Source organism: Herminiimonas contaminans, from assembly GCF_015645465.1.
In the GTDB taxonomy this organism is placed as follows: Bacteria; Pseudomonadota; Gammaproteobacteria; order Burkholderiales; family Burkholderiaceae_D; genus Oxalicibacterium; species Oxalicibacterium contaminans.
Map to the genome: position 1 here is coordinate 115,343 of NZ_JADOEL010000002.1, position 57,671 is coordinate 173,013.

Consider the following 57,671-nt stretch of genomic DNA (forward strand, 5'->3'; position numbering starts at 1 on the left):
ACAAGACGAAAATGCTGTGGTCGCCATGCAGATAATCTTTCGCATACAGCGGGAATTGCGCTAGCAGGATCGCACCATAAAACCAGAACCAGGAGTTCGCCAGCATCGATAAAAAGACCGGGCGATTTTGTTTCGAATACCGAATATTGCGTACTGTTTCAGTCGCCAGATTCCAGTTAATTTTCAGCTCAGGCGCAGGTGCAGGTGATAGCGGAATCGCGCGACTGGCCAGCCATCCGGCACAGGCGATCGCAATCGTGCCGCCCGCCACCAGCTCTATGCCCCACGGCTTGTGCAATACCAGTACCGCACCCAATACTTCACCCAGCAGAATGCCGACAAAGGTTCCCATTTCAACCAGGCCGTTGCCACCGACCAGTTCGTCGGGTGCCAACTTCTGCGGCAGATAGGCGTACTTCACCGGTCCAAACAAGGCCGAGTGCAAACCCATCCCTGCAACGGCGGCGATGAGCAACCATAAATCGTGGCGCATCCAGCCTATCGCCGCCATCAGCATGATGGCGATCTCCAGCAATTTGATATAACGCACGAGCCCGGATTTCTCAAACTTGTCGGCCAGTTGGCCGGCGATTGCCGAAAACAAAACGAAAGGCAGGATAAACAAACCCGGGATCAGGTTATTCAGGAACCCCCTATCCATCGTGGTCCAGCTCAACGCTTCAAAAGTCAGCACCGTCAGCAAGGCAGTCTTGAATACATTATCGTTAAACGCACCGAAAAACTGGGCCCAGAAAAATGGCGCGAAACGGCGTTGTGTCATCAACTTGAATTGACTGGGCTTACTCATGGGTGTCCATATAACGGTTCGTGGATGCGAGCGCACGACCGACGCGCGCGTTCAGATATCTGGCGATTGTAAGGGATATAAATGACAAAAAGCCGCTCGCATACCCAAACGGATATGCGGGCGGCTTTTACTTGACTACTGCAGCTCAGCCGTCTTGTTCGTTCGCGACAGCTGGCCAGTCCTGTATATACGACTTCAGCATTTTGTTTTCAAAGCTTTGCGCCTCGAGCACGGCTTTTGCCACGTCGTAGAAAGAGATGACGCCAACCAAAATTTTTCCATCCAGCACTGGCACATAACGCGCATGCTTTTCCAGCATCAGCCGTCGCACCTCGTTGATCTCGGCATCGGAAGTGATCGTGATCGGATGTTTATCCATATAGCGCCGCACGGTATCACCACCTACCGCCCCGCCATTCGCATGGATAGTCGCCATGACCTCGCGAAAAGTCAGCATACCAATCAGATTGCCCGCCTCCATCACAACCAGAGAACCGATGTCTTTTTCCGCCATCGCATTAACTGCATCCAGCATCGGACTATCTGGTGTTACCGTGAAAAGAATGTTTCCTTTTACTTTAAGTATTTCGGATACTTTCATGGCACCGTCCTCAAGAGTTATGGTTGTACTTCGGACACTTCCAATGTAGCTCAAGCTCTGGAAAAAATCCACAATACTCTCTGGCGGCCAAATAAACGGATGGCGCTAATGAGACAAGCTTGCCCTTACATGCTCTGCGTCAATAAGGCTTGCATAGTCACCGGGCGAGGACTACCCTGACACTGTAGCAGCCACAGGAGGCCGTCATGAGTGTCATCACACAAAAGACCTATCTGACGTTTTCGGAGTTTTATGCCGCTTATCTGACAGGGCATTCCGACCGCAGATCACGCCAGCTCCATTTCCTCGGCTCAACGCTGGCCATTATCTTCCTCACCGCATTGGTGCTGACCGGGAATGCCTGGTGGCTATTAGCCGCCATCCTGTCGTTTTACGGCCTGGCATGGATAGGTCATCTCGGTTTTGAGAAAAACCACCCCAGTTCGTTCAGGCAACCACTGTATTCCTTCATAGGATCATGGCTGATGTACTGGCAAATGCTGACCGGGCAAATTTCCTTCTGAGTTTTCACGGAAGTAGTTGGCCAGCGACTGATACAGGCCCTGCTCGACCGCGCATTCCACTTTTTTCGCCAGCGTTTCGTTGCCGCTGGCGTCAAACACGAATACGCGGTAAACGTCGGCCAATGTCAGGTATTCCGGATTCGCCAGCAAGACCCAGCGATCCAGTCCATCGGTAATCCGTTTTCCCCACTGCATGCGCTTCGGCCCCTCTGACTTGAGACGTGCCACCCAGCCTGCATCCAGCATTTTTTCCAGCAAGGTTTCGGACTCGTCAAAGCCGAGACGGGTACGATCGCGCAGCAGCTTGGTATCCACCACGGCCGAATCAGCAGAGGCGCGCGCTTCGTACAGCACGGCCAGCAAAGCCATCGCATCAACGAAGGCACTGCCGGGCTGTGGCACATGCCACCAACGCTCATACTTCACGATAGGCAAGGCGGCCGTAACCACCGCCCCGGCCAGTGTAATCATCCAGCCCAGGTAAACCCAGACCAGGAAAATAGGGAAAGCCGCGACCGCGCCGTATACCACCGTATAGGTCGGCACTTTGATGACAAAGGCAGCAAACAGGCGCTTGACGATTTCAAATGCAATCGCCGCCAGCAAGCCGCCATACATGGCATCGCGCCACTCAACCAGACGGTTCGGTACCACGATGTAGAGCGAAGTAAACGCCACCATACTCAGCAAGATAGAGATGGAGGTATAAAACACCGCACCGACAAACGGCACGCCGCGCACCACACCATCGGTCGCGGTGAACAAATAGGATGTCAGCGTCATCGACGCACCTATCAACAAAGGTCCCAAAGTCACAATGGCCCAGTACACCAGGATGCGCTGCACGATGGGTCGCTTGGTTTTGACACGCCAGATCTGGTTGAAGACCCGGTCTATCATCAGCATCATCGCAACCGCGGTCACGATCAGTGCCACGGCGCCGAATGCCGACAGACGCGTCGCTTTGCTGGAAAACTGGGTCAGATAGCCGAGGATGGTATTGGCGATACCCTTAGGCATCAGGTTATGTACAAAGTAAGCTTCCAGCGAAGTACGAAAGGTATTAAACAGCGGGAAGGTGGTGAAAATCGCCAATGCAATCGTCAGGATAGGCACCAGCGCCAGTACGGTGGTAAACGTCAGGCTGCCTGCCACTTGCGGCAAGCGTTCCTCCGTCAGGCGGCGCGCCGCAAACTGAAAGAGATCGCGTACCTGGGGCCACGTAAGTTGGCGAAAAAAAAGGGGAATAGCTGGTTTCATGCAGTAGGTGTAAGTGTATGCTTAGCCGAACCGCGTAGGCGCAGAATTGCGCCAGCACAGATCCATCCAGCATTTAAGATGCTTATAAAGCGCCCTATAATACCAAGCATGAACATTGCCCAGCTCCCTATTCTCGTTTTGTACTACTCGCGCCATGGTTCGACCCGCAAACTGGCGGAGCTGATCGGCCAGGGTATAGACAGCGTACCCGGCTGCGAAGCACGCCTGCGCACGGTGCCTGCCGTCTCCACCGTCACTGAAGCCACCGAACCGGAAGTACCGGCGGAAGGCGCGCCGTATGTCGAATTGCAGGATCTGGAAGAATGCGTGGCCCTGGCCCTGGGCTCCCCTACCCGCTTCGGCAATATGGCGTCCGCGATGAAGTATTTCTGGGATGGCACCAGCGCGCAATGGCTGTCCGGCGCGCTGAATGGCAAACCAGCCTGTGTCTTTACCTCGACCGGCAGCTTGCATGGTGGACAGGAATCGACGCTGCTGTCGATGATGCTGCCCTTGCTGCATCACGGCATGCTGGTACTCGGCATCCCTTATACCCAACCGGAATTAATGACTACCAGCAGTGGCGGCACACCCTATGGTGCGTCGCACTGGTCCGGCGTCGCTGGCAACCAGCCGATTTCAGCCGATACACGTGCACTGGCAATAGCGCTCGGTCAGCGCCTGGCGCAAACAGCTGTCAAATTACGGAGCACCTGATGCAAACCCAAGGGCAAAAAATCCTGCATATGGGCGCACTCGGCAGTCTGCTTGCCCTGATCGTGCTGTGCATAGCCTGGGAAATGGTGTTGGCACCAATACGCCCGAATGGCTCCTGGCTGGTACTCAAGGTCATCCCGCTGCTGATTCCGTTGCACGGGGTCTGGAAACGCAATCTCTACACGATGCAATGGGCATCGATGCTGATCCTGCTGTTCTTCGCCGAAGGCATAGTCCGCGGCATGAGCGACACTGGTCTGTCCGCCATCCTGGGCTGGATCGAAGTCGGCCTGGTACTGGTTTTCTTTAGCTGCACCATCCTCTACCTGCGGCCTTACAAAAAAGCAGCGAAGGCCTTAACCAAACAGGCGCTGCAGAAAGCCGCCAAGTAATGGACACCTTCCTCAATGCCTGCCGCAGCGTAATAGGCGCGACGCACGTATTGACCTCCGCGGAAGATACCGCACCCTACCTGACTGACTGGCGTCGACGCTACACCGGCAAGGCGTGTGCGGTACTCAAACCTGCGGATACGCAGGAACTCGCCGCACTGGTACGCCTCTGCAATGAACACAAAGTCCCGATGGTGCCGCAAGGCGGTAATACCGGCCTGGTGCTGGGTGGCATCCCTGACGACAGCGGCAAGGCCGTGGTTTTGTCGCTGACGCGTCTCAACAGCATCCGCCACACAGACCCGGTCAACAACACCATCACCGTCGAAGCCGGTTGCATATTGAAAAACATCCAGACTGCAGCCAGTGATGCCGGGCGACTGTTCCCGCTATCCCTGGCAGCGGAAGGCAGTTGCACGATAGGCGGCAATCTTTCGACCAATGCCGGTGGTACCGCCGTACTGCGCTACGGCAACACACGTGAACTCTGCCTCGGCCTCGAAGTCGTGACACCGCAAGGTGATATCTGGAATGGTCTGCGCGGCTTGCGCAAAGATAATACCGGTTACGACTTGCGCGATTTGTACATCGGTGCCGAAGGCACCTTGGGCCTGATCACTGCAGCGGTGCTGAAACTCTTCCCCCAACCAAAAGCACAACTCACCGCACTCGCAGCCCTGCGTACACCGGATGATGCATTGCGACTGCTGTCGCTGACGCAAAGCTACTGCGTGTCTTCACTGACTGGTTTTGAGTTGATGTCCGGCTTCTGTATCAAGCTGGTCAATCAACACTTCCCTTCTATGCGCTTACCCTTTGCCGAAGAGCATGCGCAATACGTGTTGCTGGAATTATCCGACAACGAATCCGAAGAACATGCACAAGCCATGCTGGAACATGTAATCAGTGCGGCCTTGCAGCAAGACCTGATACAGGATGCGATTGTTGCGCGCTCAATTGCACAATCGCAAGCGATCTGGGATTTCCGTGAGCATATTCCGCTGGCACAGGCTGCAGAAGGCAAGAACATCAAACATGATGTGTCGATACCCATCTCGCACATCGGCGACTTTATCCGTACCACGGATGCATTGCTGCAGCAGTCATTTCCCGGCGCACGCATGGTGACCTTCGGCCATCTCGGCGACGGTAATCTGCATTACAACGTTGCGCATCCTGAACAGGAAACGGATAAGAGTTTTCTGCAAAAGCAAACGACTGTAAATCGCGTCGTGCACGATAGCGTGCATCAACATGGCGGCTCCATCTCCGCCGAACACGGCATAGGCGCATTGAAGCGTACCGAAATCCTGCGTTACAAGTCCGATGTGGAGATGCAATTAATGCGCTCCATCAAACAGGCACTCGATCCTTTAAATTTGATGAACCCTGGCAAGCTGCTCTAAAGTGACGAGGTCGATTTAGACCCACGAGCTTGCCATGTCGTCCCTGCTATTGTCCTTCGCCCTCCTGCTTGTTGCGCTGCCCGCATTTGCGATATACAAATGCGAGTCTGGCGGCAACATCAGCTATAGCGACCTGCCCTGCGCTGACACATCAAGCAACAGCAAGTCCGGACGCATCATCATCCCACCCGCACCAAGCGATACACACGCAGCACAGGAAAAACTGGTGCAGGACAAACGCAGGCTGCAAGCGCTGGAAACACAACGCAGCAAGGAAGAAGCCAGCGCAGCCAAAGAACGGCAAAAAATAGCCAAGGAACAGGAACGTAAAAAGAAGCGCTGCGCTACCCTGGAACAACGCACGCGCTGGGCGAAGGAAGACGCGGCCAGCGCCAATGTAAAACGCATGGCACGTGCACAGCGCAAGGCGCAACGCGCGGCGGAGAAACAGCAGCTGGAGTGCGGGCCTTAAATTACCAGCTCGGGAAAAATGACTGATCGTAATGAATTTGATCCATGTCAAACTGCGGTCACATAGCCTTGTTACGATACGGCCTTGCTCACCAAGAGTGGCATGCCTTAGGGCCATTTAAGCAATGGTCGCTACTACCGGCGCTGGCGGTCGGGAAATATACCAGCACCAATATCCGGGGTAGCAGTCCGCATGCTTCCCCTCCTGCAGGCTCCCTCCCATGCCCCGCAATCCATGTAAATACTGCATGGTATGCGGCATGCAGTGACACATGGTATAACATCGGTTAACACTTTTCCGGTCGACTTGTCAGTATGAAAGTCCATCAACACACCGCTGCTCAACCCACCCACCAGGAGGCTGCATGAAAAGCATTGAAGAGTTCAAAGTTAAAAACACATCCGGCAAAGTTCTTACTATGCAAAACGTAGGAAAAGGCAGGACCTACCTGGATTTCGGCAGTACCAAACTGCCACGCGACTTCGTTGGTTATCGCATCAAAGACACAGACAATATCGCGGAACCGCAAAAAGACGGCACCTTCAAAATCAAGGGTACGTCGGACACCTACAGCCGCATCTAACTATTCCGCCTGCGAACTTTAAAAAGTGCCGGGCGCACAGACCCGGCACCTCGCTTACACGACTTTCAGCGTGATATTAGGCAGTCGATCAATATGACCTTCCATGACGTCGCCGCGCACCACCGGGCCGACATTTTCCGGTGTACCCGAATAAATAATATCTCCCGGCATCAGCTCAAACGCTTTCGACAAATTACTGATTTGCTCGGCAACTGACCAAATCATTTGCTTCAGATCTGCGCTCTGCTTCACTTGTCCATTCACCTTCAGCCAGATCTTGCCTTCGGTGAAATTGCCTATGCTGGCGACCGGATGCAAAGGCCCTATAGGTGCAGACATATCGAAGCTCTTGCCGATTTCCCATGGCTTCTCTTCCTTCTTCATCGCGGCCTGCAAATCACGACGCGTCATATCCAGCCCGACTGCATAACCAAAGACGTGTTGTAGTGCATTTTCGACTGAAATGTTTTTCCCGCCCTTATTAATCGCGGCGACCAGCTCGATTTCATAGTGGTAATTCTTGGTCAGTGTCGGATACGGATGATCGACAACCTTGCCTGGTGCGACGTACTGAATCGCATCGCTAGGCTTCTGAAAAAAGAATGGCGGTTCACGTGTAGGATCTGAACCCATCTCACGCGCATGTGCGGCGTAATTACGCCCTATGCAGTAAATACGACGCACCGGAAATTGATCATTGCTACCAACAATGGGGATAGTTGGCTGTGCAACTGAGAATATTGCATTGCCATCCTTGCCGCCTGAACTGCGTGGAGCGGCACAACCTGTTACCGCACCTACCGTCATCAAACCAGCTGCCTGCAGCATTCCACGTCTACTCAATTTAGTCATATTGTCTCCTCAATCCACTGGGGTTATATCGAGATATGGCAAGTCATAGCTGAACGTCCAGGCAGGCCCGTCATCCAAGCTCTCCATATACCAAATATATACAAGTTGATATGAGAAAGATACGTGATCGGATTAATAAATCGTGTGACGTACACACTCGGTTAACGTGTGCAAGCAAACAGAAAAATGTGCCTCAGATAACAGCTGTCAAAGCAGGACTTGCGGACGTAAAAAACCCCGTGCTCTTGCAAGCACAGGGCTGGAATTTGATTAACTATGCGTATGGCTATAGCACAAGGCCTTCAGCGCGAGGAAACGCGGCGGTCACCTTTCCTGCGACATGGAAACTCCAGTACGGCATCACCGCTCGTGGCTCGTACTCGCCGGGTGTTAGACAGGATTTGCCCGACATATTGCATATCCCGCTCTATGCTGGAGACTCTCTCGATTTTTTCTTCGGAAAGCGCCAGTGCGACGAGAGAGTGCAAAGCCTTGGTATAAAGCGCTTCATCATGCTGTTTAAGCTGGCAAAAAGCGCGCGCCAAATCATTGATGGCTTGATCGATGCGATTCATAATGCGCTCCCGGGAGTCAAGGATGGTAAATATCCTATCACCAATTGCATTACGCTTCAGTTAACTACCGCACTTAATACCATGCATTCAGCATAATCTTACCCATGCAGTTTCAAGCATGGACGCTATGCAAATTTACAGAGGGAAATGTAGGTAGTGGCCTGCCCAGCAGGAATCGAACCTGCGACCCTCAGCTTAGAAGGCTGATGCTCTATCCAACTGAGCTATGGGCAGAATGTGGCGGGATTGAACCGCGATGCTGAAAGAAGGAGCCTGAACCTGCGCTCATCTAAAGGTGCTGCATTATGCCTTTTTTACGCCACTCTTTCAATGACGGCTCCCGGCAAGGCTCTGGCACCAGCAAGTTCCAGCAGCTACGCTTGACCGTCTTTGCGGATGCGGTCGACCAATACGTAACCACGCGAGAAACCTGCAGCCAACGCTTCATCTGCCGTTTCGTAATCCTCATCATCACCTGACTCTGCCGCCAGTTCACTTTCAGCCGAAGCATCCAGCCCGGGCTCGCATATGCGCACCGTGTAATCCCATAGCTGGGGCGGATCTTCTTTGCGCAACGCGGTGACATGCACTTCCAATCCTTGGTACAACTCGGTACTCCAGTTCTGCTGCTTTTCCATATGCACTCCCTGGGGTTGAATACAGCGTGTGATTAGTGACAGCTATTAGCGTTTGCCTTGCGTGTGGGCTTAGGGTCATCAATCTCGGGATTCGGAGAAGGTACCGGATCTTCCTGCGGCACAGGATGCTCACCCGGCAACGGATCTTCTATCGGCTCCGGTACTGGTGCGGTATGTGCCGACAGAGGAATATGCAATGAAGATGCGCTGCGACGATGACAGCTGGCGATCAGATTAAGCATGAGATGCATCCTTTACGGTTAGGCTGATGAAATGCGTTCATGCACGTTGGAACAACAAGAGAACCATAAGATCCCCTGATCGGAATATTGTGCAAAAAACGTAAGAACTAGCGTTGAAACGCAGAACCAGATGCGGGAAGAATTGCTGCAGACATTCCACTGAACAGTAGAAAGATAATAGACGAAAAAAAGGACTAGCGATTAGGCTAGTCCTTTAAATTCTGGTCGGAGTACAAGGATTCGAACCTTGGACCCCCTGGTCCCAAACCAGGTGCGCTACCGGGCTGCGCTACACTCCGAAAGAAAGAGATTATATTGAATGTTCTGGAATCGGTCAATATCTAAAATGCTTTTACTTCAATAATTTTATAAATTTATTCAGTCAGCTTGGCGGCGATCCGTCGTGCCATTTTATCAGCGACATCCGCTTCTTTGGCCTCCACCATTACACGGATTAAAGGCTCGGTGCCGGAGGCACGTATCAGCACCCTGCCCTTGTCGCCCAACTCGGCTTCGACTACTTCTTTTTCTGCCAATAATTCCTTGTTTTTCTTCCAGTCAAAACCGGGCGCGACTTTCACATTAATCAAGGTTTGCGGGAACATCTCAATGTCTTGCGTCAACTGCGCCAGGCTCAGTCCGCTACGCTTCAATGCCGACAGAATTTGCAACGCAGAAATAATGCCATCACCGGTAGTATGTTTATCCAGGCACAACATATGTCCCGAACCTTCGCCCCCAACCTGCCAGCCACGTTCACGCAAGGTTTCCAGTACATAGCGATCGCCGACGTTTGCACGTGCAAATCCTATACCCATTTCCTTGAACGCAACTTCGAGCGCCATATTTGTCATCAAGGTACCGACTGCACCTTCAATCGGACGCACCCGCATGCGATCCTTGACCATGATGTATAAGAGCTCGTCGCCGTTATAAATGCGACCTGCTGCATCCACCACCAGCAAACGATCAGCATCACCATCCAAGGCGATACCAAGATGCGCCTGATTCGCACGCACTGCTTCGACCAGTGCTTCCGGCGCAGTTGCACCATAGCCTTCATTGATATTAAAGCCGTTAGGCTGGTTACCTATCGCAATGACTTCAGCGCCCAGCTCGTGAAACACATCAGGTGCAATATGGTAAGCCGCCCCGTGCGCGCAATCGACGACCAGCTTGGTGCCGCGCAAATCCAGCTCATGCGGGAAAGTGCTTTTGCAGAATTCGATGTAACGTCCGCGTGCATCTTCCAGACGCTTCGCACGCCCCAGTTTTTCAGAGGCGACACAAGACATAGGCTCGTTCAGTGCCGCTTCAATTTCCAGCTCTATCGCATCCGGTAATTTGTTACCCGATGCAGAGAAGAATTTGATGCCGTTATCTTCGTATGGATTATGAGAAGCAGAAATCACTACACCAGCGGACAAACGCAAGGCGCGAGTCAGGTAAGCAATCGCCGGTGTCGGCATAGGGCCGGCCAGCATCACATCGACGCCAGCAGCGGAAAAACCTGCTTCCAGTGCGGCTTCCAGCATGTAGCCGGAGATACGCGTGTCTTTGCCGATCAGTACTACCGGGCGGCTGGTCTTGGTACGTGACTTGGTCAGCACGGTACCGGCCGCATAGCCAAGGCGCATGACGAAATCAGGGGTGATTGGGGAAGTACCTACTTTGCCGCGCACGCCATCGGTGCCGAAATATTGTCGTTTCATTGTTGTTCTTTTTAAGTTTTGTGTTTAATCAGGATACTGCATGCCAAACCCGCAACGCGTCTACTGTTTCTGCCACATCATGCACACGTACAATACGTGCGCCGTGCGCAACAGCTGCTAACGCTCCGGCTAAGCTGCCGGCCAGGCGTTGCTCGATTGGTCGGTCCGTCAGTGCACCTATCATTGTTTTACGCGATAAACCAATTAGCATCGGCGCTTGCAGGAATGCCTGCATTTGCCTGGTATTTTTCAACAATGCGATATTGTGCGCAAGCGTTTTCCCAAAACCCAGGCCCGGATCTATGCATATGCGCTCGCGGTCAATACCGGCTTGTTCCATCTGACCGATACGCTCACGTAAAAATTCCCCGACCTCAGCAACGACATCATCATATTCTGGTTGCAGCTGCATACTTTGCGGATCATTTTGCATATGCATGACGCACAAGGCGCAGTCTGCATCTGCGACTGCCTGCAAGGCACCCGGCGCACGGAAACCATTGATGTCATTGATCATATCGGCACCCGCCGCAATGGTTTCGCGCATCACTTCCGGCTTATACGTATCTATCGACAAGGGCTTGCCGCAATCGCGCAAGGCGTAGACCAGAGGCATGACACGATCCAGTTCATCCTTCAGGGAAACCGCGAGTGAGCCGGGACGGCTGGATTCACCGCCAATATCGATGATGTCCACACCTGCGGCGATCATTTCTTCTGCGTGCGACAAGGCCGTATCCAGCATATGGTACTTGCCGCCATCAGAGAATGAATCAGGCGTGATATTGAGGATACCCATGACCAGGGGACGCGCTGCGGCGTCGACGGAAAGGCGGTAACGACCGCATTGCAGGTGAGTTTGCATTGTTTTGTCTGGGTACAAATAGAAAGGGGTGAGGATTTCTCCCCACCCCTGTATTAAAACATGTTCGTCAGATCTGAAGTGATCTATCAGGCCGGTGCAGTTGCATTCGGCGCCACATCGGTAGGATTATCCGGTGGGCTGCGTTTGACAGGAACGCCAGCTTTCGGTGGACGTGGCTCACGTCCTTCCATGATGTCGTTGATTTGATCCGAATCGATGGTTTCCCAATCCAGCAGGGTTTTCGCCATCAATTCAACCTTATCGCGATTCTCCTCGATCAGTTTGCGCGACAACGCATACTGGGTGTCCAGGATCGTGCGGATTTCAGTATCGACCTTTTGCTGTGTCGCTTCCGACACTGTCTTCGCAGACGAGCGTCCGAAGTAGGCATCTTGCTCGGTGTCTTCGTAGACCATGGTACCCAGGCTTTCCGACATACCGTAGCGCGTCACCATCGCACGCGCCAGCTTGGTCGCACGCTCAAAGTCGTTCGAAGCACCGGTCGACATTTGATGCATAAACACTTCTTCCGCAATACGGCCACCGAACAGGATAGAGATCTCTTCCAGCATCTTGTCCTTATACATATTGACGCGATCATGCTCAGGTAACTGCCAGGTCAGACCCAGCGCGAAACCACGCGGCATGATGGTGACTTTATGTACTGGATCAGCCTTAGGCAAGAGTTTGGCAACCACTGCGTGACCGGACTCATGGTAAGCAGTATTGCGACGCTCTTCTTCACGCATGACAGCCGACTTACGCTCAGGGCCCATCACGATCTTGTCTTTGGCATCCTCGAAGTCCTGCATCTCAACCAGGCGCTTGTTACGGCGTGCGGCAAACAAGGCTGCTTCGTTGACCAGGTTGGCCAGATCAGCACCGGAGAAACCAGGCGTACCACGTGCCAGGATATCTGCCTGTACATCGGTACCAATAGGTACTTTACGCATGTGGACCAGCAAGATTTGCTCACGACCACGGATGTCAGGCAAGCCAACGATCACTTGGCGATCGAAACGACCTGGGCGCAGCAAAGCTTTATCGAGTACGTCAGCACGGTTGGTTGCTGCGATCACGATCACGCCTGCGTTAGGCTCAAAGCCGTCCATCTCAACCAGCATCTGGTTCAGCGTCTGTTCGCGCTCATCGTTACCACCACCCATACCGGCACCACGATGGCGACCAACTGCGTCGATCTCATCGATGAAGATGATGCAAGGTGCGTGTTTCTTCGCGTTGTCGAACATGTCGCGTACACGGGATGCACCGACACCGACGAACATTTCAACAAAGTCCGAACCGGAAATCGTGAAGAACGGTACTTTTGCTTCGCCTGCAATCGCACGCGCCAGCAAGGTTTTACCGGTACCTGGAGGACCAACCATCAAGACGCCGCGCGGGATACGACCGCCCAGTTTCTGGAAGCGGGTAGGATCACGCAGGAAGTCGACCAGCTCGCCGACTTCTTCTTTCGCTTCATCGCAACCTGCGACGTCAGCGAAAGTGACCGGGTTGTTGGTGTCATCCAGCATGCGTGCCTTCGACTTGCCGAACGAGAATGCCCCGCCCTTGCCGCCGCCCTGCATTTGACGCATGAAGAAGATCCAGACGCCGATCAGCAACAGCATCGGGAACCAGGATATGAATACTTGGGAAAGGAAAGATTGCTCTTCCGGTTGTTTAACGTCGAATTTCACGCCGTTATTGACCAGATCGCCAACCAGGCCGCGATCCAGATAGGTAATCGCGGATTTAATTTTTTTGCCGTCGGTCGTAGTCGCAACGATGCTGCGATCTTCGATCGTCGCTTCCTTGATGCGCTTACTTCTTACTTCGTCCAGGAAATCCGAGTAGGCGATCGCCGTGGCTGAGCCCGACGCACTGCGGCCGTCGAACTGTTTGAACACGGTGAAAAGCACCATCCCGATGACCACCCATATGGCGGCCTTGGAAAACATATTGTTCACTAAAACTCCTTGGACACAGAACGCGTCTTTTTTACTAAAAATGTAATTTCGATTCTACTCGTAATACTCAAGGCTTGCAGTATCGAATATCAGGCTAAAAACGGCATTAACAAGGGTCAATTCAGAGTTAATTACGCATTAAAGCGGATTTTTTAAGGTTTTCCCAAGTAAAAATATCTCAGACGATTTGTCGCGGCTGGCTTTGGGCTTCTTTTGTACGACCGTTTTGAATTCGTCCCTGAATTTTTCCACTATATAGCTATATCCGGAACCATTAAAGCACTTTACGAGCAAGGAGCCTGAAGGTTTCATGTGATGTTGCGCAAAATCAATTGCCAAATCGATCAGATCGATCATGCGCGCAGCATCAGCCACGGCGATACCTGACAAATTGGGTGCCATATCCGATATCACAAGATCAGCCTTGCGGCCCTGCAGTACCTGCTCCAGCTGGTCCAGCACTTCCTGTTCGCGGAAGTCACCTTGTATAAAATGCACGTCGGCTATCGGCTCCATCGGCAACATGTCCAAACCGATAATCGTGCCGTTAATACCACCGCCGACGCTGCCCGATAGCTTATTGCGCACGTATTGCGACCAGCTGCCCGGTGTTGCCCCCAGATCAACAATCACCTGCCCCGGCTTGATCAACTTCTCGGTTTCATCTATCTCTTTGAGCTTGTAGACCGCACGGGCGCGATAGCCTTCTTTCTGCGCCAGCTTCACATACGGGTCGTTAATATGGTCATGCAGCCAGTTTTTGTTTAATTTCTTCTTTGCCATTCGCGTAGAATACTAGTTTTAAATACTGTGGGACAAAGTTTGTCAGGTTCGCGCTGCGTGCCGAAGCAATCCTGCCCCCGAACACCATCACAATTTATGTTGAAACTTACACCGGCCGAGCGCAGTTCCTTACGCGCTGAAGCGCATGCTCTCAGCCCTGTCGTCATTATCGGGGAAGCCGGCTTGACGCCAGGCGTACTCAAGGAAATCGACGCCAGCCTCAATTCCCATGGTTTGATCAAAGTACGCGTATTCGGCGATGACCGCGAAGCACGTGTCACTATCTACGACACCATCTGCGAAAAACTCGATGCTGCGCCTGTACAGCACATCGGTAAATTGCTGGTTGTTTATCGCCCGAAAAAAGAAGCGGTAAAAGCACCGAGCGAAACCCGCGGCCGTGGCATGCGTGAAGTCACCATCGTCAAACCGAGTCCTAGCGGCACCAAACGTCCGACCGTGACTAAAGTAATGGTCAAGGGAAATGAGCGTGTCACCCAGGGTGGCTCGATCAAACGCGCCAAGCCGCGTCAAACCAGCCCAAAGAAATCGTCACTCGGACGATAATCTCCCCTACTCAGCGCAGCTTGAGTATCAGTGCAGCGCCTAACAGGCTCTGCACTATATAAAACCCGGTTGAAACAGCATGCAGGATGCCGAATTGCTTACGCACGTCGGCCAGTGCAGCAATATTGCTGTCCGCTACGCTATGCAATACCAGGCGTAGCTCAGCCATTTGCGGTTGCAATGCAAAGTAACCGATCAGCGTACATGCAACCATGCCTGCGATCAGGTAGTAATTGATCTTCGCAGGCTGGGCTTGCGCACCGCGACCGGCCTGGAACAACAAAGCCAGCAGTGCCGCTGCACAAAACAGCGACAACCACGCGACGATATTGAACAGGCTACCGGCGATGGTGCCTGCCAGCGCACGATCACTCAGGGTGGAAAACAGGGTTGGTGCGACCACAAAGCCCACCGCCCACAGGGTTCCCACCCAGAAGGTTGCTATCAGCAATCGTACGCGTGTGAGGAACATCAGATGTAGCGTACTTGCAGGATTTCGTATTCACGCAGACCGGCCGGTGCTTCCACCGCGACGATATCGCCTGCGTATTTACCTATCATCGCACGCGCGATAGGCGACGTAATCGATACTTTCTTTTCCTTCAGATCAGCTTCATCGATACCAACGATCTGGTACGTCACTTTTTCGCCGTTTTCCAGATCTTCCAGATCCACGGTCGAGGCAAACACCACGCGGCCTTCTGCTTCCAGTGTGGTCGGGTCGATGATTTGCGAAGTACCCAGTTTGCCTTCGAGATCAGCGATACGACCTTCGATAAAGCTTTGTTTCTCTTTCGCCGCATCGTAGTCGGCGTTTTCCGACAGGTCACCTTGTGCACGTGCTTCAGCAATAGCATTAATGACCCATGGGCGTTCTTTTGTTTTCAAACGGTGCAGCTCTTCTTTCAAGAGGTTTGCGCCATAGGGGGTAATTGGTGTGCTCATAGCTTCTATCTTCAAAAGTGGAAAACCACAGAGGTCGCAAAAGGCACCGGAATCCGGCACCGCCTGTGACCTCTGTGGTTAGATTTTTAACGCTGTGGGCTTAGTGTAAGGTTTTATGCAGGCCTTGTAAATCATAGACGTGCAACTCGTCCAGATGGGCCATGCCTTCCACTGCTGCTTCTGCGCCAGCTATCGTTGTGTAAGTTGTGACGCGTGCTGCCAGAGCGGATGTACGGATGGTACGGGAATCCACGATGGCACTACGCTTCTCTTCCACAGTGTTGATAACAAGTGCAATCTCATTGTTTTTGATCATATCGACAATATGTGGACGTCCTTCTGCCACTTTGTTGACTGACTGCACTTCGATACCGGCCGCGCTGATAGCTGCAGCCGTACCTTTGGTCGCCACCACCGAGAAACCGATTTCAACCAGATCCTTGGCAACCTGCACTGCACGCGGCTTGTCGCTCGCCTTGACGCTGAGGAACACTTTGCCCGAACGTGGCAGCTTGATGCTGGCGCCGAGTTGCGATTTGACAAAGGCTTCACCAAAGGTTTTGCCTACGCCCATCACCTCACCGGTCGATTTCATTTCAGGGCCGAGGATGGTGTCCACGCCTGGGAACTTGACGAACGGGAACACAGCTTCTTTGACGCTGAAGTATTCCGGTACCACTTCGTTGATGATGCCCTGGCTGTCCAGCGACTGACCAACCATGCAGCGTGCTGCAATCTTGGCCAGTTGCAAACCGGTTGCTTTCGAAACATACGGCACGGTACGCGACGCACGTGGATTCACTTCCAGCACGAAGACGACGTCTTGTTGCTTGCCGTCGATTTCCTGCTGCTGGATCGCGAACTGCACGTTCATCAGACCCACCACGTTCAAGCCTTTGGCCATCAGCGAAGTCTGGCGTTTCAATTCATCAATGGTTGCTTGCGACAGCGAATATGGTGGCAACGAGCAAGCCGAATCACCGGAGTGCACACCCGCTTGCTCGATATGTTCCATCACGCCGCCGATGAAAGTACGCTGACCATCGGACAGGCAATCGACGTCGACTTCAATCGCGTCGTTCAGGAAGCGATCCAGCAATACTGGCGAGTCATGCGAGACCTTGACCGCTTCACGCATATAGCGTTCGAGGTCACGTTGCTCGTGCACGATTTCCATCGCACGACCACCCAATACATACGACGGACGCACAACCAGCGGATAACCGATTTCCTGCGCCAGGCGCAATGCATCTTCTTCGGTACGCGCAGTACGGTTAGGCGGCTGACGCAGTTTCAGGTCGTGCAGCATTTTTTGGAAACGTTCGCGATCTTCTGCGGCGTCAATCATGTCTGGCGAGGTGCCGACGATAGGCACGCCGTTGGCCTCCAGGTCGAGCGCCAATTTCAAAGGTGTCTGACCACCGTACTGCACGATCACACCGTATGGTTTTTCCTTGTCGACGATTTCCAGCACGTCTTCCAGGGTCAGCGGTTCGAAGTACAGACGATCCGAGGTGTCGTAATCGGTAGAAACTGTTTCCGGATTACAGTTGACCATGATGGTTTCGTAGCCGTCTTCGCGCATTGCGAGCGCAGCGTGGACGCAGCAGTAATCGAATTCAATACCCTGGCCGATACGGTTAGGACCGCCGCCGAGGACCATGATTTTTTTCTTGTTGGTCGGCTGCGATTCGCACTCTTCTTCATAGGTCGAATACATGTATGCGGTGTTGGTAGCAAATTCACCGGCGCAGGTATCAACGCGTTTGTAGACAGGACGAATATTCAGCGCGCGACGCTGTTCGCGTACTTCCTTGTCGGTCGTTTTCAGCAATTTAGCCAGGCGGCGATCCGCGAAACCTTTTTGCTTCAGCTTGAACAATGTGTCTTTGTCGATCGCGCTCAGGGTCTGGGTTTCCAGCCACAGTTCGATATCAACGATTTCCTTGATTTGTGCGAGGAACCACGGATCGATGTGCGTCAATGCATGCACTTCGTCCAGCGAGAAACCTTGAGCAAACGCATCGCCGACGTACCAGATACGTTCCGGACCTGGCTCGCCCAGTTCTTCTTCGATGGTTTCGCGGTCGGTGGTTTTTTCATTCATGCCATCGACGCCCACTTCCAGGCCGCGCAAGGCTTTCTGGAAGGATTCCTGGAAGGTACGGCCGATCGCCATGACTTCGCCTACCGACTTCATTTGCGTGGTCAGATGGCTATCCGCTTGCGGGAATTTTTCGAATGCGAAACGTGGAATCTTGGTGACGACATAATCAATCGATGGCTCGAACGAAGCCGGGGTCGCGCCGCCGGTAATTTCGTTGCGCAACTCATCCAGTGTGAAGCCGACTGCCAGCTTGGCTGCGATCTTCGCAATCGGGAAACCGGTTGCTTTCGATGCCAGTGCCGACGAACGCGATACGCGCGGATTCATTTCGATGACGATCATGCGGCCATCAGCCGGATTGATCGAAAACTGCACGTTGGAACCGCCGGTATCAACACCGATTTCACGCAGCACCGCGATCGATGCATTACGCATGATCTGGTATTCCTTGTCGGTCAGCGTTTGCGCTGGCGCGACCGTGATCGAGTCACCGGTGTGCACGCCCATAGGATCCAGGTTTTCGATGGAGCAGACAATGATGCAGTTGTCGGCCTTGTCGCGCACGACTTCCATCTCAAATTCTTTCCAGCCGATCAGCGATTCTTCGATCAGCAATTCGCTGGTCGGCGATGCTTCCAGACCGCGTTTGCAGATAGCTTCGAATTCTTCGGCGTTGTAGGCAATACCGCCACCACTACCACCCATCGTGAACGATGGACGAATGATGACCGGGAAGCCGAGTTCTTTTTGCACTGCCCACGACTCTTCCAGCGTGTGCGAGACACCGGAACGTGCCGAACCGAGACCGATTTTGGTCATCGCATCTTTAAACTTGGAACGGTCTTCTGCCTTGTCGATCGCTTCTGGTGAAGCCCCGATCAGTTCGCACTTGTATTTGGTCAGTACGCCGTTGTGATGCAGGTCGAGTGCGCAGTTCAGCGCGGTCTGGCCGCCCATGGTCGGCAGGATCGCGTCTGGACGCTCTTTGTCGATAATGCGCTCAACGGCTTGCCAGGTGATCGGCTCGATGTAGGTTACATCCGCCATTTCCGGGTCGGTCATGATGGTCGCAGGGTTGCTGTTGACCAGAATGACGCGATAGCCCTCTTCGCGCAATGCTTTACAAGCTTGTGCACCGGAATAATCGAATTCGCAAGCCTGGCCGATCACGATAGGACCGGCGCCAATAATCAGGATGCTTTTAATGTCGCTGCGTTTAGGCATTTTTATTCTTCTCCATCATCGCCACGAAGCGATCAAACAAGGGGGCGATGTCATGCGGGCCAGGCGATGCTTCCGGGTGACCCTGGAAGCAGAACGCTGGCTTGTCGGTACGTTCAAAACCTTGCAGCGAACCGTCGAACAGCGAGACGTGCGTCACGCGGCAGTTCGCCGGCAAGGTTGCTGCATCTACTGCGAAACCGTGGTTTTGCGATGTGATCAGCACTTTTTTGCTGTCCAGATCCTGCACCGGATGGTTGGCGCCGTGATGGCCGAATTTCATCTTGAGTGTTTTAGCACCGGAAGCCAGCGCCATGATTTGGTGACCCAAGCAGATACCGAAAGTCGGGATGCCACGATCGATCAATTCTTTGGAAGCCGCAATCGCGTAATCGCATGGCTCCGGATCGCCAGGACCGTTCGACAGAAAGATGCCGTCCAGATTCAGCGCCAACGCTTCGGCAGCGGATGCCTGGGCAGGCAATACCGTCACTTTGCAACCGCGCTCTGCGAGCATGCGCAGGATGTTGAATTTGACGCCATAGTCGAAAGCGACGACATGGTACTGGGGAGCGGTCTGCTGACCGTAACCCTTGCCCAGTTTCCATTCAGTTTCAGTCCATGGGTAGGATTGCTTGGTCGAGACGACTTTCGCCAGATCGAGACCAGCCAGGCCGCCGAAGGACTTGGCCAATTCCAGTGCTTTCTCTGAAGTTGCATCCTCACCTGCCAGGATGGCACCGCTTTGCGCACCTTTTTCGCGCAGGATACGCGTCAGCTTGCGGGTATCAATACCGGCAATGCCGACGACGTTTTCCGACTTGAGGTAGTCGGACAGTGTCTGGGACGAACGGAAATTGGAAGTCAGGATCGGCAAATCCTTGATGATCAGGCCGGCCGCGTGAATTCGGGTCGACTCCACATCCTCGACATTGACGCCGGTATTACCGATATGAGGATAGGTCAGTGTGACAATTTGATTGCTATAGCTTGGATCGGTGAGGATTTCCTGATAACCGGTCATCGAGGTGTTGAATACAACTTCACCGATCGTATGACCCGGTGCACCTATCGAAAAACCTTTGAAAATCGACCCGTCCGCTAGCGCTAGGATGGCCGGAACTGTAGGGCCAGAAAAGAATGGCGGCAAGGGGTAACTCCTGATGTGTGTTACCGCCGCTGCGCTGCGCCAGAATGACCGTCGAAACCCGCGCGCAACTTTGCGCGCTGCTTGCTGGAGATACACTCGAACAAGGCGTCGTACAGGTCGTATTTAGACGATGGGAAATGGGTATGCGCTACGGCGGAATAAAATTAGCTAAACCGCCGAATTATAGCGCAAAGCACCCTCGACTGGCAACCGAATCCGGTAGTTTCCGGTGTGCCGAAGGTGTTTTATTTGAATGTCAGAGTGTTAAATCCAAACTACCCGGCTCAACCGCCGATGGCGATGATGCCAGCCTTGGCGATTTGTACGTCCTCCGTCGATTTCACGCCAGAAACGCCAACCGCGCCCAGGCACTGACCATTGATGACGATAGGTACGCCGCCTTCCAGCATGCCTTCCAGCGTAGGTGCTGTGATAAACGAGAAACGACCATTGTTGATGATGTCTTCGTAGACTTTCGATTCACGGCGACCGAGCGCGGCTGTTTTGGCCTTGGCTGGTGCAATGTGCGACGAAATTGGTGCAGCACCGTCCAGACGCTGCAACCACAGCAAATGACCACCATCATCGACGATAGCGATCGTAACGCACCATTTGTGCAGGTTTGCTTCGGTTTCTGCCGCCGCAGCGATTTTTTTAACGTCTTCCAGCGTCAGTACTTGTTTGGTTTGCATGGTGCCTCCTGTCATAGAAGAATGAATTGTACGACATCACAGTAGTGCTGAACTGCGACAACATTGATTTTGTTTACATTGTTTAACTATCATTTTGGCAGATCCGGCGTACTATGATTCAAGACTGAAACATTTACTGTCGGCAAACTAAGTCGTTTGGGCAATGTTAGGTCTGAGTCCATTTGAGTTTAGGGAGGAGCTATGTTCTTCAATCGTTTTTCAAAAAAAACTGCCACCCCGACTCCCGCTAAAGAAACTTCGAAGAAGAAAGCCAAAGTTTCAGCAGAAGCCAGCCTCGCCCATTCCACCCTGTATCAGTTCAAGCGCAATGTACTTGAGTTGGTCGCTCGCATGAACCACGGCGTCCATCACGTGGATTGCGAAGTCATCAAGCGACAAACCATGTTTGTACAATCGCAGCTACTACACGCCATAGCGAATGACCCGCAATTGCCCGAGCACCTGAAAATCATGCTGATGCAGTATCACGCAAAAAGCATACGGGCCACGCTGACCGAGCGACGTGGCGAGCATTTACGACGCGTTGCCTGATCTGCACCGATTTTATTTCCTTTCAGCATCTTGCCCGTCAGGGCATGCCAGCCTTTTGTCGCGATAAAAGCAAATTCAGCAAAGGCTGCAGCTCGACGGACAATTTATTGATGTGGAGCAATACCTGCTCTTCCTTGCCCTCCTTGATCCAGCGTAGCAAAGTCGCCAGATCGATAGCCAGATCCGCCGCTTTTTCTTGCTGCTCAAGCAGGGATTGCGTCAATAAACTCTCGCCTTGTTGCAACAAGCGCTCTTCTTCGTTGCCGATGACACCTGTCACGCCTTTTTGCAAACCCAGCAAAGCACGCTCACCGGCCAATTGACGCATGTCATTCAGCATGTCTTCAGCCGCAGCGGAAGCGCACTCGGCTATCGATACCACGCCACAGCTGGCAATCAAATCCATTTGCCCGTCACCGATCAGGTTGGCATTGGCAATCGCGCGGCAGACACGCTCGGCGAAATTGCGTGCCGAATCAAAATGTATGCTGCCAGTCGCAATTGTGAATTCGTTCTCGCCGGTACGCGCCACACAATCGGTCTGCCGCACCGTACGATGCAGAAGCTGACCTATCGCATTAATCACACTGAAGGGTGGCGAAGCTGGATAACCATCCAGCTCAGGATGCTTCAGCCCTATGCATGCATTCAGGATGACGAAATTCCGGTTCTGGCGCGCCGCGTTGCTGCGCATTTCTTCGGCCCGCTGCGCCCATTCCTGCGGTGAAGGTAATTCAACATGATCGCCGACATCGCTGCTGTGAACCAGCGCTTCCAGTCCACGTTCGAATTCGTTCTGGGTACTGACCAGTTTGGAGAGGATATCCAGGCGCGACAGCAATTGCGCGGTGCCTATGCCCTTGGTAATGAGATCCGTCGCGCCTGCCGCTTTGGCGCGATCACGCTCGGCTTGCTCATCGCTGCCAGAGACCACCACCACCGGCATATTGCGGATACGGCCGATTTTGGATGCGCGTATGCGTTTGAGCAAACCGTAGCCATCCAGCTTGGGCATGGTCAGATCAGAGATGACTACCCGGATGCTGGGATCGATCAGCAATGCCTCCCATGCCTGCTCACCATCCAGCGCCTCGCGGAATTCAAACATGCCTTCTATGTGCTTGATCAGGGTGGCACGGACTATGCGTGAGTCATCGGCAATCAGAATTCGAGGTTTTAGGGAAAGGGCGGCGGGTGTATCTGTCAGCATGTAAATCTAACCTTTTTGATGTTAGTAACAGCATAACGCCAGCGAATAAATTTTGACAGCACTTCCAGATTGACATACATTTCGTCAGTTCCATTGAAGGAAATCGCATCCGATGACATTTTTGCAACCCACCTTACGCACAGCTCAACTGGCACGCTCAGCCGTATTAGCGTTCAGCCTGTTGGCGGGTTCTGCGTGGAGCGCCGAAGCGCCGCCACCAGAGCAAAATGCGCAAGTCAGCAAGTTGCAAAGCATCTCCAACCACGCATCAGAACTGGCCATGCAGGCCATGGGCATGCTGGGCATCCATTACAAATACGGCGGTAATACCCCAGAAAGCGGTCTCGACTGCAGCGGTCTGGTACGTCATATTTTCAAGGAAACCTGGGGCATGATCCTGCCCCGCACCTCAGTGGAAATCAGCCATGTCGGCAAACATGTCGACAAAGACGATTTACAGCCGGGTGACCTGGTTTTTTACAATACGCTGCGCAAGGGTTTTTCCCACGTCGGCATTTACCTGGGTGACCGCAAATTCATCCACTCCCCATCTGCCGGTGGCCAGGTCCGTATAGAAAGCATGGACATCGCGTACTGGAAGAAACGCTTTAATGGCGGCAGACGCATCAGTGAACCGGAACAGGACTTCCCACCGATCAAATAAAAAAAACGCACCCTCAGGTGCGTTTTTTTATGGACTGGATTATTGCTCGCGTCTGCTGGCAAGCTTTTTCTTCAGTTCCGGCATCAGCGCCATTGCTGCCTGCTCACCCGCCAGTACCGCGCGGTTACGGCCATTGAAGTCATTCCCCTTCATATCGCCCAGGTTGGGACGGACCACGATGTCGGCATCTTTCAGCTCAAAGCGATTCAGGCTTTGCCCCATGATGGCGAAGGTCTGCAGCAAGACATCCAGCGAACTCGACGCCAGTTGTACTTCCGGTTGCACCGAGATATTCACCGCGATAATGAAGTCAGCGCCCATTTCCTTCGCAAAATGTACCGGTACTGGTGCAACCAGGCCGCCATCCACATACATGCGCTCACCTATCTTCACAGGCTGGAACAAGCCCGGCACCGCTGAAGAGGCGCGTACCGCCAGCCCCGTATTACCTCGCTGAAATAAAACGGGCTGACCGCTATTCAAATCCGTCGCCACTGCAGCAAACGGGATTTTCATCTTCTCTATCGGTACATTCTTGACTGCCTTGTTCACATAGTTTTGCAGCGCATCGCCTTTCAAGACACCGCTGGATTTGGCAAAGAACGGGACTGACCAGTCAGAAATCGCTGCTTCATCCATCGCCAGCGCCATCTGCTGCAAAGCGAAACCATTGTTACCGGCGGCATAGAGCGCGCCGACTACACTGCCCGCGCTGGTGCCAACCACCATGTCCGGCACGATGCCTTGCGACTCCAGCGCTTTGATAACGCCGATATGGGCAAACCCGCGCGCTGCGCCGCCGCCAAGTACCAGTGCAATCTTGACTGGTGCAGCGGATTTAGGCGTGACCACTACCGGTGTCACTGGTTCGGATTTGCCAGGAAGGAAGCTACATGCTGCCTGCAGTACCAGCAGGCCAGCCAGGAGGATTTTGCTGGAATAACTTTTCAACATTGCGGACCAATTTTTTTCAAAGAACGAAGATTACCCTTTTTCCGTCGGCATGGTTGTTACGTAACGTAAGCAAGGAAAAAGCTCACTACAATTGAGAATCGTTTTCATTCTTAACGAAATCCTACTATACTTCCTGCAGCGAAAATCCCAACTACCGACAAACAAGGATGCATATGAGACTAGCAAGTACCCTACTCGCCGCAATTTCCCTGATGGGCACTGTTTCGATCGCGCAAGCGCAGGAAAAAGTATTGAACCTGTACTCGGCACGCCATTATCAGACGGATGAATTGCTGTACTCCAATTTCACCAAACAGACCGGCATCAAAATCAATCGTATCGAAGCTGATGACAATGCGCTGTTTGAGCGCCTGAAAAACGAAGGCAAGAACAGCCAGGCTGACGTCATCGTCATGGTTGATGCAGCACGTATCTGGCGCGCAGAGATAGAAGGATTCTTCCAACCGGTCAAATCGGCGGTCCTGAGCAAACGCATCCCGGCCAATTTGCACGGCAAGGATGATGGCCAGGGTCCTGAGTGGTTTGGTTTCTCGACCCGTGCTCGCGTAATCGTCTACAACAAAGCTGCTGTCAATCCGGCCGACGTCGCGACCTATGAATCACTGGCTGATCCGAAAAACAAAGGCAAGGTCTGCACCCGCTCTGGCTCCCATCCATACAACTTGTCGCTGATCGGCTCGATGATAGAACGCAATGGTGAAAAAGCGACCGAGCAATGGGCCAAAGGCATGGTTGCGAACTTTGCCCGCCCACCACGCGGCGGCGACACCGATCAGATCAAAGGCGTCGCTTCGGGTGAGTGTGGCGTCGCAATTGCCAATTCCTACTACTACGCACGCATGCTGCGCTCGACCAAACCGGAAGACGTCGCCGCCATGAAAAACGTCGGCTTCATCTGGCCTAACGCTAAAACCAGCGGCACCCACTTCAACATTGCAGGCGGTGGCGTAGCGAAGAATGCGCCGCACCGCGAAGCAGCGGTTAAATTCCTCGAGTACCTGGCCAGCGACGAAGCACAAACCTACTTCGCGGATGGCAATAACGAATGGCCAGCGGTTAAAAGTGTCCGTGTGAAGAACGAAGCACTGGAGTCACTGGGCGCTTACAAGATGGAAAACATCTCCATCGCCGCGATCGGTAAAAACCAAATCGCAGCCCAAAAGATACTTGATCGCGTAGGCTACAAATAAACTGAAGGTCATAAAAAAACTGCCGGAACATCGCAAATGTACGCGATCTTCCGGCAGTTTTTTATTGTCCCAGATGGTTGTTTTACATCCCGTCCTGACAAAGCTTCAAAGCTTCATCCCAGCCAGGCAAGCCGCAGAATGTCTGCATAAAGTGTTCACACGATAAGGATGAATTAGCCGGACGTTTGGCTGGCAACGGATAATCCTGCGTACCTATCGCTGTCAGCCGCGGCTTCTTCGTAACCGATGGATGTTCCAGAATAGCTTGCGTCAAACCATGCCAACTAGTCCGCCCTTGCGCGGTCAAGTGGTACAAACCGCCACGACTTTGCCAGACTTCATGGTCCAGTTCGGCATCTGGCTGCGTACCTGAATACCTCTGCATCTGTATCAATGCATGCGCTGTCGCCTCAGCTATCGTCCGGCACCAGGTCGGCGCGCCAAACTGATCAGCGACTATGCGCAACTCATCCCGCTCCTGCGCCAGTCGACGCACGGTCAGCAAGAAATTCTTTCCTCTTGCACCATATACCCAGCTCGTACGCAAAATCAGATGTGGAATCCCTGCAGCCTGTATCGCCTGCTCACCTGCCAGCTTGCTACGGCCGTAAACACTTTGCGGATTCGGCAAATCGTCTTCGGTATAGCTGTCGGCTTGCGAGCCATCGAACACGTAATCTGTCGAATAGTGAATCATCGCAGCGCCCAGCTTACGTGCTTCCTGTGTCATCACTTCGGGCGCTTGCGCATTGATACGCATCGCCAGTTCAGATTCGCTCTCTGCCAGATCGACCGCGGTATAGGCCGCCGGATTCACAATCAACTGCGGCTTTACTTCACGGATGACAGTACGTACCTGATTCAGGTCGGACAAATCCATATGCGAACGATCAAGCGCTATCACCTGCCCCAAGCCCTGCAAGGTACGCTGCAGCTCGTAACCGACCTGCCCGCTGCGCCCTGTCAGCAGGATCTTCAAGCAAACACCTCGGCCTCTGCCAGGGAAACGCCTTTTTGGTCTTTGACTGACAGCGTGGGCATGCCGTTGATAGGCCAGTCGATGGCAATGGCAGGATCATTCCAGGCGATGCAGCGCTCGTGTTCAGGCGCCCAATAGTCAGTTGTCTTGTAAAGGAATTCTGCAGTATCGCTGGTGACGACGAAGCCGTGCGCGAATCCTTCGGGGATCCACATTTGGCGTTTGTTTTCTGCGGATAGGACTGCGCCTACCCATTGGCCGAATGTGGGAGAGCTTTTGCGGATGTCTACGGCTACGTCGAAGACTGTTCCTGATACTACGCGCACCAGTTTGCCTTGCGATTGCTGTATCTGGTAATGCAAACCGCGCAGTACACCGTGCGCCGATTTGGAGTGATTGTCTTGTACAAACCTGACTGTTTTACCTGTGACCTCAGCAAATTTTTTTTCGTTGAAACTCTCAAAGAAAAAACCTCTTTCGTCACCGAAAACTGTCGGCTCTATCAATAAAACATCTGGGATTGATGTGGCGATAGCTTTCATACTTACAGCACTTTATCGTCGAGAATACGCAGCAAGTACTTGCCATAAGCTGTATTTTTCAGCGGCTCAGCCAATCGCTCCATTTGGCTCGCATTTATGTACCCCTTGCGGAAAGCCGTTTCTTCCGGACAGGCGATTTTCAATCCCTGACGATGTTCGATGGTAGCAATAAATTGCCCGGCTTCCAGCAAAGACTCGTGCGTGCCGGTATCCAGCCAGGCCATACCGCGCCCCATTAATTCAACATTCAGTTCACCCCGCGCCAGATAAGCGCGATTTACGTCTGTAATTTCCAGCTCTCCACGTCCGGACGGCAGAATCGATGCAGCGATATCACACACTTGATTGTCGTAGAAATACAGGCCCGTAACTGCATAATTTGATTTGGGTACTAATGGCTTCTCTTCTATGCTGACAGCTTGATGTTGCGCATCAAACTCAACCACGCCATAACGCTCCGGATCCTGCACATGATAAGCAAATACGGTTGAGCCCTGGAGACGTTCTGATGCCTGCATCAATTGCCGGTCAAAAGCATGACCGTAGTAGATGTTGTCTCCCAATATCAAGGCCGAAGGATCGTTCCCGATAAAATCACGACCAATGATGAAAGCCTGCGCCAGACCGTCAGGCGAAGGCTGCACTGCATACGACAAGTTAACACCCCATTGGCTGCCATCGTTGAGCAACTGTTGAAAACGTGGAATATCTTGCGGGGTAGAAATCAGCAGAATGTCACGTATGCCAGCCAACATCAGGGTCGTCAGCGGATAGTAAATCATCGGCTTATCGTAGACCGGCAACAACTGTTTGGATATAGCCACGGTCGCCGGATACAAGCGCGCACCAGAACCTCCTGCGAGGATAATCCCTTTGCGGTTGCCCGGATTCATGGGTGAGTATCCAGATACCACTGCACCGTTTTACGAATTCCGGTATCAAACGCCTCAAGCGGTCTCCAGCCAAGCTCACGTTCGATTTTGCTTGCGTCTATTGCATAACGGCGATCATGACCAGGACGGTCTGCTACGTACACAATCTGTTGCCTATAGCTTTTGCCAAAAGCTAATGGCTTCAATTCATCCAATATATCGCATAAGGTAAATACCACATCGAGATTGGTTTTTTGATTTTGCGCACCGATGTTATATGTTTCACCAGGCACGCCATCTGCAAGAACCAGACGCAGTGCAGCACAATGATCGCCAACATAAAGCCAATCACGTATCTGCTGCCCGTCACCGTAAATCGGCAAATCCTTTCCTGCCAGGGCATTCGCTATCATCAACGGAATCAACTTTTCCGGAAAATGATTAGGACCGTAATTGTTGGAACAATTCGTTGTCAGTGTCGGCAGGCCGTAGGTATGGAAATAAGCACGTACCAAATGATCCGATGCCGCTTTGGAGGCTGAGTATGGACTGTTGGGCGCGTAGGCGGTTGCTTCAGAAAATGGGGCATCGCCCGCCTCGAGCGAACCATAGGCCTCATCAGTCGAAACGTGCAGGAAACGGAACTGTTCCTTCTCCTGATTTTCCAAGCCAGACCAATAGGCGCGCGCGGCCTCCAACAGCTTGAATGTTCCGTTGATATTCGTACGGATGAATTCCGCTGGCCCCTGGATAGAGCGGTCCACATGGCTTTCGGCGGCGAAATGCGCAATGGCTGTCGGCTTGTATGCATTCAGCAAAGCACTCATTTTTTCACCGTCACAGATATCGGCGAGTACAAATGTATGGCGGATATCACCTTTGAGTGACACCAAATTGTGCAGATTGCCAGCATAAGTCAGCTTGTCAACATTCAATACTGCAGCATTGCCGCGTGCCAGCCAGTCCAACACGAAATTAGAGCCTATAAAGCCAGCCCCACCAGTGACGAGGATCATGATCGCCGCTCACTAGATAAATGATGAGCGACTATTTGAGTGTGTACTTGTGTATGCAAATACATCGTTGTCGTACAGAGAAACAAGAATGTTGACATTAAATTAATGTTGGAATTGCCCAGCCCTACTCTGGGTACACGGGATTGCACTATAATTATGGCTAAAATTGACTATGAGCAACATATTGCCAAAACAATAAGCTCTCGTCGTCATAGGCCATTTTTAATCGAAGTTCGATAAAAATTTGCACATATATACATTCACTCTATCAGCCGAAATTGTAATATTCGCAAACAAAAGCGACGCTCCGATTTTCACACGACGTATAGTATGTGCATAAAGCCGTATTACCGCCTATAAAAAATTTATAATACGGCGACATTCAAAGAAATAAAACATAGAGCGAGAGGTTGGGATGAATATGGACTGGTATCTTATCCATACAAAACCAAGACAAGAAAATCGTGCTTTGCAAAACCTTGAACAGCAAGGTTATGAGTGCGATTTGCCGACATTGCGAGCCGAAAGATTGCGGCAAGGCATGTTGGAAGTGGCAGATGAGGCATTATTTCCCCGTTACCTATTTATCCGGCTCGGACAAGGCGATTCTGCCAAGAGCTGGGCCCCGATACGCTCCACCGTCGGCGTCAGCCGCTTGGTAAGCTTTGGCAAGGAGCCCGCCAAGGTCGCGGAAAGCCTGATTAATTTGCTCCAGGCACAAGAGAACTCAGTCCGAATTGAACCCAAGCGCTTGTATACGGCTGGCGAACGCGTGCGGCTGACAGAAGGTGCTTTTGCCGGACTCGAAGGCGTTTACCAGATGGCCGATGGCGAACATCGCGCCATGGTGCTCATTGAGTTATTGAGCAAGTCAGTGACTTTACGCGCCACCACTAACAGCTTGCGAAAAGTCAATTAAGCCCTTGTCGCTGCTTTACAAAAGGGTTTTCAAAGCTTACCCATTGTGTCAAAATTGATACACACTCAGAGGCGTCATTTGAGTGTGTCACTAGCCACGCCACCAGCGCTTGCCGATCGTAAAACGGCACGGCGGTAGCGTGCTTGATTTAGTACAAAAACAATTAAAGAATCAATCAAAATTCTCCCCCTATCGAAGCCTGCTTTTCACCCCACCCTCATTGCGAGGCCGACGCCTTGTGCAAGCGTCTTTTGCAATGTTGACAGTGGTATCATCCTTGGTTTTCTCAATTTGATTCACGTTGCAGCGCTGCAATTCGTACCGAACACGGGCTTACCCGTTAGTCCGAATGTTTTGATGCGCTCCGTGCTTGAAATGACAGCCAAGTGCTTGAACGTCCACTTTCCTGAATACCTGAGAGCAAATTATTTCCGCACGATGTGCGTGCGGCGCTCTGATTTAATCAGTAAAACTGGCGCAGTGAACAAAGTAGCGCCATTCGGTAGTTTGGGTCTAACCAATCATTGACTTTACAGCTGGGAATAACTGTGACCTTAAAGGATAAAAAAATAGCCATCATTGGCTTAGGATACGTTGGCTTGCCATTAGCAGTTGAATTCGGCAAAACCAGACCCGTTCTGGGCTTCGATATCAATGAGGGCAGGATACTCGAATTACGTTCCGGCAAAGACAGTACACTGGAAGTGACTCCCGAAGAACTCGTCACAGCCAAACAACTTACTTATAGCAATAAATTGGAAGCTCTTAGCGACTGTGACATCTTCATCGTCACGGTCCCGACTCCAATTGACAAGGCCAATCGCCCTGACCTGACGCCGCTGATCAAAGCCAGCGAGACCGTGGGTAAAGCGATGAAGGCTGGCGCACTCGTAATTTACGAATCGACGGTTTACCCCGGCTGCACAGAAGAGGTATGCGTACCAGTACTGGAAAAGACTTCCGGACTTAAATTTAATAGTGATTTCTTCTGCGGATATAGCCCGGAACGTATCAATCCGGGTGACAAGGTCAATACCTTGACCAAAATTCGCAAGATCACCAGCGGCTCGACACCGGAAATAGCCAAGGAAGTCGACGCCCTCTATTCAAGCATCATCACGGCCGGAACATTCCCGGCAACCAGTCTTAAGGTCGCTGAAGCAGCCAAGGTAATCGAGAATACGCAACGTGACCTGAACATCGCCTTGGTCAACGAACTCTCCGTTATCTTCGAACGCCTGGACATAGACACTATCGAAGTCCTGGAAGCTGCGGGTAGCAAATGGAACTTCCTCCCGTTCCGCCCCGGCATGGTTGGAGGTCACTGTATCGGCGTTGATCCGTATTACCTCACGCACAAGGCAGAGGAAGTCGGTTATCACCCGCAAGTCATTCTTGCCGGACGTCGCATCAACGACAACATGGCCCGCTACGCAGCACGCAGCACTATCCGACTCATGCTGAAAAACGGCATCGACGTCGCACGCAGCACCGTCGGCGTTCAGGGGATTACCTTCAAGGAAAACTGCCCTGACATTCGTAACAGCAAAATTGCTGATCTTGTCCAGGAACTCCAAAACTGGGGCGTCAATGTTGTCGTGAGCGATCCTTGGGCCGATGCCGAAGAAGTATTCCACGAATACGGCATTCGCCTGGGCACCATAGATGCCGAACATCCGGTCGATTCTTTAATTGTCGCAGTGGGTCACAATGAATTCCGACGCGAAAACGTCGCTGAATTACGCAGCCTCTGTCGTGGCGACAAGCCAGTACTCGGCGATCTCAAAGCATTATTCGACCGACATGCCAGTGCAGCAGCCGGCTTCACAGTTTTCAGGTTCTAAGGAGAACACGATGAGAAATTATCCTACCATCACTGATCGCAAGATCCGCATGGCACTCGTCGGCTGCGGCCGCATCGCGGCCAATCATTTCAATGCGATGAAACAACATGCATCGAACATTGAAATCGTCGATGTATGCGACGTCAACAGCGATGCGCTCAAGAACGCAGTAGAACTGACCGGTGCCAAAGGCCATCTCAGCCTCACCGAAATGTTGAAAACGACTACGGCTGACATCGTCATTCTGACCACTCCAAGTGGCTTGCACCCGGATCAAGCAGTCGAGGTTGCCAAATCGGGACGTCATGTCATGACTGAAAAACCAATGGCGACACGCTGGGAAGATGGCTTGCGCATGGTCAAGGCTTGCGACGATGCAGGCGTACGCCTCTTCGTTGTGAAGCAAAATCGTCGCAATTCGACACTGCAACTCCTTAAACGCGCAGTTGAACAGAAGCGTTTTGGCCGCATACATATGGTCAACATCAACGTCTTCTGGACCCGTCCACAGGAATACTACGATGCCGCAAAATGGCGCGGTACCTGGGAGTTCGATGGCGGCGCTTTCATGAATCAGGCCAGCCACTATGTTGACTTGCTGGATTGGCTGATCGGCCCGGTAGAAAAAATTCAGGCGATGATGAGCACGACCCGTGACATCGAAACTGAAGACACCGGCGTCCTGAACGTCAAATGGCGTAGCGGTGCACTGGGATCCATGAGCGTGACCATGCTCACCTATCCGCAAAATCTGGAAGGCAGCATCACCATCCTCGGCGAAAAAGGTACCGTACGCGTCGGCGGTGTTGCGGTAAACGATATACAACTGTGGCAATTCGCAGATGTACAAGACTATGATGCCCAGATTAAAGATGCCAACTACCAGACTACTTCAGTGTATGGCTTTGGCCATCCGCTCTACTACAACAATGTAGTAGAAGTCATGCGTGGTGTAGCTGAGCCGGAAACAGACGGACGCGAAGGCCTCAAATCGCTGGAACTGCTGATAGGTGCCTATCTCGCTGCGCGTGACGGTAAGACTGTGTCGCTCCCACTGGAGTATTGAGCATGGCTGTAACCATTCATCCAAGCGCCATTGTCGATGAAGGCGCACAAATCGGTGACGGTAGCCGCGTATGGCATTTTGTCCATGTGTGTGGCGGTGCCCGAATTGGCAAAGGCGTGTCCCTGGGACAAAACGTTTTTGTCGGCAACAAGACAGTGATCGGTGACTCCTGCAAAATTCAGAACAATGTCAGCGTGTATGACAATGTGACCCTCGAAGAAGGCGTTTTTTGCGGCCCCAGCATGGTGTTTACCAACGTATACAACCCACGTTCCTTAATCGAACGCAAAAGCGAATATCGCGACACCTTGGTCAAGAGAGGTGCAACCTTGGGCGCAAACAGCACGATCGTTTGTGGCGTCACGATTGGTGAGTTTGGCTTTGTTGGCGCAGGCGCTGTCGTCAACAAGGATGTGCCTGCTTACGCTTTAATGGTGGGCGTACCTGCTCGACAAATTGGCTGGATGAGTGAATACGGCGAACAAATCGAATTACCACTTTCCGGCGACGGGCAATATATCTGCCCTCACGATGGCTCCACCTATACGTTGGAAGGCCAGACTCTTACGAAAGCAAAAGGATGACGATTCCCTTTATCGATCTGAAAACACAATACAAGGCTCTCCAACCTAAAATTCAGCGGCGGATCAACCAGGTACTGGAACACGGCCAGTACATCATGGGGCCTGAAGTCAAGGAACTGGAAGAAAAGCTAGCGGCATACACAGGTGCAAAATATTGCATCACCGTGGCCTCTGGTACGGAAGCCTTGCTCATCTCCTTAATGGCCCTCGGTATCAAGACCGGAGATGAAATCATCACTACGCCATTCACGTTCGTAGCAACCGCCGAGGTCATTGTGTTACTCGGTGCCATACCGGTATTCGTGGACGTTGAACCCGATACCGGCAACATCGACGCCAAGCTGATCGAAGCCGCGATTACTCCGCGAACCAAAGCCATCATGCCTGTCAGCCTGTATGGCCAACCAGCAGACATGGATGAAATCAACGCCATCGCAGCGCGCCACGGCAACATTCCCGTCATTGAGGACGCCGCACAAAGTTTCGGCGCCGAATACAAAGGCAAGAAAAGCTGCAACCTCTCCACAATAGGATGCACCAGCTTTTTCCCGAGCAAACCCTTGGGTTGCTACGGTGATGGCGGAGCCATCTTTACCAATGACGACGCCATTGCTTTAGCCTGCAAGGAAATTCGCGTTCACGGACAAAGTCAGCGCTACGTACACACACGTATTGGTGTTGGTGGGCGCATGGATACGCTCCAATGCGCAATCGTGCTGGCCAAACTGGATCGCTTTGACCACGAAGTAGAACAACGCCTGCTGATAGGCCAACGCTATAACAAAATTCTGGGTGAAGCAGGTGTCACGACCATCGTTCAACGCTCGGATCGCACCAGCATTTTTGGTCAATACACCGTGCGTGTTCAAGATCGCACTAATCTGCAAAAATATCTGAACGAATGCGGGGTCCCTACGGCCGTCCATTATCCTGTTCCACTCGACGAACAACCTGCATATCGAGACTTATGCAAGGCGGGACACACCCCAGCATCCAAAAAAATTGCTGGTGAAGTAATGAGTCTACCGATGAGCCCAGACCTCACCATTGATGACCAGGACAAAATTTGTGCGGCTCTTTTGGCCGGGATTAAGCAATGATCAAAATTGCGACTATCGTCGGTGCACGCCCACAATTCATTAAAGCAGCAGCGGTATCGCGTGTCGCCAGAGAAAGCTACTCCGGTCAGTTGAGTGAATTCATCATACATACTGGTCAGCATTACGATGAAAACATGTCGCAAGTCTTCTTTGAAGAACTTGACATTCCTTGCCCGGAATACAATCTCGAGATCGCTGGTGGCAGCCATGGTGCTATGACGGGGCGCATGCTTTCAGGGATAGAAAAAGTGCTTCTCGACGAAAAGCCGGATTGGTTGTTGATATACGGCGACACCAATTCGACACTTGCCGGCGCACTTGCCGCTGCCAAGCTGCATATCCCGGTAGCCCATGTAGAAGCTGGTTTGCGCTCATTCAATATGCGCATGCCAGAAGAAGTCAATCGCATTCTTTCAGACCGTGTATCAAACCTGCTGTTTTGTCCTACGGATATTGCTGTCCGTAATTTGGCCTCCGAAGGGATTACTCGCGGTGTGCACAACGTAGGTGATGCCATGTATGATGTGGCGCTTTACTATCGCGACAAAGCTCGTCAGAAAAGTACCGTACTGCATCGACTCGGGTTGACTAAAGGAGAATTTGCGCTAGCGACCTGCCATCGTGCGGAGAACACGGATGATCCGACGCGTCTTGAGGCTATCTTGACAGGTTTGGCAACAGTTGCGGAAAGTATGCCGGTAGTGATACCACTACATCCTCGCACGCGAAAGATCATCGAAGAGCGTGAGCTCTCCTCCTGCTTGAATCGTTTAGTTGTTGTCGATCCCCTTCCATTCCTGGACATGATTGCACTTGAGCAAGCTGCACGTCTCATCCTGACAGATTCAGGCGGGGTTCAAAAGGAAGCCTTTTTTTATCAGGTACCTTGCATCACTATGCGTGAAGAAACGGAATGGCTGGAGACGGTCGAATCAGGATGGAATTGCCTGGTCGGTGCTGATGCTGAGTTGATCGCATCGGCGGCAAGCAAGGCAATTCAAGGGGAGCATGGTAGAAAAACAGTGACTCCCTATGGAAACGGCAACGCTGCAGAGAATATATTGGCGCAATTGGTTCGACAACATGTCGGCTGATTAGAAATTAACGACTGTTATTAAGGAACAAAACATGAAAGTAGTGGTTACTGGCGGTCTTGGACAAATTGGTTCGCATGTGGCTGAAATGCTGTTAGAGCGCGGCGACTCAGTTCTTGTAATCGACAATCTGGCAACAGGTCGGCGTGAACACTTGGCCGACCATCCAAATCTCAAAATTGTCATCGACACGATTGCTGACAAAGGACTTGTCGACCGCCTTGTAGGCGATTTCAAGCCAGATGCTGTTGTGCATACCGCAGCTTCCTACAAGGATCCTGACGATTGGTACAACGACTCCCTGACCAATTGCGTTGGCGGATCAAACATTGTGGACGCTGCCAAGAAGTTCGGCGTCAAGCGCTTTGTTTATTTTCAAACTGCTCTGTGCTATGGACTTAAGCCTAGCCAGTCGCCGATTCGCCTGGACCATCCACGTAACCCAGGCAGCAGCAGCTACGCAATTTCCAAGACGACCAATGAGTACTATCTCGAACTGTCCGGCGTCGACTTCGTCACTTTCCGACTGGCAAACGTCGTGGGCCCTCGCAACGTCGCGGGGCCTCTGCCCATCTTCTATCAGCGCCTGAAAGACGGTAAGCAATGCTTCGTTACCGAAGCTCGCCGCGATTTTGTGTTCGTCAAGGATCTTGCTCGCGTAGTATTGAAGGCGATCGACGGCGTCGGTCACGGTGCATATCACTTCTCCTCCGGTAAAGATGTGGCGATCCAGGAACTCTACAATGCTGTCGTGAATGCGATGGGTTTCACCGGTGAAAAACCACAGGCCGAAGTTAAGGCGCTGGGTCCCGACGACGTGTTTTCCATTTTGCTGGATCCGAGCCGCACTTTCGCTGACTTCGGCGACATCGAGTTCACCTCGATGCAAGAAACCGTGTCAGCTGCCATCGACTACTATAAACAGCACGGCACACTTGGTGAGTACACCCACCTGCGCCTGCAAGACAAGAAGTAAAGCCATGCGTATTCTCATTACTGGCGGAGCCGGTTGCCTGGGTTCGAACTTGATCGAGCATTGGTTGCCACAGGGGCATGAAATATATGTCATAGACAATTTTGCCACCGGCAAACGGGAAGTTGTGCCTGAAGTTCCCGGCCTGACCGTTAAGGAAGGAAGCATCACCGATCCGGCACTTGTCGAGGCTTGCTTTCAACAATTCAAACCGGAGCTGGTCGTGCATTCCGCAGCGGCATATAAGGATCCGGATGATTGGGTTGAAGACGCTTGCACCAACGTCATTGGTAGTGCGTATATTGCCAAGGCTGCCAAGGCTCATGGTGTGAAACGTCTGATCAATTTCCAGACGGCGTTGAGCTACGGCCGACCAAACCAACTGCCGATCCCTGCAAGCCATCCAAGCGCGCCATTTACCAGCTACGGGATTTCCAAAACGGCAGGCGAACAGTACATGCTCTTATCCGGAATTCCGACGTTGTCGCTGCGGATCGCAAACGTTACCGGCCCTCGCCTCGCTATCGGCCCAATCCCGACGTTTTATAAACGACTGAAGGCGGGGCAAAGCTGCTTCTGCTCGGATACTGCGCGTGACTTCTTGGATATGTCCGACTTTCTGGCGTTTATGGACTTGGCCATCAGCGAAAATGCACCTACAGGCGTGTTCAACGTTTCCAGTGGCGAAGCTCACACGATCAAGGAAATTTTCGACATTGTGACGGACTACCTCGGCCTTGGCCGTCAGGAAGTACCAATCACTCCACCAGCAGCTGATGACGTCCCAGTCGTCGCGCTCGACTCGAACGAAACGCTCAAAGCCTTTGGCTGGAAGCCTAAGATCGGCTTCGTCGAAACAGTGAAACGCCAGATGGCTTGGTATGATCAATACGGCATCACAGATGTGTATTCGCATCTTAAGGCCCCTACGACATCCAAGTGATGCATGTGGAGATATGTAAATGACTAATAGCAGCTTTAAAGGAAGCAAGGTTCTTGTAGTTGGCGGTGCCGGTTTTATCGGCAGCAATCTGGTCCATCAAATTCTGGAGCAAGATCCAAGTGAAATTATCATTGTCGATAACCTGCTTTCATCGGATGTAGCCAATATCCCTGGCGATTCACGAGTCAAGTTCGTATTCGGCTCAATTACCAGCGATAGAATACTGGCAGACCTTCCCCAAGATCTTGACTACGTATTTCACCTGTCTTGCTTCCATGGCAATCAGTCTTCAATTGCCGATCCGTTTGCCGATCACGACAACAACACGTATACATCCCTTAAGCTATTCGACCGCCTGAAGGATATAAAAAACCTGAAGAAGGTTGTTTATGCCGCTGCCGCTTGTGCTGTCGCGGAAAAAACTTTCGACCAGCCAACCGCCACCACCGAAGAACAGCCTGTTACGCTTTACCACGACAGTCCCTACTCCATCTCCAAGATCATCGGGGAACTGTATGGAAATTATTATTTCCAGCGTTATCAACTGCCGTTCGTAAAAGCGCGCTTCTCCAACGCATATGGTCCTAGAGAAATCCTTGGCGCCGGTCAATGGCGAGGCACCGTTCACACAGTATGGCGCAATGTGACACCAACCTTTATTTGGCGTGCGCTTAATGGTGAGGCCTTGCCTTTGGACAATGGCGGTAATGCAAGCCGAGACTTTCTTTTTGTTGAAGACATGGCCCGTGGACTAATGGCGTGCGCGCTCAAGGGCGAATCTGGCGAAGTGTATAACCTTGCGACAGGCAAAGAAACAACCATCCTCGATCTTGCAATGCTGATCAATGAATTCACGGGTAACACCACACCGCTCGATCTGAAGCCAGCACGAGATTGGGACAGATCCGGTAAGCGCTTTGCATCTACCGAAAAATCGGAAAAGCAACTTGGCTTTACCGCGCAAGTTGATATCCGTGAAGGGGTTCGCCGTACCGTGGAATGGACCAAGGCGAATGCTGAATTGATCAAGCGCAGTATTGCCAAGCACGACAAGATGATGTCTCAGGCTAAATCATGACGAAATCGGCATGGATTTAACTGGGAAAAAATTGGTGGTCATAGGTGGAGCCGGCTTGATCGGATCTCACACCGTTGATCACCTATTAAAAGAGAATGTCAGAGAAATTGTCATCTATGACAATTTTGTTCGCGGCAGCAGAGAAAATTTGTCGGCGGCTCTCAAGGATCCGCGCGTACGCATTTTCGAAGCGGGTGGCGACATCATGCAAAGCGACGTCTTGCACGCCGCACTAAGCGGCGCAGATGGCGTTTTTCATCTGGCTGCCCTTTGGCTGCTTCAGTGCCACGAGTATCCGCAAACCGCCTTCGATGTGAACATTCGAGGCACGTTTAATGTAATGGAGGCGTGCGTAGCGCAAGGTGTAAAACGGCTAGTGTACTCGTCCTCTGCCTCGGTCTACGGCGATGCTGTAAGAGAACCAATGGATGAAGAGCATCCTTTCAACAACAAAAATTTTTACGGTGCGACAAAGATAGCTGGTGAAGCGATGCTACGTTCATTCCATCACCGTTACGGCCTGAACTATGTCGGCTTACGCTATATGAATGTATACGGTCCTCGGCAAGATTATCGAGGGGCATATATCGCTGTTATTATGAAAATGCTTGATGCAATAGATAACGGAGAAGGCCCCACAATTATGGGAGACGGCTCCGAAGCATTCGATTTTGTTGCCGTAGAAGACTGTGCCTTAGCCAATATACGTGCCATGCAAGCAGATACAACAGACAATTTTTACAACGTAGGAACAGGTACGCGTACGTCGCTTAAAGAGCTCGCCGAAATACTGATCGATATCACCGGTTGCGACAAACCAATCCAATACGCGCCTCGCAGCCAAGCAACCTTAGTACGCAATCGTATTGGGTGCCCCAAAAAAGCTCGTAAAGAAATTAACTTCACGTCGGAAGTCAGCCTAAGAGAAGGATTGCACAGGTTAATTGCCTGGCGCCTCGACCATAAAAAATCGCACTTCTCCAAATCGGAAACTGTTAGCTAACTGAGTATTACGTCAGGAATGCTGAAAAAATTTGACTATCAACACGCAATAAATTGCAACGCGTATTAATTATTGAAAATAAGGATAAAAGCTCTAACGTAACGCTTTCTGGATATTGCTTCCCGCAGATCGAAATGTTCGTAGAGTGTCACCAATTTTTACGCCCACATTGGGTGTTAGGTATTTAATGAATCAATCCTCAACAGAAAAACACCACTTAATCCTAACTCCAGGTGCCACGCAAAAAAAATACTGGCGTGACCTGTGGACATTCCGGGAGCTGTTCCTGATCCTGGCATGGCGTGATATTTCAGTTCGTTATAAACAAACTGTTATAGGAGCCCTATGGGCAGTACTTCGCCCGCTACTAACAATGATTGTATTCACAATTGTCTTTAGCCGCGTAGCGGGATTGCCAAGCAGCGGTGATGCACCTTATGCCTTAATGGTTTTGGCAGGCATGTTGCCTTGGATGCTGTTTTCAGCGTCGTTGGGAGATACATCAAATAGTTTGATATCAAATGCCAATCTGATCAGTAAAGTTTACTTCCCTCGCATGATTATTCCTGCGGCAACAATCATCGTGTCTGTTGTTGATTTTTTGGTGAGCTTTTTTGTTCTGCTTCTAATGATGTTGTACTACCAATATTGGTCTGGCTGGCAAATACTTTGGCTCCCGGCTTTTGTTTTATTAGCTGTACTAGCTAGCTTAGGCCCCGGATTATTAGCTGCTTCACTCAATGTAAAATATCGGGATTTTCGCTTTATTGTTCCTTTCATCGTTCAATTTGGCATTTATATTTCTCCAGTTGGATTTAGCAGCACTGTAGTGCCTGAAAAGTGGCGTCTACTTTATTCAATCAACCCCATGGTCGGAGTAATCGATGGATTTCGATGGTGCATTCTTGGGGGTGATAGCCCAATATACTGGCCCGGTTTTGTTGTTTCTCTAGCCGTCGTCATGCTTTTCTTATACCTCGGAGTACGGACGTTCAGAAAAACTGAAAGAAAATTTGCAGATATAATATGACAACTTCTGAATTCGCAATACGCGTCCAAGGCCTAGGAAAAAAATACACAATCGGTCATCAGGACAAAAGTGAGGGTTACCTCTCATTGAGGGATTCACTTACCCAAGGAACTCGACAATTAGCGCAACAAGCATTCAATATCATTTCTGGTCGGCAGCATGCTCCCCGCACACGAAACGAAGATATATGGGTGCTTGATGATGTGAGCTTTGACATCACACCTGGTGAAGTCGTTGGGATTATTGGAAAAAATGGTGCAGGCAAGAGTACCTTGCTTAAGGTACTCACGCGCATCACAGATTTATCACGTGGACGAATCGAGATCAACGGCCGCGTAGCAAGCTTATTAGAGGTTGGAACTGGCTTTCACCCTGAACTAACAGGCAGGGAAAATATTTACCTCAATGGCAGTATTCTCGGGATGAGTAGAGCCGAGATTAAAAAGAAATTTGACACTATCGTGGATTTCGCTGGCGTCGAAAAGTTTCTTGATACTCCCGTAAAGCGATATTCAAGTGGCATGTATGTCCGTTTGGCATTCGCTGTTGCCTCCCATCTTGATCCAGAAATTCTTTTAATCGATGAAGTATTGGCAGTGGGTGACATGGAATTTCAGAAAAAATGTCTGGGCAGGATGGATGAAGTAGCAAAAGATGGAAGAACTGTCCTATTTGTCAGTCATAGTCTTCCTATGGTTTCTTCGTTGTGCTCTAGCTGCATTCTTTTGGATTCAGGGCGTGTAGTTGCACAAGGCTCCACATCCGATATCGTACTAAGATATCAAACAGGTGCTGACGTCAACTCTTCCAAAATTGATTTTGGAAACAAAACAAACCCTCCGGGTGATGAATATGTGACTTTGGATTCGGCTTGGGTGGAAAATTCAGCTAATGCACAAACTTTAGAATTCTCCATCTTTGAACCGATTCGACTTTGCATACGATTTAGAGTTAATAAAACTCTTTCCAAATCGCCGCTACCAAACGTTCACGTTACAGACAGTGCTGGCAACTATGTTTTTGTCGCATCCCCGCATAATTGGAACGAACAAACCGCCATTGCACCTAACGAGTACACCGCGTGCTGTGTTATCCCCGCTCATCTATTGAACGACGGAATGTTTTCTGTCGGAATTGCGGTAAATCATTTTCAAAACGGACTGTCTACCGCCTTCTTCATACAGCATGCTCTTAGCTTCTATGTTTTAGATCGAATTGAACAAAATCCTTTACGCCAAGAATCAGGCTGGGCGGGTCGCATCCCAGGGGTAATTCGACCTTTGCTTGATTGGAATATTGTGGGGGGACGATGAAGGCCGTTATTCTTGCAGGTGGCTTGGGCACCCGTATTTCTGAAGAAACACATCTCAAACCTAAACCCATGATCGAAATCGGCGGTAAGCCGATCCTGTGGCACATCATGAAGATGTATTCGGCACATGGCGTAAACGACTTTGTGATTTGTTGCGGATACAAGGGTTACGTTATCAAGGAGTACTTCGCCAACTACTTCCTGCACATGTCCGACGTTACTTTCGACATGGCTCACAACCAAATGGAAGTGCATCAGCAAAAGGCTGAACCTTGGCGTGTAACGCTGATCGATACCGGCGAAGAGACACTTACCGGGGGACGTTTGCGCCGTGTGGCCGAGTATGTAAAAGACGAAGAAGCCTTTTGCTTCACCTATGGCGATGGCGTTTCCGATCTGGACATCAGCAAGGGAATTGCCTTTCACAAACAACATGGCAAACTCGCTACTGTTACTGCCGTACAACCTCCCGGTCGCTACGGAGCGCTCCAACTAAACGGTCACAGTGTCAGCGGTTTTTCGGAAAAACCACGAGGCGATGGCGGCCTTATCAATGGCGGCTTTTTTGTTCTGTCGCCCAAGTGTATTGATCTCATCGAAGGCGACCATTCCAGTTGGGAAGGAAAACCGTTGATGCGCTTGGCTGCCGATGACCAACTGAGAGCTTTTGAACACAAAGGTTTCTGGCAACCCATGGATACGTTGCGCGAGAAGAATATGCTGGAAGATTACTGGGCTTCAGGTAAAGCGCCGTGGAAAGTATGGCCTTAAACCGTTCATTCTGGCGTGGCAAACGCGTTTTCCTGACCGGGCATACTGGCTTCAAGGGCGGCTGGCTAGCGTTATGGCTCAGCGAAATGGGGGCAGAAGTACACGGCTATGCGCTTGCTCCTTCGACTCATCCAAGCTTTTATACTGCGACTGGCCTGGAGGAGCGCCTCTCTTCCAGTACGATCGCCGACATTCGCGACAGCAGTACGCTGCAGGCCAAGTTGCTCGCTGTAGCACCAGACATAGTCATGCATTTGGCCGCTCAGCCGCTAGTCCGCTACTCCTACGCGTCTCCCGTGGAGACCTACGCAGTCAACGTGATGGGCACTGTGAATCTTCTCGAAGCCATACGTTACTCAGCTGGAGTCAAGGCCGTGTTGAACGTCACGACCGACAAATGTTACGAGAACCGCGAGCGAAATCTACCTTACGTCGAGGATGAGGCGCTCGGTGGCTACGACCCTTATTCGAGCAGCAAGGCATGCTCGGAACTGGTGACCTCCGCCTATCGCCGCTCTTTCCTCGCCGCCCAAGGCATTGCTCTCGGTAGCGCCCGTGCCGGCAATGTGATCGGCGGAGGTGACTGGTCAGCGGACCGTCTTTTGCCCGATTTCCTGCGCGCTATCGATGCTGGTGAGACGCTGACCATTCGCTATCCCCAGGCAATCCGTCCGTGGCAGCACGTGCTGGAGCCGCTGTCGGGTTATCTTCAACTGGCTGAAAAACTGTATACCGAAAACAGCGCTTTTGCAGAGGCCTGGAACTTCGGCCCTGAAGAAACCGATTCACGCCCAGTCGAATGGCTGGTCGAAAATCTTTGTGCGCGCGTACCAGGCGCTAGTTGGCAGTGCGAACAAACACTTCAGCCACACGAGGCTGGTCTGCTCAAACTGGATAGCAACAAGGCCAAACAACGCCTGCACTGGCGCCCACGCTGGATACTCGAGCAAGCGCTGGCACACACGGTCGATTGGCACTTGGCTTGGCGCGAAGGCGCCGACATGCGTGCGTTCAGTCTGCAACAGATCGCTACCTACGAAACGGCAATGAGCATCGCATGAGCAACCGTTTCGATATCCAGACGACGCAGTTAGCAGACCTCAACGTGCTCGTACGCAAACCGCTGGGAGATAGCCGCGGCTATCTCGAACGCATGTTTTGTGTGAACGAGCTGCAGGATATTTTCGGTGCACGCCGTATCGTGCAGATCAACCATACGTTAACGCAGAACAAGGGCACTGTGCGCGGCATGCATTTCCAATACGCCCCACACGCCGAAATGAAATTTGTATCGTGCCTGCAAGGATCGGTATTCGACGTAGTGATCGATCTGCGTAAGGGCTCCCCCACTTTTCTTCAATGGCATACCGAACTGTTGAGCGCCGACAACCACAAGACCCTTGCGATCCCGGAAGGTTTCGCGCATGGATTCCAAACCCTGACAGACAACTGTGAAATGCTCTATCTGCACACTGCCGCCTACGCCGCCGACTCCGAAGCCGGCTTGAATCCGCTAGACACCAAACTGTCGATTCCATGGCCTATGCCCATCACTGAAATGTCGCAACGCGATGCAGCACATGCTCTCATCACCACCGGTTTCGAAGGAGTGATGCCATGAAGTGTCGCCACTGTGCAAACGAACTGAAGCTGCCGCTGGTCGATCTCGCTAGCGCCCCTCCATCGAACGCCTATCTCACGGAACAATCCCTACATGCACCGGAAAAATGGTTCCCATTGCGGGTGTTGGTATGCGAACAATGCTGGTTGGCACAAACTGAAGACTTCGCCCAAGCAGACGAATTATTTGATGCAGACTACGCCTATTTCAGCGGATTCTCCACAAGCTGGCTAGCGCACTCGGAACGGTATGTCACCGACATGAGTACTCGTTTCGGCCTCGATGCACAATCGCATGTCGTCGAAGTTGCAGCCAATGACGGTTACCTGCTTCAATACGTGAAGGCGCGCGGCATTCCGTGCACTGGCGTGGAACCCACCGCAAGTACCGCTGCCGTCGCACGTGCCAAGGGCATCGATATCGTTGAGGCTTTCTTCGGCGTTGAACTAGCCAAGATCCTGGTCGCGGAAGGCAAACAGGCCGACCTGACGGCAGCCAACAATGTCCTCGCCCACGTGCCAGACATCAATGATTTTGCCGCTGGCTTTGCACTATTGCTCAAAGAACGGGGCGTTGCCACCTTCGAGTTCCCACATCTGTCGAAGTTACTCGCGGAAACGCAATTCGATACTATTTATCACGAGCACTTTTCATATCTATCTCTAACAGCGGTGCAGCGTATATTCGCCGCCAATGGTTTGGCCGTATTCGATGTCGAGGAGTTGCCCACTCATGGCGGCAGTCTGCGCGTCTACGCGCAACGCGCCGATACCGGCCAGCACGCGACATCTGCGCGCGTAGCTCAGGTACTGACTGCCGAAAAGGCAAGCGGCATGTTGAGTACTGAGCACTATCGTGACTTTCAAGTGCGCACCGATCGTATCAAGTACGAACTGATCCGCTTCCTACTCGACGCAAAACGCGATGGCAAGCGTGTTGCAGCGTATGGTGCCGCTGCCAAGGGCAATACCTTGCTCAACTATGCAGGTATTCGCGCTGATCTCATTGATTTCGTAGTAGACCGCAATCCAGCCAAGCAAGACAAATACATGCCGGGTAGCCGCATTTCCATAGTTTCCGAGGAACGTCTAAAGCAGGAAAAGCCCGACTATGTATTAATCCTGCCGTGGAATTTGAAGGCCGAACTGGAAGTCCAGCTAGGCTACGTCAAGGAATGGGGTGGCAAGCTCGTGACCGCGATTCCGCGCCTGGAGATCGCATGAGCCAGCGCATCTACTACACCAAACCATCGATTACCGAACTGGAAATCGAGTATGCCAACGACGCCGTTCGCAACGGTTGGGGAGATCACTGCTACGAATACATCGTACGCTTCGAGGAGGCATTTAAGCAGCACCTCGGCGTCAAGTACGCAATTGCTACCTCGAGTTGTACCGGCGCGCTGCACATGGGCATGGCTGCGCTTGGCATCGGCCCTGGCGACGAAGTGATTATGGCCGATACCAACTGGATCGCGTCTGCTGCACCTATCGTGCATCTGGGCGCCAAGCCGGTATTTGTGGACATCAAGTCAGACAGTTGGTGCCTCGATCCGGACAAGGTCGAAGCAGCCATTACACCAAAAACCAAGGCCATACTGGCAGTACATATCTACGGCAATCTATGCGACATGGATCGTCTCTTGGCTATTGGTGCCAAGCACGGCATTCCGGTCATCGAAGATGCTGCGGAAGCGATCGGCTCGCAGTATCAGGGCAAACGCGCTGGCAGCATGGGTGCGTTCGGCAGCTTCTCTTTCCACGGCACCAAGACTATGACCACCGGCGAAGGTGGCATGTTCGTGACCAACGATGCCGCACTTTACGAGACGGTACTGACACTTTCAAATCACGGTCGTGCACGCGGGCAAACCAAGCAGTTCTGGCCCGACATGGTCGGCTTCAAGTACAAAATTTCGAATGTGCAGGCCGCCATCGGTTGCGCTCAAGTAGAGCGAATCGATGATTTGATCACACGAAAGCGCGAAATTATGGCTGTGTATCGAGAGATATTAGCGCCAATTGCGGGCGTTTCGCTGAATCCCGAGCCTGCTGGTGTAGTGAATGGTGCCTGGATGCCGACTGTCGTTTTTGCCGACGAAATGGGCGTTACCCGTGAAATCCTAATGAAAGCATTTGCCGAACAAAACATTGATGCCAGGGTGTTTTTTCATCCGCTTTCGAGCCTGCCAATGTTCAAGTCCGAGATTGCAAATCACTTCGCTTGGAGCATTCCGGAAAGGGCTATCAATTTGCCAAGTTATCACGAAATCAGCAAAGGTGAGTTGGGCCGGGTAACGGCAGTGATTCATCGCTTACTCGACACTGTCCGAAACTAACGTGCTCAATAATTTTTAAGGAAAGAAAGCTATGCGCGATACACTGACTCAAAGTGAAATCAAAGCCTATCACCGGGACGGATTCGTAGTTCTCCGAAATTGTTACGATCTTGAAACAGAGATTCTGCCTATTCAGCGCGCAATCGGAGAGCTCATCTGTCTCATCCGCGAGCACAATGGTTACGAAGTCACCGTCCCCGAAAACTGGGCGAGCTTCGACCATCAGTTCGCTGATCTGATTTCACATGACCGCCGCCTGGGTGGAGTCGTGTATGACGCCATTAAACAAATCCCCGCTTTTGTCCGCCTAGTATGCTCCAGCGGCCATGAAAAGTTATACAACCAGTTGATCAAAGCTGAGTTGATCGGTATCGCTGCCGGCGGTTACGGCATCCGTATCGACAATCCAAGCGAAGAGCGTTTCCGCGTAGATTGGCATCAGGAATACCCGGCTCAACTCCGCAGCGTTGATGGAGCTGTATTTTGGAGTCCCTTGGTGCCGATAGAAGAAAATATGGGGCCAGTACGTATTTGCCCAGGATCTCAAGTAGAAGGGCTAGTGCCGGTGCATACCACCGACCCAGAGAACCCTGGTAAAGCCGGTGCGTATGCACTCATTCTTGAAAATCGTGAAGAGCGTATCGCTCGTTATGAACAAGTTGCCCCTTTGTTGAATCCTGGTGATCTATTAGTCATGGATTTTCTCACCCTGCACGCCTCGGGCTGTAATGTGAGTCAAAGGTCGCGCTGGTCCATGCAAAGCCGCTTATTCAATTTTCGCGAAAAGACAGGAATTTCGCACGAGTGGAGCGGCTCCTATGCCGCAGGTAAAGACTTCAGCAAAATCCACCCTGAACTGGTCGTCAAAACAGGTGCTTTATGAGTAAAATCTGCAATGTATGCGGGGGAGCCTTATCTCCTTGCATATATGAGTCGGGAGGCGAGACATCCGTAGATTCATTGTGCCGAATTGTCAAACTAACGACCTATGTACATATGTGTCCGGTATGCGCGCACGTTCAAACGCAGGAGCAGCTTGACACTGACGCTTATTATGATAAGGGCTACGACATCCTCATGGAAAGCGAGGACGAAGACCAGATCTATGAGGTCATCGACGACAATCCCGTTTATCGGACCGAACATCAGGTAAAAACACTACTGGACAAGTTAGACCTGAAGCCAGGTACTGTGATGCTCGACTACGGATGCGCAAAAAGCAGCACTTATCGGACACTTAGCAATCTTCGTCCAGATTTGCAACTCCATCTATTCGATGTAAGCGAGCGCTACGTTCCGTTCTGGTCCACGTTTTCATCTGCGGATAATTGGTCAACTTACACACCGCGTCCAGAATGGGAAGGAAAATTTGAAGTCATCACCTCTTTCTTCGCATTTGAGCATATTGTTGAGCCAAATCATGCGTTAGCGAATGTCGCCAAACTCCTGAAACCAGGTGGCAAGTTCTACTGTATTGTCCCGAATATCTTCACGAACATCGCCGATTTCGTAGTGGTCGACCATATCAACCATTTTACGGAAGCATCTCTGCTCTATTTGTTTTCTAGCGCCGGATTCAATACGGTGGAGATTGATACTCACTCGCATCGTGGTGCATTTGTAATTATCGCCGAAAAATCATCCGACAAGTTTCAGCAAACGGATGTCAGTCGCTTTGTGAAAAATATTCAGGATATAGCCACCTTCTGGTCAACTGCCGCAACGAAAACCCGAGAATTCGAACGCACATTAGCAGCTGACGAAGTACTGGCCATCTACGGGGCAGGTTTTTACGGCACATTTCTGTACACGGCACTTGAATCGCCTGAGCGCGTGACTTGCTTCCTTGATCAAAATCCTTTCCTAGTAGGGCATTTGATTCAAAGCAAACCCGTCATCAAACCGGCAGACATAAATGTTGATGTAACTACCCTGCTTGTCGGGCTGAATCCGGTCTCTGCTAAAGGGATTTTGAAAAAAATGCCCGACTTGGATAACCTACGCAAGTTCTTCCTATAAGGGTCACAGTGACGACTTTGGCAACAACAGTACGACTTGGCATCATTGGTTCAAGTGGTGGTAGCGCCTTGATCGCTGCCGATGCGTGCCTGCGTGCAGCCGGACTCAAGATCGAATGGATCGTCGTTACAGATAGGGAATGTGGTCTGGAACAGTGGTCGCGTGAAGTTGGTCACCCTACGTATCGGCTGCAATACGAAAGTGCTGCAGCATTCTCGGCGGAGGCACATGCGCTGTTTAAAACCTCCGGTTGTAAGGATGTACTCATGTTTTATACACGACGTGTGACAGCACCTCTGATTGATGATCTACGTGTCTGGAACATCCATCCATCTTTGTTGCCGGCCTTTGCTGGCTTGCGGGGAGTGGAAGACGCGTGGAAGGCTAAAGTCGCGATTTTCGGCGCAACACTGCACCGTGTCGATGCAGGACTTGATACAGGGGAAATCCGGGCGCAGGTAGCCGCGCCATTACGACAAGACCACGATCTGCAAAGACTACAGCGGCTCAGCTATCTACAAAAGACCTGGCTGACCTTAGTTTGGTTTTACATGGTAAGAGGCATCGATGTAGTGATGGCCAATATGCCTTGCGAACCTGGTGTGGCTTTAGCTTGGCCCGGCCTCCCCGAGCCCCTCTACACAGCTTACTGTAACTGGGTTTCACGTGAAGAAAAGATCGGCGTATGAAGGTAGTCATTTCACAATCTATGTATTTTCCTTGGGTCGGTCTGCTGGAACAGATTCGTCAGGCTGATATATTTACGCATTACGACGATGTGCAATTTACTCGTGGCTTTTACAACCGGGTTCAGGTAAAAACCGCCCGAGGGATGCAATGGCTTACAGTTCCATTACGTGACCAACATCGAGGCCAGTTGATCAGTGAGGTCATGGTGGACGAGAGCAGCGATTGGCGCTCACGGCACCTTGATGTGCTCAAACAAGCGTATGTGAATGCGCCGTATTGTGAAGAGATGTTGACTTTAGTCGAAGGAGTGTTTAAGCGACCCATCAGTTCACTGGCCGACGTCTCACGCAATTCCATCGTTGCTTTGGCAGAATACTTCGAGCTAACTCAGAGTACCCGCTTCGTTTGTTCCCAAGAGACTGGCGTATTCGGGAGTAGCAGCCAGCGGCTGTGCGATTTGTGTGTCGCACTCGACGGAGATATTTACGTTACGGGACATGGTGCTCGCAACTATCTTAACCACCAGATTTTCGAGAACAAGGGCATCGAAGTGCGATATATGAAGTACAACTGTGCGCCTTATCCGCAATTAAACGGGGCTTTCACCCCTTATGTAACCGGTCTAGATTTAGTGGCGAATTGTGGCAAGGAAGGTCGCCGCGTCATTCAATCTGAGGCCATCAACTGGAAAGCATTCATCAATGGATCCGATTAAACAATTTCAAGAAGAAGTTCAGGAAAACATCGCCAGCCTCGGCCGCGACTTAGATTTGCAAGCATTGTCCCGAATCTGGACTCGGGAAATTTCTCCACACAAGTGGGCGTACAATTTTTCTTGGATGGGACGCCCCGCGATTCAGTTCCCTAACGATGCCTGGGCGCTGCAAGAATTGATCTGGGAAATTCGCCCTGACCTCATTATCGAGACCGGCATTGCACACGGTGGCTCGCTAATGTTTAGTGCCTCCATGTTGGCGTTGCTGGATATGTGTGACGCGATAGAGTCAGGACAGAACCTTGATCCTAAAGTTTCTAAGCGAAAAGTGCTAGGTATCGACATCGATATTCGTGCGCACAATCGCACCGCGATCGAAGCCCATCCTCTGGCATCCCGCATCCAGATGATTCAAGGATCTAGTATTGCCGCCGAAACCATCGAACAGGTTCACCAAATTGCGAGCAACTACAAGCGCGTACTCGTCTGCCTAGATAGCAACCACACGCACGAACATGTATTAGCCGAATTAAATGCATATGCACCGTTGGTTAGTAAAGGCAGCTACTGCATTGTTTTAGATACTATTGTCGAAGACATGCCAGACGATTTTTTCCCCGACCGTCCTTGGGGGCCTGGTAACAATCCAAAAACTGCAGTATGGGAATACTTGAAGTCACATAACGAATTTTCCATTGATAAATCAATTGATCACAAGTTATTGATTTCAGTAGCACCTGATGGATTCTTAAAAAGAACCAGTTAAATTTTTCTGTTGCGAATCTAATCAGTTAGATTCGCAAAAATAAAAGTAAAAATAAATTTTGACCGGATAGAAAAAATTAAGGTAAGAAAATTTGAAGTTCTCATTGATCTATCCGACTAGACATCGCCCCAAGTTTATTGAGGCTGCATTGGCGTTTCTGGAGCGTGAAACATATAACGATTTCGAAATAATTGTTTCCGACAATTACACGAATCCAGCATTATCGTGTGAAACTTATTGCCGGAAGTCTCTATTAAAAAATATTAAATATGTTAGGCCGCCCGCCCCTCTCGGCATGGTTGCCAATTGGAACTATGCGCTTCAGTATGCGACCGGCGACTATGTCTGTTTTTTCACAGACAAAATGTTTTTGTTGCCCGGAACGCTCGCATATGTAGCGGAGATTCTGCAAAAAAATCCAACTGAAATCCTAAACTGGGTTGACAGTAAATTCACGCCATTAAAGTTTCCAGATTATTTTGGAATGGGAGATTACGTAAGAGGTGTTTCCGAGATTTCACCGAACAAACACTTTGAAGAATTTGACCCCAAAGAAGAGCTTAGAAAAAAAGCCTTCGCCACGGTATCAAGGCACGAACAGGGATCATCTCATTATGTTCGCGGAAAAATTTGTTTTGGTGCTTACGATAGACATCTAATAACGCGCATTATGGAGAATACAGGCCAACTTTTTTACAACGTTAGTCCTGATTACACATCCATGATTCTCGGGTTATCGTATGCGAATTCTGCAATGGAAATCAATCGACCAGGAATCGTCCACATAAACACTGATTTAAGCAACGGTGGTCAATCGAACATACGGGACGAACATGCTCTTTCTTATTTAAACAGCCTGAGTGAGTCTGAGCAGCTTTTTGAAGAAATGCTCGTTCCATATTTGTATTCAAGTCCACACAATATTGTTGCTCGCGACTACGTGTCGCTTAAACATAGGTTCGATCTTAAATATGAATTAAATCGAATCAACTGGCTTGTCTACGTCACCGAGGATTTGGATATCTCCGGGCGCATTTGGTCATCTCCCCAAATAGCGCAGAAGCATAGGGAACTCCTTGCATGTTTTGTTAATGAAAAACTAAATGAATCGGAGCGGGAGCAATATTTTTCCAGGTTAAAACAGCGCTTACCTGTAGAGGAAACGACTGCGATGCGGAGGACAGCAATTAAAAATAAGGTAAAGGTCCTCTTAAGACAATTGATTCCAGAGTTTGCTCTGGAAATGCGCAGAAAATACCATGGTCCCGAACAACGAACACGTCCAACATCTGTCCGGCTTCGTTTGCAAGATCTTTTAGAAAGAGATAAGTACTGAGTGGCGACTTATTAGAATAGCGTTAGATTTTGATTAACGCTCTCGCCCCCGTCTTGGATTAAGGTCTTCGAATCAGGGCAATATAAATACCAACAGGCCCAGTTTGTTGTCGGTATTAAATGAAGGTTGGGTATGTTGAAGCTTTGTGTTTCATTGTTTGTAATATGACCACATAATCCGGAGCCCCCTGTATCGGTTCGCCCTATACGCATTAAGTGAAACGGGCTCTTGCATTGAGAGGACAATAGTTGTGTGCGGAATCTTCGGTTTTGTAACAAAGGCACCGCTAAGTATTGAGGCGGCAAGCAAATCGCTTCATGATGGCATGGAACGAATTAGACATCGTGGCCCCGATGGTTCGGGTACTTGGGTCAGTCGCGACGGCTTCGCAGGTTTAGGGCATGTGCGACTGGCAATTATTGATATCGAATCGGGTACGCAGCCCATGTCGAGTGAAGATGGTCGCTATACGATTATTTTCAACGGCGAGGTCTATAACTACATCGAGCTGAGGGAAGAACTCGGCGGTGAGTTTCGGACACGATCGGATACAGAAGTGGTCCTGCGTGCTTATCAACGTTGGGGGGCCGCCAGCCTCGGACGATTGCGCGGTATGTTTGCAATCGCCATTTGGGATGCCCTCGAACAAAAACTGTTTCTCGCAAGAGATCGGTTCGGTATTAAACCCCTATACTGGGCGAATACAAAAAATGGGCTGTACTTTGGTTCTGAGCTGAAGGCTCTGCTGCCCTTCCTGGACAGTCGCACGGTGAATGGCAAGGCGCTATCGGATTACTTCACTTTTCAATTCTGTTTGGGTGAGAAGACCCTGGTAGACGGGGTATCGCAATTGCCGGCCGCTCATTACGCCACCATAATCCCGGGGCAAGAGCCACGCCAAACACGTTACTGGGAAGTCCATTACAACATTGACTATGAACATACCGAGCGCTGGTTCTCGGAACGTTTACGCGAGTTGTTGGAGGATTCTGTACGCATGCATCTTCGCGCCGACGTTGAAGTTGGTAGTTACGTCAGCGGAGGTGTTGATTCCAGCCTGCTTGCCGCGCTAGCTCGGGATGCGCGTCCTGATGAACGTTTCCAGGCATTTAATGGGCGCTTCAGCGAGGGAGCGGATTTTGATGAGTCTCGATATGCAGCAGCACTGGCAGATGAGCAGAATATGCAGTTGCATGTTGCCGATATCGGCGAACAAGACTTTGTCGATCACATTGCCAAGGTAATCTGGCACCTCGATCAACCCACCGCAGGCCCAGGTGCGTTTCCGCAATACATGGTGTCAAAGCTGGTTGGCAAAAACGTGAAGGTTGTAATCGGCGGCCAGGGTGGCGATGAGATATTCGGCGGCTATGCTCGCTACCTCGTGGCTTATTTTGAGCAGTGTATCAAGGGGGCTATCGAAGGCACTCTTCATAGCGGCAATTATCTCGTGACCTACGAATCAATCATTCCCAATCTCGAGACCTTGCGGCAATACAAGCCGATGCTAAAAGAATTCTGGGCCAACGGAGTATTCGGAGAGCGTGATGATCGTTATTGGCGCTTGGTTAATCGGGCGAATACCTTTGGCGGCATATTAAATAGTGAGGCTATGGATCAACGCGCAACCATGGCTGAATTCAAGAGTATCTTCTGGGGCGAAAATGTTGGCAAGGAATCATATTTTGATGCTATGACTCATTTCGATTTCAAGACACTGTTACCAGCATTGCTTCAGGTGGAAGACCGAATGAGCATGGCACATGGAGTGGAAGCTCGCGTCCCCTTCCTTGACCACCCGCTTGTCGAATTCGCCGCCACTATTCCCGCGGATATCAAGTTCAAAAACGGTGAGTTGAAGCGTCTTCTCAAGACGGTGTTTTCCAATCGGCTACCGCAGGCGATCACGAACAGAAAAGACAAAATGGGCTTTCCTGTTCCAATCAATCTATGGCTCAAGCGTGGTGGTAAGGCACGCGATCTGATTGGTGACATTCTAGGTTCGGAGCGAGCCAAATCCCGCCCCTATTTGGCCCCCGGCATGTCAGTCGACGCGCTACTGGATTCGCAGAGCATTTACGGACGTAATCTCTGGGCTTTGTTAAGCCTTGAGCTTTGGCACCAACAATTTATTGACTAAGCATGGATCGACTAAGCATTCTCGTTCTACATAGCCTCGGGGATCCTGCCTTTGCGCCGGCCTTTTTAAGCCATCACGTGTTTGCGCTGCAGAGAAATTTCCCGGAGCACGACTACCTCTATCACGATGCTACGCTCCCACTGCCGGAGTACGTAACAGAACAGGACTTCGATGCAATCGTGCTGGACGTTACGTTCCTGACAGCACGCTGGGCTTCGCTTGATTTTCTGCAGGCGAGGAAAGATGCATATGCTTTTGTTCGCGAATCAGGCGCCGTCAAGATTGCATTCCCGCAAGATGAGTACGATTGCAATGTTTTGCTGGATGACTGGATGTGCGAGTGGAATATCGACGTGGTGTTCTCCGTAATCGCATCTGGTTGGGACGTCCTATATCCCCGCTATCACAAGCATGGCACCATACGCCTCGGTTATACCGGTTACATTGATGAAAGCTTGATCGATAGACCAACCCAACCTTTTCAGGCAAGAACCATTGATATTGGCTACAGGGCAAAAAAATTGCCACCGTACTTTGGCAGAGTCGGACAGACAAAATGGACGATTGGGAGAGATGTCGCCCGACTTGCAACACATACGGGATTGAATGTCGATATTGAACTGGGGGATAAAGGAACTTTGTTCGGAGACGCGTGGTTGAAGTTTATCGATAACTCCAAATTTACGCTGGGTGCGAATAGTGGCAGCAGTCTTCTGGATCCTACCGGCGAAATTCAACGTCACGTTCGGACTTATATTGCGACCAATCCAGATGCAACATTCGAAACGGTCGAAGCCGCATGTTTTGCCGGACAGGAAGGGTTATACAGTTTTACTGCGATCTCTCCGCGCGTCCTTGAAGCGGCCCTCCTGGATAGCGCACAAATACTTGTAGATGGTGACTACAGCGACATCATAAAACCGGGAGAACACTATATCCCCATACGCCAGGATGCAAGCAACTTCGAAGAAGTGCGCGCCGCCATGTCTGATACCACTGAGGTAATCAAGATGATCAAGCGTTGCAGGGAAACCATCCTAAGCGTCGACGCCCTGCGCTATCGTAACAAAGCCAAAATGACGCTGGAATTGATAGGGGATCTGGCTGCCCGCAAGAACCTTGCACCCAACCGCGAACGCGCCCGCAGCAACATTACCCGTTACATGACGGAGATGCCGGCCAAGTATAAATCCCGCTGGCGCAGCCAACAATTCCGTGCAAGGGTGGCAAATGCTGTTGCCCCCTATCCTGTGCTGCATAGTGCACTCAGGTCGGCGGCACGGATTTTTCGTTGAGTATTAATTAGACATATGTGCGGAATACTTGGTGGAGTGTGGCGAGGAACATCGCCTTTAGCATCTCAATTTGACAAAGCTCTCGAAGCCCTGCGTTTTCGGGGCCCGAATGACAGCGGCATAGAACGATTCGAATGCGGCCCATCGCAGGTAGTGCTCGGACATACAAGACTCTCGATCATCGATTTGAGTTCGGCGGGCCATCAACCAATGGAAACCCCGGATGGCCGCTATTCGATCATCTTCAATGGAGAGATATATAACTATCTTGAGCTGCGCACCGAGCTTAAGACTTTAGGGCATACATTTTCTTCCGACTCTGACACGGAAGTGTTACTAGTCGCATGGCGCCAATGGGGTGCTGAATGCCTGCAAAAACTCGTCGGCATGTTCGCTTTTGTCGTTCTCGATAAAGCAGCCCTTACGCTGACCTGCGTTCGTGACGCCTTCGGAATCAAGCCGTTTTTTTACACCCAAGAGCAAGAAACGTTTCTTTTTGCGTCTGAAATCCCCGCAATCAAATCGCTAAAGCGAGAGAAATTGACGGTGAACTGGCAGCGTTCATACGACTATCTTGTACATGGAGAATACGACAGTCGAGCTGAGAGCTTTATTGAAGGCATAGCGCATCTACAAGCTGGACATTTGCTCCAGGTCGATTTGACTACGGGAAAACACTCCGAGCCCCGTAAATGGTGGATACCTAGTGTCACCGAACGAACAGACTTGAGTTTCGGGCAGGCTGTCGAACTTGTCAGAGAACGCTTTCTCGACAGCATACGTTTGCATTTACGTAGTGACGTTGCGATCGGCGCCGCCCTTTCCGGCGGCGTGGATTCATCTGCTGTCGTTTGCGCGATGCGCTATTTAGAACCAGACTTACCGATCAATACCTTCAGCTTTATCGCGGCAGACAGTCGGGTAAATGAAGAAAAATGGATAGATATTATTAACAGGCATGTCGGTGCAAAGGCTCATAAAGTTAGCATCACAGCAGATGAGCTTGTACGTGATATCGATACTCTGATTCATGCTCAGGGCGAGCCGTTTGGCAGCATGAGTATTTACGCACAGTATCGGGTCTACCAGTTGGCCAAAGAGAATGGCGTGACCGTAACGCTGGATGGCCAGGGGGCGGATGAAGCGCATGGCGGCTATACCGGTTTTCCTGGAGAACGGATTCGTAGCTTGCTCGATCGCGGGCATTTCGGTGAGGCCGCAACGTTTCTTGCCAATTGGGCCAAGTGGCCCGGTCGCAGCGTGAAAACCGGCTTACGTGCTGCTCTCGCAGAACTCAGCACCGGTCTGTCGCATGAAATGATGCGTGCGCTGGCAGGAATGAACCAGGTACCTGACTGGATACGCAGCGATGTCGCTAAAGATATGGGAATTGTCGGCAGAATAGAACGCTACCGTTCGGGCCATGAGGCCTCTGGCCGACGCGTGGTAGCTCAGATGTCTAACATGCTGACCCGTCACGGCCTGCCTGCCTTGCTACGTCATGGCGACCGAAACTCAATGCGCTTCTCTGTAGAGAGCCGGGTGCCTTTCCTGACATTGGATCAGGTTGAACTCATGCTTTCAATGCCTGAACGCTTTCTTGTTTCGCCATCGGGTGAAACCAAGCATCTGTTTCGCGCAGCGATGAAGGGTATTGTCCCTGACGAGGTGTTGTTCCGGAAAGATAAAATCGGCTTCGAACCCCCTGAAAAAGAATGGATTCTTTCCATTGCCGGCCAAGCCCGGACCTGGTTGAGCGAGGACATGCAGATCCCATTTATACGCAGGGACATGCTGCTGGCACAGTTCGATGACGTCATTGCAGGTCGGCGAGCCTTCTCCTGGCAAGTCTGGCGTTGGATCAATTTTTACAGATGGAAAGCCTGTGTTGCCGACTAAAGAATCTTCAAACCTGAAAACGGATAAGAAGTCGCGCCCTCCGGTCAGGATCT

General features: G+C 51.3%; 59 protein-coding genes and 2 tRNA genes (2 of these 61 running past the window's edge). 37 read left to right on the plus strand and 24 right to left on the minus strand.

What is annotated here, in order from left to right; translation table 11 throughout:
* Positions 1-808: the start of an MFS transporter gene (locus tag IXC47_RS02900; protein ID WP_195874632.1), read on the minus strand. The gene continues 1,079 nt to the left of window position 1, outside the view; only the first 808 of its 1,887 coding nucleotides appear in the window; the start codon lies at positions 806-808; its stop codon lies off the left edge, out of view.
* 145 nt (positions 809-953) lie between these two features.
* A complete protein-coding gene (locus IXC47_RS02905) occupies positions 954-1,409 on the minus strand; it encodes a CBS domain-containing protein (protein ID WP_124573799.1) in 456 nt (151 codons plus the stop codon).
* A 206-nt stretch (positions 1,410-1,615) separates the two neighbouring features.
* Here IXC47_RS02905 and IXC47_RS02910 point away from each other — a divergent pair, with 206 nt between their 5' ends.
* On the plus strand, positions 1,616-1,933 hold the full coding sequence (locus IXC47_RS02910) for a DUF962 domain-containing protein (RefSeq protein WP_175625606.1): 318 nt from the start codon (positions 1,616-1,618) through the stop codon (positions 1,931-1,933).
* Here the strand turns inward: IXC47_RS02910 and IXC47_RS02915 are convergent.
* The gene (locus IXC47_RS02915) at positions 1,886-3,193 is read right to left on the minus strand and encodes a YihY family inner membrane protein (protein WP_195874633.1); all 1,308 of its coding nucleotides are present in this window, start codon (positions 3,191-3,193) and stop codon (positions 1,886-1,888) included. The genes IXC47_RS02910 and IXC47_RS02915 overlap by 48 nt on opposite strands.
* 108 nt (positions 3,194-3,301) lie before the next feature.
* On the opposite strand from IXC47_RS02915, the gene wrbA reads away from it, so the two are divergent.
* From wrbA to IXC47_RS02940, 5 genes are all read left to right on the plus strand, one after another.
* Positions 3,302-3,910: an NAD(P)H:quinone oxidoreductase gene (wrbA, locus tag IXC47_RS02920; protein ID WP_175625604.1), complete on the plus strand. Its 609-nt coding sequence runs from the start codon at positions 3,302-3,304 to the stop codon at positions 3,908-3,910.
* Positions 3,910-4,302, plus strand: a complete 393-nt coding sequence (locus IXC47_RS02925; RefSeq protein WP_175625603.1) for a DUF2069 domain-containing protein — start codon at positions 3,910-3,912, stop codon at positions 4,300-4,302. The genes wrbA and IXC47_RS02925 overlap by 1 nt, the downstream gene beginning before the upstream one ends.
* Positions 4,302-5,708: an FAD-binding oxidoreductase gene (locus IXC47_RS02930; RefSeq protein WP_195874634.1), complete on the plus strand. Its 1,407-nt coding sequence runs from the start codon at positions 4,302-4,304 to the stop codon at positions 5,706-5,708. Before IXC47_RS02925 ends, IXC47_RS02930 begins: the two co-directional genes overlap by 1 nt.
* Before the next feature lie 34 nt (positions 5,709-5,742).
* Positions 5,743-6,180: a hypothetical protein gene (locus tag IXC47_RS02935; RefSeq protein ID WP_195874635.1), complete on the plus strand. Its 438-nt coding sequence runs from the start codon at positions 5,743-5,745 to the stop codon at positions 6,178-6,180.
* Positions 6,181-6,544: 364 nt separating this feature from the next.
* A complete protein-coding gene (locus IXC47_RS02940) occupies positions 6,545-6,763 on the plus strand; it encodes a hypothetical protein (RefSeq protein WP_175625600.1) in 219 nt (72 codons plus the stop codon).
* Between the two features lie 54 nt (positions 6,764-6,817).
* On the opposite strand, the gene IXC47_RS02945 is transcribed toward IXC47_RS02940, so the two are convergent.
* From IXC47_RS02945 to IXC47_RS02990, 10 genes are all read right to left on the minus strand, one after another.
* The gene (locus IXC47_RS02945; RefSeq protein WP_195874636.1) at positions 6,818-7,615 is read right to left on the minus strand and encodes a fumarylacetoacetate hydrolase family protein; all 798 of its coding nucleotides are present in this window, start codon (positions 7,613-7,615) and stop codon (positions 6,818-6,820) included.
* Positions 7,616-7,917: 302 nt separating this feature from the next.
* Entirely contained in the window at positions 7,918-8,190 is a 273-nt protein-coding gene (locus IXC47_RS02950; RefSeq protein WP_195874637.1) for a hypothetical protein, read from the minus strand.
* Between the two features lie 157 nt (positions 8,191-8,347).
* Positions 8,348-8,424, minus strand: a tRNA-Arg gene (locus IXC47_RS02955).
* A gap of 140 nt (positions 8,425-8,564) precedes the next feature.
* Positions 8,565-8,828 carry a hypothetical protein gene (locus IXC47_RS02960; RefSeq protein ID WP_195874638.1) on the minus strand — a complete coding sequence of 88 codons (264 nt, stop codon included), beginning with the start codon at positions 8,826-8,828 and terminating at the stop codon, positions 8,565-8,567.
* A 32-nt stretch (positions 8,829-8,860) separates the two neighbouring features.
* On the minus strand, positions 8,861-9,070 hold the full coding sequence (locus IXC47_RS02965) for a hypothetical protein (RefSeq protein WP_195874833.1): 210 nt from the start codon (positions 9,068-9,070) through the stop codon (positions 8,861-8,863).
* A gap of 222 nt (positions 9,071-9,292) precedes the next feature.
* A tRNA-Pro gene (locus tag IXC47_RS02970) sits at positions 9,293-9,369 on the minus strand.
* A gap of 75 nt (positions 9,370-9,444) precedes the next feature.
* On the minus strand, positions 9,445-10,782 hold the full coding sequence (glmM, locus tag IXC47_RS02975; protein WP_175625593.1) for a phosphoglucosamine mutase: 1,338 nt from the start codon (positions 10,780-10,782) through the stop codon (positions 9,445-9,447).
* Positions 10,783-10,810: 28 nt separating this feature from the next.
* A complete protein-coding gene (gene folP / locus IXC47_RS02980; RefSeq protein ID WP_195874639.1) occupies positions 10,811-11,647 on the minus strand; it encodes a dihydropteroate synthase in 837 nt (278 codons plus the stop codon).
* 86 nt (positions 11,648-11,733) lie between these two features.
* A complete protein-coding gene (gene ftsH, locus IXC47_RS02985) occupies positions 11,734-13,617 on the minus strand; it encodes an ATP-dependent zinc metalloprotease FtsH (RefSeq protein WP_124573785.1) in 1,884 nt (627 codons plus the stop codon).
* 138 nt (positions 13,618-13,755) lie between these two features.
* Positions 13,756-14,400 (minus strand): RlmE family RNA methyltransferase, encoded by a 645-nt coding sequence (locus IXC47_RS02990; protein WP_175625591.1) that lies wholly within the window; start codon positions 14,398-14,400, stop codon positions 13,756-13,758.
* A gap of 96 nt (positions 14,401-14,496) precedes the next feature.
* On the opposite strand from IXC47_RS02990, the gene yhbY reads away from it, so the two are divergent.
* Positions 14,497-14,967 (plus strand): ribosome assembly RNA-binding protein YhbY, encoded by a 471-nt coding sequence (gene yhbY, locus IXC47_RS02995; RefSeq protein WP_124573783.1) that lies wholly within the window; start codon positions 14,497-14,499, stop codon positions 14,965-14,967.
* A gap of 10 nt (positions 14,968-14,977) precedes the next feature.
* Here the strand turns inward: yhbY and IXC47_RS03000 are convergent, their stop codons facing one another.
* From IXC47_RS03000 to IXC47_RS03020, 5 genes are all read right to left on the minus strand, one after another.
* Positions 14,978-15,439 carry a DUF4149 domain-containing protein gene (locus IXC47_RS03000; protein ID WP_195874640.1) on the minus strand — a complete coding sequence of 154 codons (462 nt, stop codon included), beginning with the start codon at positions 15,437-15,439 and terminating at the stop codon, positions 14,978-14,980.
* Entirely contained in the window at positions 15,439-15,912 is a 474-nt protein-coding gene (gene greA, locus IXC47_RS03005) for a transcription elongation factor GreA (protein WP_175625589.1), read from the minus strand. Before greA ends, IXC47_RS03000 begins: the two co-directional genes overlap by 1 nt.
* A gap of 100 nt (positions 15,913-16,012) precedes the next feature.
* Positions 16,013-19,243, minus strand: coding sequence for a carbamoyl-phosphate synthase large subunit (carB, locus tag IXC47_RS03010; protein WP_195874641.1), 3,231 nt, complete (start codon positions 19,241-19,243; stop codon positions 16,013-16,015).
* A complete protein-coding gene (gene carA / locus IXC47_RS03015) occupies positions 19,236-20,390 on the minus strand; it encodes a glutamine-hydrolyzing carbamoyl-phosphate synthase small subunit (RefSeq protein WP_195874642.1) in 1,155 nt (384 codons plus the stop codon). The genes carB and carA overlap by 8 nt, the downstream gene beginning before the upstream one ends.
* A 284-nt stretch (positions 20,391-20,674) precedes the next feature.
* Positions 20,675-21,082, minus strand: coding sequence for a GlcG/HbpS family heme-binding protein (locus tag IXC47_RS03020; RefSeq protein ID WP_012080097.1), 408 nt, complete (start codon positions 21,080-21,082; stop codon positions 20,675-20,677).
* Positions 21,083-21,283: 201 nt separating this feature from the next.
* Here IXC47_RS03020 and IXC47_RS03025 point away from each other — a divergent pair, with 201 nt between their 5' ends.
* Entirely contained in the window at positions 21,284-21,634 is a 351-nt protein-coding gene (locus tag IXC47_RS03025; protein WP_175625586.1) for a hypothetical protein, read from the plus strand.
* Between the two features lie 37 nt (positions 21,635-21,671).
* Here IXC47_RS03025 and IXC47_RS03030 read toward each other — a convergent pair whose 3' ends face one another.
* Positions 21,672-22,844, minus strand: a complete 1,173-nt coding sequence (locus tag IXC47_RS03030) for a response regulator (protein ID WP_195874643.1) — start codon at positions 22,842-22,844, stop codon at positions 21,672-21,674.
* Between the two features lie 112 nt (positions 22,845-22,956).
* Between IXC47_RS03030 and IXC47_RS03035 the strand changes: the two genes are divergently transcribed.
* Complete coding sequence (locus tag IXC47_RS03035; RefSeq protein ID WP_175625584.1) at positions 22,957-23,508, plus strand: C40 family peptidase; 552 nt, start codon at positions 22,957-22,959, stop codon at positions 23,506-23,508.
* Positions 23,509-23,547: 39 nt separating this feature from the next.
* On the opposite strand, the gene IXC47_RS03040 is transcribed toward IXC47_RS03035, so the two are convergent.
* The gene (locus IXC47_RS03040; RefSeq protein WP_195874644.1) at positions 23,548-24,462 is read right to left on the minus strand and encodes a patatin-like phospholipase family protein; all 915 of its coding nucleotides are present in this window, start codon (positions 24,460-24,462) and stop codon (positions 23,548-23,550) included.
* Between the two features lie 173 nt (positions 24,463-24,635).
* Between IXC47_RS03040 and IXC47_RS03045 the strand changes: the two genes are divergently transcribed.
* Positions 24,636-25,673: an extracellular solute-binding protein gene (locus IXC47_RS03045; protein ID WP_195874645.1), complete on the plus strand. Its 1,038-nt coding sequence runs from the start codon at positions 24,636-24,638 to the stop codon at positions 25,671-25,673.
* Positions 25,674-25,755: 82 nt separating this feature from the next.
* Here IXC47_RS03045 and rfbD read toward each other — a convergent pair whose 3' ends face one another.
* The 4 genes from rfbD to rfbB are packed head-to-tail and all read right to left on the minus strand — an operon-like array spanning position 25,756 to position 29,082.
* A complete protein-coding gene (gene rfbD / locus IXC47_RS03050; protein ID WP_195874646.1) occupies positions 25,756-26,652 on the minus strand; it encodes a dTDP-4-dehydrorhamnose reductase in 897 nt (298 codons plus the stop codon).
* The gene (gene rfbC, locus IXC47_RS03055; RefSeq protein WP_195874647.1) at positions 26,649-27,194 is read right to left on the minus strand and encodes a dTDP-4-dehydrorhamnose 3,5-epimerase; all 546 of its coding nucleotides are present in this window, start codon (positions 27,192-27,194) and stop codon (positions 26,649-26,651) included. Before rfbC ends, rfbD begins: the two co-directional genes overlap by 4 nt.
* Positions 27,195-27,196: 2 nt before the next feature.
* A complete protein-coding gene (rfbA, locus tag IXC47_RS03060; protein ID WP_175625579.1) occupies positions 27,197-28,087 on the minus strand; it encodes a glucose-1-phosphate thymidylyltransferase RfbA in 891 nt (296 codons plus the stop codon).
* Positions 28,084-29,082: a dTDP-glucose 4,6-dehydratase gene (rfbB, locus tag IXC47_RS03065; protein ID WP_195874648.1), complete on the minus strand. Its 999-nt coding sequence runs from the start codon at positions 29,080-29,082 to the stop codon at positions 28,084-28,086. The genes rfbA and rfbB overlap by 4 nt, the downstream gene beginning before the upstream one ends.
* A gap of 415 nt (positions 29,083-29,497) precedes the next feature.
* Here rfbB and rfaH point away from each other — a divergent pair, with 415 nt between their 5' ends.
* The 27 genes from rfaH to IXC47_RS03200 form a co-directional block, all read left to right on the plus strand.
* The gene (gene rfaH, locus IXC47_RS03070; protein WP_230089367.1) at positions 29,498-30,001 is read left to right on the plus strand and encodes a transcription/translation regulatory transformer protein RfaH; all 504 of its coding nucleotides are present in this window, start codon (positions 29,498-29,500) and stop codon (positions 29,999-30,001) included.
* Positions 30,002-30,549: 548 nt separating this feature from the next.
* On the plus strand, positions 30,550-31,845 hold the full coding sequence (locus IXC47_RS03075) for a nucleotide sugar dehydrogenase (RefSeq protein WP_195874649.1): 1,296 nt from the start codon (positions 30,550-30,552) through the stop codon (positions 31,843-31,845).
* 10 nt (positions 31,846-31,855) lie between these two features.
* Positions 31,856-32,911: a Gfo/Idh/MocA family protein gene (locus IXC47_RS03080; RefSeq protein ID WP_195874650.1), complete on the plus strand. Its 1,056-nt coding sequence runs from the start codon at positions 31,856-31,858 to the stop codon at positions 32,909-32,911.
* Between the two features lie 2 nt (positions 32,912-32,913).
* The gene (locus IXC47_RS03085) at positions 32,914-33,495 is read left to right on the plus strand and encodes an acyltransferase (RefSeq protein WP_195874651.1); all 582 of its coding nucleotides are present in this window, start codon (positions 32,914-32,916) and stop codon (positions 33,493-33,495) included.
* A 2-nt stretch (positions 33,496-33,497) separates the two neighbouring features.
* On the plus strand, positions 33,498-34,595 hold the full coding sequence (locus tag IXC47_RS03090; RefSeq protein ID WP_195874818.1) for a DegT/DnrJ/EryC1/StrS family aminotransferase: 1,098 nt from the start codon (positions 33,498-33,500) through the stop codon (positions 34,593-34,595).
* The gene (gene wecB / locus IXC47_RS03095; protein WP_195874652.1) at positions 34,592-35,689 is read left to right on the plus strand and encodes a non-hydrolyzing UDP-N-acetylglucosamine 2-epimerase; all 1,098 of its coding nucleotides are present in this window, start codon (positions 34,592-34,594) and stop codon (positions 35,687-35,689) included. Before IXC47_RS03090 ends, wecB begins: the two co-directional genes overlap by 4 nt.
* Before the next feature lie 34 nt (positions 35,690-35,723).
* Positions 35,724-36,665 (plus strand): NAD-dependent epimerase/dehydratase family protein, encoded by a 942-nt coding sequence (locus IXC47_RS03100; RefSeq protein ID WP_195874653.1) that lies wholly within the window; start codon positions 35,724-35,726, stop codon positions 36,663-36,665.
* Between the two features lie 4 nt (positions 36,666-36,669).
* Positions 36,670-37,605 carry an NAD-dependent epimerase/dehydratase family protein gene (locus IXC47_RS03105; protein ID WP_195874654.1) on the plus strand — a complete coding sequence of 312 codons (936 nt, stop codon included), beginning with the start codon at positions 36,670-36,672 and terminating at the stop codon, positions 37,603-37,605.
* A gap of 19 nt (positions 37,606-37,624) precedes the next feature.
* Positions 37,625-38,683: an NAD-dependent epimerase/dehydratase family protein gene (locus tag IXC47_RS03110; protein WP_195874655.1), complete on the plus strand. Its 1,059-nt coding sequence runs from the start codon at positions 37,625-37,627 to the stop codon at positions 38,681-38,683.
* Between the two features lie 10 nt (positions 38,684-38,693).
* Complete coding sequence (locus tag IXC47_RS03115; protein ID WP_195874656.1) at positions 38,694-39,686, plus strand: NAD-dependent epimerase/dehydratase family protein; 993 nt, start codon at positions 38,694-38,696, stop codon at positions 39,684-39,686.
* A gap of 187 nt (positions 39,687-39,873) precedes the next feature.
* Positions 39,874-40,716, plus strand: coding sequence for an ABC transporter permease (locus IXC47_RS03120; RefSeq protein ID WP_195874657.1), 843 nt, complete (start codon positions 39,874-39,876; stop codon positions 40,714-40,716).
* Positions 40,713-42,029, plus strand: coding sequence for an ABC transporter ATP-binding protein (locus IXC47_RS03125; protein ID WP_195874658.1), 1,317 nt, complete (start codon positions 40,713-40,715; stop codon positions 42,027-42,029). The genes IXC47_RS03120 and IXC47_RS03125 overlap by 4 nt, the downstream gene beginning before the upstream one ends.
* Positions 42,026-42,799 (plus strand): glucose-1-phosphate cytidylyltransferase, encoded by a 774-nt coding sequence (rfbF, locus tag IXC47_RS03130; RefSeq protein ID WP_195874659.1) that lies wholly within the window; start codon positions 42,026-42,028, stop codon positions 42,797-42,799. The genes IXC47_RS03125 and rfbF overlap by 4 nt, the downstream gene beginning before the upstream one ends.
* On the plus strand, positions 42,790-43,860 hold the full coding sequence (rfbG, locus tag IXC47_RS03135) for a CDP-glucose 4,6-dehydratase (protein ID WP_195874660.1): 1,071 nt from the start codon (positions 42,790-42,792) through the stop codon (positions 43,858-43,860). Before rfbF ends, rfbG begins: the two co-directional genes overlap by 10 nt.
* Positions 43,857-44,420, plus strand: coding sequence for a dTDP-4-dehydrorhamnose 3,5-epimerase family protein (locus tag IXC47_RS03140; RefSeq protein WP_195874661.1), 564 nt, complete (start codon positions 43,857-43,859; stop codon positions 44,418-44,420). Before rfbG ends, IXC47_RS03140 begins: the two co-directional genes overlap by 4 nt.
* Positions 44,417-45,643, plus strand: coding sequence for a class I SAM-dependent methyltransferase (locus tag IXC47_RS03145; protein WP_195874662.1), 1,227 nt, complete (start codon positions 44,417-44,419; stop codon positions 45,641-45,643). The genes IXC47_RS03140 and IXC47_RS03145 overlap by 4 nt, the downstream gene beginning before the upstream one ends.
* A complete protein-coding gene (locus IXC47_RS03150; protein ID WP_195874663.1) occupies positions 45,640-46,758 on the plus strand; it encodes a DegT/DnrJ/EryC1/StrS family aminotransferase in 1,119 nt (372 codons plus the stop codon). Before IXC47_RS03145 ends, IXC47_RS03150 begins: the two co-directional genes overlap by 4 nt.
* Positions 46,759-46,789: 31 nt before the next feature.
* Positions 46,790-47,641: a phytanoyl-CoA dioxygenase family protein gene (locus IXC47_RS03155; protein WP_195874664.1), complete on the plus strand. Its 852-nt coding sequence runs from the start codon at positions 46,790-46,792 to the stop codon at positions 47,639-47,641.
* Positions 47,642-47,835: 194 nt separating this feature from the next.
* Positions 47,836-48,777, plus strand: coding sequence for a class I SAM-dependent methyltransferase (locus IXC47_RS03160; protein ID WP_195874665.1), 942 nt, complete (start codon positions 47,836-47,838; stop codon positions 48,775-48,777).
* A gap of 17 nt (positions 48,778-48,794) precedes the next feature.
* The gene (locus IXC47_RS03165) at positions 48,795-49,466 is read left to right on the plus strand and encodes a formyltransferase family protein (RefSeq protein ID WP_195874666.1); all 672 of its coding nucleotides are present in this window, start codon (positions 48,795-48,797) and stop codon (positions 49,464-49,466) included.
* The gene (locus IXC47_RS03170) at positions 49,463-50,182 is read left to right on the plus strand and encodes a WbqC family protein (protein WP_195874667.1); all 720 of its coding nucleotides are present in this window, start codon (positions 49,463-49,465) and stop codon (positions 50,180-50,182) included. The genes IXC47_RS03165 and IXC47_RS03170 overlap by 4 nt, the downstream gene beginning before the upstream one ends.
* Positions 50,169-50,948, plus strand: coding sequence for a cephalosporin hydroxylase family protein (locus tag IXC47_RS03175; protein ID WP_195874668.1), 780 nt, complete (start codon positions 50,169-50,171; stop codon positions 50,946-50,948). The genes IXC47_RS03170 and IXC47_RS03175 overlap by 14 nt, the downstream gene beginning before the upstream one ends.
* 91 nt (positions 50,949-51,039) lie before the next feature.
* Entirely contained in the window at positions 51,040-52,284 is a 1,245-nt protein-coding gene (locus IXC47_RS03180; RefSeq protein ID WP_195874669.1) for a glycosyltransferase family 2 protein, read from the plus strand.
* Between the two features lie 250 nt (positions 52,285-52,534).
* Positions 52,535-54,424 carry an asparagine synthase (glutamine-hydrolyzing) gene (asnB, locus tag IXC47_RS03185; RefSeq protein ID WP_195874670.1) on the plus strand — a complete coding sequence of 630 codons (1,890 nt, stop codon included), beginning with the start codon at positions 52,535-52,537 and terminating at the stop codon, positions 54,422-54,424.
* A 2-nt stretch (positions 54,425-54,426) separates the two neighbouring features.
* Entirely contained in the window at positions 54,427-55,719 is a 1,293-nt protein-coding gene (locus IXC47_RS03190; protein ID WP_195874671.1) for a hypothetical protein, read from the plus strand.
* A 15-nt stretch (positions 55,720-55,734) separates the two neighbouring features.
* A complete protein-coding gene (gene asnB / locus IXC47_RS03195) occupies positions 55,735-57,618 on the plus strand; it encodes an asparagine synthase (glutamine-hydrolyzing) (protein ID WP_195874672.1) in 1,884 nt (627 codons plus the stop codon).
* Positions 57,605-57,671, plus strand: partial view of a glycosyltransferase gene (locus IXC47_RS03200; RefSeq protein ID WP_195874673.1) — the beginning only. The gene runs 1,133 nt beyond the window's last position; 67 of the gene's 1,200 nt are visible here — the first part of the coding sequence; the start codon lies at positions 57,605-57,607; its stop codon lies beyond the right edge, outside the window. Before asnB (IXC47_RS03195) ends, IXC47_RS03200 begins: the two co-directional genes overlap by 14 nt.

Excerpts from the sequence above, each read along its gene's own strand:
- IXC47_RS02905 (WP_124573799.1), bottom strand. The coding sequence starts at position 1,409 with ATGAAAGTATCCGAAATACTTAAAGTAAAAGGAAACATTCTTTTCACG.
- IXC47_RS02910 (WP_175625606.1), top strand. The coding sequence starts at position 1,616 with ATGAGTGTCATCACACAAAAGACCTATCTGACGTTTTCGGAGTTTTAT.
- IXC47_RS02915 (WP_195874633.1), bottom strand. The coding sequence starts at position 3,193 with ATGAAACCAGCTATTCCCCTTTTTTTTCGCCAACTTACGTGGCCCCAG.
- wrbA (WP_175625604.1), top strand. The coding sequence starts at position 3,302 with ATGAACATTGCCCAGCTCCCTATTCTCGTTTTGTACTACTCGCGCCAT.
- IXC47_RS02925 (WP_175625603.1), top strand. The coding sequence starts at position 3,910 with ATGCAAACCCAAGGGCAAAAAATCCTGCATATGGGCGCACTCGGCAGT.
- IXC47_RS02930 (WP_195874634.1), top strand. The coding sequence starts at position 4,302 with ATGGACACCTTCCTCAATGCCTGCCGCAGCGTAATAGGCGCGACGCAC.
- IXC47_RS02935 (WP_195874635.1), top strand. The coding sequence starts at position 5,743 with ATGTCGTCCCTGCTATTGTCCTTCGCCCTCCTGCTTGTTGCGCTGCCC.
- IXC47_RS02940 (WP_175625600.1), top strand. The coding sequence starts at position 6,545 with ATGAAAAGCATTGAAGAGTTCAAAGTTAAAAACACATCCGGCAAAGTT.
- IXC47_RS02945 (WP_195874636.1), bottom strand. The coding sequence starts at position 7,615 with ATGACTAAATTGAGTAGACGTGGAATGCTGCAGGCAGCTGGTTTGATG.
- IXC47_RS02950 (WP_195874637.1), bottom strand. The coding sequence starts at position 8,190 with ATGAATCGCATCGATCAAGCCATCAATGATTTGGCGCGCGCTTTTTGC.
- IXC47_RS02960 (WP_195874638.1), bottom strand. The coding sequence starts at position 8,828 with ATGGAAAAGCAGCAGAACTGGAGTACCGAGTTGTACCAAGGATTGGAA.
- IXC47_RS02965 (WP_195874833.1), bottom strand. The coding sequence starts at position 9,070 with ATGCTTAATCTGATCGCCAGCTGTCATCGTCGCAGCGCATCTTCATTG.
- glmM (WP_175625593.1), bottom strand. The coding sequence starts at position 10,782 with ATGAAACGACAATATTTCGGCACCGATGGCGTGCGCGGCAAAGTAGGT.
- folP (WP_195874639.1), bottom strand. The coding sequence starts at position 11,647 with ATGCAAACTCACCTGCAATGCGGTCGTTACCGCCTTTCCGTCGACGCC.
- IXC47_RS02990 (WP_175625591.1), bottom strand. The coding sequence starts at position 14,400 with ATGGCAAAGAAGAAATTAAACAAAAACTGGCTGCATGACCATATTAAC.
- yhbY (WP_124573783.1), top strand. The coding sequence starts at position 14,497 with ATGTTGAAACTTACACCGGCCGAGCGCAGTTCCTTACGCGCTGAAGCG.
- IXC47_RS03000 (WP_195874640.1), bottom strand. The coding sequence starts at position 15,439 with ATGTTCCTCACACGCGTACGATTGCTGATAGCAACCTTCTGGGTGGGA.
- greA (WP_175625589.1), bottom strand. The coding sequence starts at position 15,912 with ATGAGCACACCAATTACCCCCTATGGCGCAAACCTCTTGAAAGAAGAG.
- carB (WP_195874641.1), bottom strand. The coding sequence starts at position 19,243 with ATGCCTAAACGCAGCGACATTAAAAGCATCCTGATTATTGGCGCCGGT.
- IXC47_RS03020 (WP_012080097.1), bottom strand. The coding sequence starts at position 21,082 with ATGCAAACCAAACAAGTACTGACGCTGGAAGACGTTAAAAAAATCGCT.
- IXC47_RS03025 (WP_175625586.1), top strand. The coding sequence starts at position 21,284 with ATGTTCTTCAATCGTTTTTCAAAAAAAACTGCCACCCCGACTCCCGCT.
- IXC47_RS03030 (WP_195874643.1), bottom strand. The coding sequence starts at position 22,844 with ATGCTGACAGATACACCCGCCGCCCTTTCCCTAAAACCTCGAATTCTG.
- IXC47_RS03035 (WP_175625584.1), top strand. The coding sequence starts at position 22,957 with ATGACATTTTTGCAACCCACCTTACGCACAGCTCAACTGGCACGCTCA.
- IXC47_RS03040 (WP_195874644.1), bottom strand. The coding sequence starts at position 24,462 with ATGTTGAAAAGTTATTCCAGCAAAATCCTCCTGGCTGGCCTGCTGGTA.
- IXC47_RS03045 (WP_195874645.1), top strand. The coding sequence starts at position 24,636 with ATGAGACTAGCAAGTACCCTACTCGCCGCAATTTCCCTGATGGGCACT.
- rfbC (WP_195874647.1), bottom strand. The coding sequence starts at position 27,194 with ATGAAAGCTATCGCCACATCAATCCCAGATGTTTTATTGATAGAGCCG.
- rfbA (WP_175625579.1), bottom strand. The coding sequence starts at position 28,087 with ATGAATCCGGGCAACCGCAAAGGGATTATCCTCGCAGGAGGTTCTGGT.
- rfbB (WP_195874648.1), bottom strand. The coding sequence starts at position 29,082 with ATGATCCTCGTCACTGGTGGGGCTGGCTTTATAGGCTCTAATTTCGTG.
- rfaH (WP_230089367.1), top strand. The coding sequence starts at position 29,498 with ATGAATATGGACTGGTATCTTATCCATACAAAACCAAGACAAGAAAAT.
- IXC47_RS03080 (WP_195874650.1), top strand. The coding sequence starts at position 31,856 with ATGAGAAATTATCCTACCATCACTGATCGCAAGATCCGCATGGCACTC.
- IXC47_RS03085 (WP_195874651.1), top strand. The coding sequence starts at position 32,914 with ATGGCTGTAACCATTCATCCAAGCGCCATTGTCGATGAAGGCGCACAA.
- wecB (WP_195874652.1), top strand. The coding sequence starts at position 34,592 with ATGATCAAAATTGCGACTATCGTCGGTGCACGCCCACAATTCATTAAA.
- IXC47_RS03100 (WP_195874653.1), top strand. The coding sequence starts at position 35,724 with ATGAAAGTAGTGGTTACTGGCGGTCTTGGACAAATTGGTTCGCATGTG.
- IXC47_RS03105 (WP_195874654.1), top strand. The coding sequence starts at position 36,670 with ATGCGTATTCTCATTACTGGCGGAGCCGGTTGCCTGGGTTCGAACTTG.
- IXC47_RS03110 (WP_195874655.1), top strand. The coding sequence starts at position 37,625 with ATGACTAATAGCAGCTTTAAAGGAAGCAAGGTTCTTGTAGTTGGCGGT.
- IXC47_RS03115 (WP_195874656.1), top strand. The coding sequence starts at position 38,694 with ATGGATTTAACTGGGAAAAAATTGGTGGTCATAGGTGGAGCCGGCTTG.
- IXC47_RS03120 (WP_195874657.1), top strand. The coding sequence starts at position 39,874 with ATGAATCAATCCTCAACAGAAAAACACCACTTAATCCTAACTCCAGGT.
- IXC47_RS03125 (WP_195874658.1), top strand. The coding sequence starts at position 40,713 with ATGACAACTTCTGAATTCGCAATACGCGTCCAAGGCCTAGGAAAAAAA.
- rfbF (WP_195874659.1), top strand. The coding sequence starts at position 42,026 with ATGAAGGCCGTTATTCTTGCAGGTGGCTTGGGCACCCGTATTTCTGAA.
- rfbG (WP_195874660.1), top strand. The coding sequence starts at position 42,790 with ATGGCCTTAAACCGTTCATTCTGGCGTGGCAAACGCGTTTTCCTGACC.
- IXC47_RS03140 (WP_195874661.1), top strand. The coding sequence starts at position 43,857 with ATGAGCAACCGTTTCGATATCCAGACGACGCAGTTAGCAGACCTCAAC.
- IXC47_RS03145 (WP_195874662.1), top strand. The coding sequence starts at position 44,417 with ATGAAGTGTCGCCACTGTGCAAACGAACTGAAGCTGCCGCTGGTCGAT.
- IXC47_RS03150 (WP_195874663.1), top strand. The coding sequence starts at position 45,640 with ATGAGCCAGCGCATCTACTACACCAAACCATCGATTACCGAACTGGAA.
- IXC47_RS03155 (WP_195874664.1), top strand. The coding sequence starts at position 46,790 with ATGCGCGATACACTGACTCAAAGTGAAATCAAAGCCTATCACCGGGAC.
- IXC47_RS03160 (WP_195874665.1), top strand. The coding sequence starts at position 47,836 with ATGGAAAGCGAGGACGAAGACCAGATCTATGAGGTCATCGACGACAAT.
- IXC47_RS03170 (WP_195874667.1), top strand. The coding sequence starts at position 49,463 with ATGAAGGTAGTCATTTCACAATCTATGTATTTTCCTTGGGTCGGTCTG.
- IXC47_RS03175 (WP_195874668.1), top strand. The coding sequence starts at position 50,169 with ATGGATCCGATTAAACAATTTCAAGAAGAAGTTCAGGAAAACATCGCC.
- IXC47_RS03190 (WP_195874671.1), top strand. The coding sequence starts at position 54,427 with ATGGATCGACTAAGCATTCTCGTTCTACATAGCCTCGGGGATCCTGCC.
- asnB (WP_195874672.1), top strand. The coding sequence starts at position 55,735 with ATGTGCGGAATACTTGGTGGAGTGTGGCGAGGAACATCGCCTTTAGCA.